This window comes from Halobacillus sp. ACCC02827, assembly GCF_030291935.1.
Classification (GTDB): domain Bacteria; phylum Bacillota; class Bacilli; order Bacillales; family Halobacillaceae; genus Halobacillus.
In genome coordinates this window covers 690,695-748,365 of record NZ_CP128168.1, presented here as the reverse complement: position 1 = coordinate 748,365, position 57,671 = coordinate 690,695, and the positions used below count along the sequence as shown (strand labels likewise).

Genomic DNA, 57,671 nt, shown 5'->3' with positions numbered 1-57,671 from the left:
TCTTGGTCTGGGGAGCTCGATTCGTTTTTCCTTTACAATCCTCCCCGGCTGGGCACTCATCAAGAGAATCCGGTCGCTGAGCAGGAGTGCTTCATCGATACTATGTGTAATGAAGAGGACCGTTTTTTTCGTTTCGGCCCAGATGTTGAGTAATTCTTCCTGCAGGATGAATTTATTCTGTTCATCCAATGCTGCGAACGGTTCATCCATCAACAATATTTCCGGGTCATTTGCGAATGCTCTGGCAATGCTCACCCGTTGTTTCATTCCTCCGGAAAGCTCTCTAGGGTAAAGCTTGGCGAAACGCTCCAGCCCTACTTTTTCTAAATAATACGCGGTCCGTTCCTTGATGACCGCCGCTGGTACACGACGCATTTTCAAACCAAAACTGACGTTACCCTCCACGGTCAGCCACGGAATCACCCCCCGTTCCTGGAAGACCATCGACTGAAGTGGCCGGTCTTCCTTTGCTCTTGCGATGGTGAATGACCCGGAACTCGGTGTTTCCAAATCGGCTAGAATTCTGAGCAGTGTCGTTTTTCCGCACCCGCTCGGTCCGACTAAACAGACGAACTCTCCATCGGCAATATCCAGATTGATTCCTTCCAATGCTGTGACTCTGCTTTCCTTTTTATAAAATACTTTCGTCAAATCCCTGATGGAAATTTTCGCATCCATTCCACCTTCCCCTTTCTCCTTCATCAACGCCAAGGGAGTAATTTACTTTGCAGTCCTCTCAAGATTAATGAGAATAAATAGCCGAAGAACGAGATGAGTACGAGCCCTACAAACATTTCTTTCAACATGAATGCCTTATAGGAGGTCCAGATTAAGTAGCCGATACCGGAATTCGCTCCCATCATTTCCGCTGCTACTATCGTAAGTAAGGCGATCGCCTGCCCCATTTGAATCCCTTCAAGCATGACCGGTAAGGAACCCGGGAGAGCGATTTTGAAGAAAAACTGTTTCGAATCTGCTCCGTAATTCTTTGCTACGTCCAAATATATTCTGTCGATGTTGATGACACCGGCAACTGTATTAATGACTACCGGAAAGAAGACACTTCCTGCGATCGTCACCACCTTGGAAACTTCCCCTACTCCGAACAGAATGATGATGATCGGCAGGAGAGCAAGTGTTGGAATCGGCATGAGAGCCATGATCAAAGGCGACAGGAAATGCCGGATTGGACCATACAAACCCATCAGCAGTCCGATTGCAATAGCAGGGATCACTCCGAGAAGGAATCCTGCAAAAATACGATATAATGAGATTCCAACATGGCTGAACAGTTCTCCGCTCCCTGCCATCGACCAAAAGGTTCCCACGATTTGCGTAGGGGGCGGGAAAAAACGGGCATCCATCAAGCCTGTACGGGACAAGATTTCCCAAAGCAACAGAATAAACACCGGGGAAGCTATGGTAAGTGTTTGTTTGAACCGTTGACGTATACGCCTTTTTCTCCATTCTTGCTGTTCATTGAGCAAAGGATCCTGTGCAGCAATCCTTTCCGATTCTTTCATATGCCACCACCTCTTGTGCTAAGTTATGAACTTCTGCCCATATGTGTGAAAAAAGTAAAAAGAATCAAAAAAGCGCGGGCAGATACCCGCGCTTTTTTGATTCTTCGTCTGTAGGAATTGCTAGTTTTATTAGATGATACCTGAGCCTGTACTCATCTGTTCTCCGTTAAGTAAAACTCACCGATTCAAGATTCCACTTCTGTAACATACACTTCGTCATCCGCTTCCACCGTCATGTTCTCAGGAATTTGTAAATACAGGACCGACATGCCGGAGGACATACTGCTGCCGCCTGTGTTCTTTCCTTCAGAGAATTGTCGGAAAGGAAAAGAAGGATCGAACTGATAGAAAGTCTTCGTTACTTGTTCGCCGGAGGTTACGACCAGCCCCTGGTTCTCAAAGGTTACCACAGGCTCCTCTTTGACAGGGATCTGCCAGCCATTTACGACCATAGGTGACCGATACTGATAGAGGTGTATGTTCTTTTTCGACTCTACTTTTTCTACGATAACGGACGTACCAGGCCCGCCGGGAGTGCTCACTTTCACGTTCAGCGTTTTTCCTCCAAAGGAGAAGGTACGCTCATCTAAAAGGTATGCCTCGTCTATCTGATCAAGGTTTCCCTCTAACAAATGGCTGTACATAGCATCGTCGATATCCGACGAACTCGCCGCTTCCCCTGGCAGGGGATCAGGCAGGAAGAAGGTGAAAATTGTCGAGAGTACTAACACGCACCCAAATACAAGGAAGATCAAATGGCCGGTCTTAGCCATCTTGACACTTGCACCCTTATACTTCCCGTTAAAAACAGCTGCCAAAGTGACAAGCAGGAAAAGAAAGACTGCGAAAACGATGATCATGACCGCTTCACCTCCAAACGGCCAGCAATCCAGAAGCTTCCAACGAAACAAGTAATGGAAACGAGCAGTGCTTTCACAGCGAATAAAACAATATTTGCTTCATCAAACAGAACCTCAAAGAGGTAATTAGCCAAACCGTCTTCGCCACTTCGCTGCATCAAATACGAAATGCCGAACATCAAAACCGGAATGATAAGAAGAAACAGTCTGTTCCACTGCAGGAATACACCAAACAAATAACCGGCACCGGCAGCCAGGAAAACCATAAGGATGACGGCAGCCATCCCAGCACCGAATAAAGAAGCTTCCATTTCGTGAGCCGGCAACAGTTGACCGTCCTGCACTACAAATGTGTATACCGCTGCCCGCAGTACATTTTCTGAAAGGACAGCTGTAAGCCCGGCTATCCCGCAAACCACGAGAAGAAAGCCGACGGTAGACAGATGACTCGTAAGGCGGGTCGATACAAAGGGAAAATCATCTTCACGGTAAGCACGCGTCGTAAGGAGCAGTGCCGTCAAAAATCCCCAAAAAATCGTAAAGGAAATAATTAAATCCCCGGAAAAGATCTGCGATCGGACTTCAAAGAACTCTCCTCCCATGAATTGTGCCCCCGTTCCCATTAAAGAAAACAAGATGCCCATCACCTGTATCGTTACAAGAGACGTAAACACTCCCGGATGGGACCGCCACTTGAACGCGAACTGCTTTTTAATAACATCACCTGTTTTCACTTCGATCAAAGACATCGTCAATTCCTCCTCTGCCAACCTTATCTTCCGTCATATATACGCAAACATCACTGGCAGAGACAGGAGCGATACGAATGCCTTCCTTCCTCATCTCCGTCTGTTCCGTTTCCGTCCAGTCATTTCTTACGATGACACAACTGTTTCTTTCCTCAGGAAGCTGTTCATAAAGAATTTCTCTGTTCCGGGTCCATGGCCTCAGTATCTCCAGGGGTGCAGTGAGGCGGACGGCATACTCCTTCAGTTCATCCATGCTGGTCTGGAGAAGCAGCTTCCCCTTGTGGAGAAGAAGCACTTCCTCCAGTATGTCTTCCATTTCCTCCAAATGATGCGTCGATAAAACAATGGTGCGCGGAGAGGACAAATAGTCTTTCAACAAGGCACGATAGAAATCTTTTCGAACAGCTGCATCCATCCCTGTTGTGGGCTCGTCGAAGATTGTCAAGGAACATCGTGTGGCAAGACCGAAGATCATGTGAAAAATACTTTCTCTTCCTTTTGAGAGCGTATGATGGCGTTCCCCGCGCTCAAAACCGAAATAATCGAATAAACGTAAAGCAAGATCATGATCCCAATACTGGTAAAACCTTTTCCCTTCCATAAGGATTTCTTCCAAAGTCAAGGTTGCAGGGAAAGACATCCGGTCATCGATATAAACAGAATTAGCCGATATCATCAAATTATTGAACGGATGTTCTCCAAATACTTCCACACTTCCTTTCGATTCTTTCACCATTCCGGCAACAACCTTCATCCATGTCGTTTTACCGGCACCGTTACGTCCGACTAAACCAACGATTTTACCCGCTTCAATGGAGACGTTCAAACGGTCCAGGGCTTTCTTCTTTTTATATGTTTTGGTTACGTTCTCACATTTGATCGCCTTCACTCTTTCGCTCCTCCCCATGTTTCTTTAATGAGCGTGATTACTTCCTCTTCAGTCATTTCCAACTTCCCTGCTTCCTTCACAAGATCGTCAACCAAACGCTTCATTGTCTTGTTCCTCCGCTTTTCCTTTATAATCGCATTCGCTTCCTCCGCCACGAATTTCCCGAGTCCCCGCCTGTCATAAAGAACACCCTCTTCCGCTAATTTCGTCAGCCCTTTGGCCGCAGTCGCCGGATTGATATTATACATATCCGCCAGCTTATACTGAGAATGCACCTTTCCATCTACTTGAAAGTGTCCTTGAAGAATCTCATCCTCCATCCATTCTGCGATCTGGATGTAAATCGGCTTTGCACTCCCTGCGTCAAAATTCAACTTGTCACCTTCCTCCAACATAGTGCATTAGTGTTGTAATGTAGTATATTTCATCAAGATCAGAAAAACAACAAAAAAAGGAAAAATTAAATAAGTTTCCCTTAAATAACGACATTTTTCCATCCAGGAATATTTACAGTAGAAGATTTGTTTTATATAGGAAAATACTAGAAAAAAACATGCAAACTATCGAAATATTTGTAACGCTGATGTTACATTCGTAAAAAAACACTTCGCATAAAAAGTCTGTCAACCCTGTCATTCTAGTAATTTGTATCTTGTTTTCATACTTTAACCACTCCAGCAGCCGCTTACCTTTAAAGGATGATTATAACAACCCCAGAGCTGACAAGGACTGATGCCGCCTTTTTGCTTCCCTCTCCTATTTACGATGTCAGCAGAACGTCCTTTCTACCTATCTCCCAATAATATCCTCCTTTATTACAAGAGATCGATGGTACGATAAAGTCGATCGAAAAACAAACCAACTTTTCAAGGAGGAGTTATCAGCATGAAGAAATCATTAGTCGTATCAGGAGCTCTTGCACTATCTCTTCTAGCAGCACCCGCAACATCTTTTGCATCTACAGGTGAGGTGCACCATTCGCAAATAAAAACACAAAACATTCAAATAGATTCTGATAAATTGATGGAGTGGATCAGTCAGAACGAAGCTGCTTTGAAGGGAAATAACCTGCAGCAGATCGATATTCAATCTCTATTGAATCAAATTGACTGGAAGCAGGGAGAAAAACCTGTCGAAGCAGAAGCTAAGCCGGAAGCTCCAAAACAAGAGCAGAAGCAAGAAGAAGTAGAAGCTCCGAAACAAGTAGAACAGCCGAAGCAGGAAAAAGTAGAAGCTCCGAAGCAGGAAGCTCAGCCTCAGGAACAACCTAAGCAGGAAGCTGCTCCACAACAACAGTCAGAGCAGCAAGCTCAACCAAAAGCAGAACAGCAAAACGAGCAAGCATCTTCTGAAGTCTCCGCTTTCGAAAAACAAGTAGTAGAATTGACAAACCAGGAACGTGAGAAACAAGGACTGGCACCACTTGAGCTTGATACAGAGCTTAGTGCCGTAGCTAAGGACAAATCTTTGGATATGCAGAAAAATAACTACTTCTCTCATAACAGCCCAACGTACGGCTCTCCATTTGACATGATGAAGACGTATGGCATTGACTATCAAACAGCAGGGGAGAACATTGCCATGGGACAAACAAGCCCAGAGCAGGTTGTCCAAGGTTGGATGAACAGTGAAGGTCACCGTAAAAACATCATGAACCCTAACTTCACACACATTGGAGTAGGTCATGCAGAAGACGGAAACTACTGGACACAAATGTTCATTGGAAAATAAAAGATTTCGAGTCGCCGGATCTTCCGGCGGCTTTTTTTGTAGGCTTTTTGAGGAATTCTACTTTTTTTCTTTTTTATATGTCTGAAAACACTTGCAATTAGTCTGAATATTCCATAAAATCAATCATAATTTATCAATACCAATAAAAGAAAGAAGGGTTCTTTTTGAATACAAAAACGGTGAGTCATCTTTATAATGTCTGCCCACTCTGTCACGGTACCGGTGCCTATAAGGAATATGATGACAGCAAAGCCAACATGATCATGGACCACTATCAACGTGTCAATCACGCCAAGGAGGATGCCGCCTGGAGACTCGCAGTCGAAGAAACGAGCTATGAGAAGGAATGTGCCAGGTGTAAAGGGAGCGGCAATGTACTGAATGATGAAGGTCAGGAGATGTTCCAAGCCCTTCAACGCTTTGCCTGAACCTAAATAGTAATGGAAGAAGAGCTTCTATCCGGGAGCTCTTTTTTCTATGACTTACCAATGAAACCTATTTCCACTTCTATACGTAGTTATGAATAGAAAGCGGGTGGAATCTATGAAAAAGTGGGTCACTGGATCGATTATTCTCCTCATCCTTCTCCTTCCCCTCCCTGTTTATGCCGCGGATTATTCGATTGAAGAAACGAATATCACGGCATCTTTGCAGGCGGATGGTGAAGTAATGGTGGAAGAATCACACACGTACGCGTTTGATGGAGAATTCAATGGTATAACAAGAACACTTATTCCGAAACAACAGGGCTCGGAAATCACCGATGTCCGTGCCGAAGAGAACGGAAAAGCTTTGGAGGTGGAAAGAGAAGGGGATCTGTATAAAGTCTATCGCGGCGGTTCAGACGAAACCATAACGGTCGACCTTTTTTACACGATTGAGAACGGCATGGAGCATTATGCTGATGTGTCCCAGTTTTATTGGCCTTTCTTTGATGATAGAAACGAGTCTACCTATGAGGACTTGACGATCACTGTCGTCCCTCCAGCGCAGACGGAAGCGAAAGTGGCTTTCGGATACGATGCTGCCTATGAAACAGAACAATTGTTGGACGATGGATCCGTCCGATACGAAATGGGAGAAGTACCGGCTAACGAGAAAGGGGACATCCGCGTCGCCTATGATGCTTCCCTCTTCTATGCAGCCGGCAACACGAAAGAAATGCTCGGAACCATCCTTGCTGAGAAGAAGTCCCTGGACGACGAGGCAGCGGAGAAAAAGCAGAGAAAAGAACAGTGGGGGGAAATCGGCGCAATTCTCACGGTTTCAGCAACTGCCTTGGCGGTCCTCCTGTATGGTTACGGCCTAAGAAGAAGGAAAATGACAGGTTGGGAAGCCGAACGTATTAAGGGGGGCTCCTTATTTCCAGATCACTCCATGAGTATACCGGGAATGATCAGCTTTATGAAGGGCGGCTATATGAATCACAAAGCACTGACCGCTGCGATGCTTGATCTTGTCCGTAAAGGACTGATTGAAGAACAGTCCAAGAAGGTGTATAAACGCCTTGACCGTCATCCGGACCACGAGCACGAGCAGCAATTGATCGAATGGTTATATGATGATATAGCCCAAAGCGATACCCTATATATTGACGATATAGAAAGGTACGCAAAGAACAAAGAAAATAGTGAAACCTATCGTAAACGACATCATTCCTGGCAGAAGCTTGTCAGAAAGGAAGTGAAGGAGCAGAGCTTATACGCTTCATCCGCTGTTCCACGATGGACAGCAGGATTAACAGCACTCGGCCTTTTTCCTTTCACCATTCTTCTTCCTTTGAACGGTACATTCCTTTGGATGATTTTCGTCATCCTGCTGCTCATCTACTTCCTGCTGTTCAGCTTTGCATACAAGCCGTTGAATGTGGAAGGACGTAGTCTCTACGACCAGCTCCAGCCGTTGAAAAAAGATGACGATTGGGAAACATGGGAAGAAGAAGACCGCTTAAAAGCACTTTTGTTCCAAATCGGAGCAGGTAAACGTGATCCCCTTTCCCAACCGTTCCCCTCTTCCACCCAGTCCAGCGAAATTGCAACGTATGTGGTGATTGGTTCTTACTTTGAAACGAACTTTTCGGACGCACAGCGTCATACCACGGTTTCCGCTTCATCTGGAAGCTCAAGCAGCGGGGGTGGGACCGGTGGCGGGGGCGGCGGTTCCGGAGCCTTTTAATTACACTTAAAAAACCTCCCGATACGGATATATCGGGAGGTTTCCTTTTTTTACTTATGTTGATCCACGGCCAATAATTGATCGGCTTTTTCAGTTGTATGGTTCATAATAGCAGCTATGTTTTCGCTGTCAGAAGTGAGCGCTTCCACCGTGGCACTCATTTCCTGCATACCTGCACTCGATTCCTCAATGATTGCAGCTAATTCCCCACTCCACTGTTCCACTTGAAGATTGTCCGTAATTACTCTCATCATGACATCATCCGTCTCTTTGAAAATATCAACAATATGGACGAGTACTTCCTTCAAGTCTGTGAAATAGGTATGGATCTCACCGAAAGAATCTTGAATGGAGGTGATCTTCGCAGAACTTCCATCCATCTTCTCCAATGTGGATTCATTATTCCGGAGAGCTTCCATCAAATTGGTCGTTATTTTCTCTGCCGTATCATTTGTCATCTCTGAAAGCTTTCTAATCTCATCAGCTACAACAGAAAATCCTTTTCCTGCTTCGCCCGCACGAGCAGCTTCAATAGATGCATTCAAGGCGAGCAGATTCGTCTGCTCCGATATCTTCTTGATATCATCAGAGAACGTGCCTGTTTCTTTTACTTTATTGCTTAAATGGTGGAACGTTTCATTTAAATCGCTCATGAATGCTTTGATTTGCTGAATTTCCATCGTAAAGGTCTCCACCTTGACCTCGCTGCTCTCCGTCATTCTGTTCGCTTCATTCGTTTCTTCACGGAGTGCCTCCATCCGCTTCCCTAACTCCATCATTTCCTGCTGTGATCTTGTCGTACGTTCCGCAATGTCAGAAATTTGGCCTGCCTGCTGCTGACTGCCGGACGCTACTTCCTGGATAGCTGTCTGCATCTCTTCCTGGGCCTGTAAGTTCCCCTGTACGCGCCCGTTCATGCTGGTAATATCATCTTTGATCACGGTAGCATGATCCAGGATTTGCACTTTCAGGTTCTTCTGTTCATCTGTCCGATAATCAGCCTCCATGACGAGGCTCTCGATTGCCCGCTCCTGGCCTTTACTCAAATGGATAAGGACAATGAAAAGGACACCGATCAGCAAATAAGCGAGGTAGATAGTCGCTGCATTTTCCTGAAGGGAAACCTGATCCACCGTGCTGTAAAGCTGGTTGAGGATAAGTGAGAGCCCACCCATAAAGTAACCAATGGCAAATACCGTTCGTTTAAAGTGGACGACTGCAAATACGGAAAGGAAGTACGTGATAAGTACGGATGTCCATCCGCCACCGACGTAGAAAACACCAGAGACTGTAAAGGTATTGACCAGGACGACACTTACATAAGGGAACAGTTCCGGCTTCCTCCCCCAAATCGTTCCGAAGAAGGAAATAGTAAATAGAGCGATTTCAATTCCGAACAGAATGAATGCTTCCTGTTCCCCTTCCATCAGTGATTTCATGAATGCTGCTGCTAAGGACAACGTGAAAGCAGTAAAAAGAAGCAGGTTTTTCTTTTTCAACGTCTCCTGTTTCATCTGATCGATTGCGCTCATCTCCCTTCTTCCCCCTTCCTTAAATCGGAATTGAATACAGAGAAGCCATCATCCGCCACTACTACATCCGTACCCTTCCTGCCGATTTCCACTGCTTTTTCCCGTCCGATTACCAAGGATCCACCTTTAATGACTGTTTTATTTGCCAGCATCATAACCCCATCACCTTCCGATATATGTATAGCGTACCACCTCTTATATCGGCCATGATATGGAAAATTAAAGGGTCTATAGTCCTCTGACCCTTTTAATATTCCCATACAAAAAACCCGGCGCAAAGGCCGGGTTATTCTTATCTATTTTATAATTTGGATCCTTCTCAGCATTCTTCCTTCGATCTCAAGCACTTTAAACGTCAGGTTATTCCTTTCCAACACATCCCCTTCTTGAGGGAAGTCATTGAACTCCTTCAGAAGATAGCCTGCAAGGACGTCTTCTTCTTCCGGAACTTCTGTATCGAAAATCGAGTTCAAGCGCCGGAGAGTAATCTTTCCGTCACAGATCAGTTCGGTCTCTGATATCTTCTCAATGATGGAGTCACTTTCTACGTCCATTTCATCCTCAATTTCCAGACCGATCATTGCTTCAATGACATCCTCATGTGTAAGAACCCCTTCGGTTCCTCCATACTCATCCAGAACGATCGCCATATGCTTCTTCTCTTTTGTCATCTTCCGGAAAACCCATTCTATACTATGGAATTCATAAACGACAAGAGGATCCTTATACGTGAAATCCTTGAGCGGGCGTTCGGGTTCCATTGCCCAGGAAATCAAATACTTTGAATGAAGAACAGCAACAATGTCATCTATGTCTTCCCGATAAACCGGGTACCTTGTAAACGGGTGTTGAGTAACCATATCCCGAACTTCCTCAAACATTGCCTCTTCCGAAATGGCAATCATATCCACCCGGGGTGTTTTCAGGACATCCTTTACATTCAAATTATAGAAATCAAGCACACCTTTGATCCGATGGGATTCCGCTTCGTTGAAGGTCCCTTCCGAATCTGCAATGTCAACCATCGTCCGAAGCTCCTCTTTTGAAACGGAGACATCGTTCGTTTCTCCTTTGGACAAAGCCTTCGTAATGGATCCTGTCAACCAGTTCAACACCACAGTCACTGGTTTAAAAAGGATAACGAAAAACCGGATGACCGGAGAAACCAACATGGATATTCGATCCGGGAAGGCAGCGGCAATCGATTTCGGAATGACTTCTGAGAAGACGATGATGGTGACAGTCAATATGGCGGAAGCCACACCTACACTGAATCCATACTCAATAGCTAGTGCCGTAACCAATGTTGGAAGCAGAATGTTAGCTATATTATTACCAATCAAGATTGTCGTAATGAATTCACTTGGACGGGAAACAAGATTCAACAACTTTTCCGCTTTTTTATCATTTTTATTCACTCGAGCCTGCAGCTTCATTTTGTTTGCAGCAGTCAATGCTGTTTCGCTTCCCGAGAAAAATAAAGAAACGAACAGTAGAACAATGATCGCGATGATCACAAGAAAACTCCTCCTTGAAATTGTACATGCCGGTTTATTATAACACGTTCCGTAGTCAGGATAACAACCGTACGTATTCGCGATGCACATGCATCGTCGTCATCAACGAACCGACTCTTTCAGCGTTTCATACAGGCGTCTGGTTTCTTCCTCATCTTCTTTATTAATGAACAAATCGTCCTCTTTCGTCTTTATGTACACGGAGGGCTTCATATCCGCTTGAATGAATAGCAGTGCTCCTTCATATGGGTCCTCGAGACGGAAGCGCCCTTTCAAATGACCTCCCGATGCGAAACCATTGGACTTCACAATCACATCCGGCACGTCATCCAAGATCTCCACCTTCTCTATGTCAGCAAGTGACCATTCACCGCCATACATTCCCGAAATCTTCACCTTTGAATCTTCAACCGTTACGGTATTGTCGATCAATCCACTAATGGTCAGTGCAACTACTCCCCCGAAGATGGCGACGGAAAAGATACTTGTCATCCATACATTCCGCTTCCTTTTACGAGGAACCTCGTATCGCTGTATCCAAACAATACCGGTCAATAAAACGATGAAAAACAAACCAAGCCCGACCTCAAATGCCAGATCAACCGGAAGCAGGCCGGCAAGAAAAGTGAGCAGAAGCATTGAGAACGTCCATTTCAGCAGACGGCCTGTTGCGTCTACATAGCCGTTCTCCAACAGATACTGCTGCTCCTCTTCCGACCGGTTTCCGAACCCGGAAATTAATCCGTACTCTCTCTTTTTAACCACCAGATACGTTAATCCGCCGTAAATAACCAATACCCATACCATGATGATGCTATAGACGATAAAACCAGTATTCATCCTGCACCTCCTGTTTTATCATTATAATACACAGCAGGAAATGTTATCCGGATTTATTAAGCTGTTTCCGGCTGCCCGTCCTTCTTCGTCAATGTAAAGAATAGGGCAGCACCTATAGAAGATGTCGTAAATAGAATCGTCCCCATCGGCACGGCCGTTGTTTCATTCAATCCGACGAGGGGGGATACAATGGCTCCGAACAATAGAGGAAGCATCCCCAATACGGCACTGGCACTACCGGCCCGGTGTCCCTGATGTTCCATCGCCAAAGTGAACGTACTTGTCAGCACCATTCCCATTGCAGTCATATAAATAAAGATAGGAATTACGATGGAATAGAGCGGGCCTTCCATTACAGTCATCACCAGAAGAAACGCGGTCGCGGTGACGGCAATGATCACTGCTGTCCGAAGCAGACTTCTTTCATGGATAATCCCTCCAAGGCGGCCGATCAGAAAACTTCCCGTGATGATGGCAAGGCCGTTAATACCGAAAAGAACGCTGAAAACCTGTGGGGATACGCCGTAAATTCCCTGATATACAAAAGGGGTTCCCGAAACATAGGCGAAACTCCCCCCATGGACGAATCCGATAGTCAAGGCGTAACCGATGAAGGAACGATCTTTCAACAGTCGTCCGATTGTCAGAATGGATTCCTTTAAAGAGCTCGGAATTCTTCTTTCTTCGGGAAGTGTTTCCGGGAGCTTTTTCGTTACCGTCAAAACGATTAAAACACCGACAAAGCTGAGGAAAAAGAAAATGGTTTCCCATGTTGCAAAAGGGAGTAAAAGAATCGCTCCGCCCGTCATCGGGGCAATCATAGGAGCGGTTGCATTGATGACCATCAATAAAGCGAAGAACTTCGTTAACTGCCGTCCGGTAAAGACGTCACGAACTACGGCACGGGATAGAACAACCCCCGCAGAGGCGGTGAAACCCTGGAGAAAGCGTGCCGCTACAAGAACAGTTATGTTAGGCGCAAGTGCACAAAGCAGAGAAGCTAAAGCAAATAACGAAAGAAAAATGATCAGTGGTTTTTTTCTTCCTTGAGAGTCACTGATCGGTCCTACTACTATTTGTCCTACCGCAAGTCCTATTAAACAAGCCGTTAAACTGAGTTGCACAAGAGACGCACTCGTGTCTAAATCAGAGGCGATTCCCGGGAAACTCGGCAGGTACATATCTATATTTAATGGACCAAGCACACCGAGCATTCCAAGTAGAAACGCAAGACCAATACGTTCTTTTCCTGTTGGATTATGAAGCATATCAAACACCTTCCTCTTCTGTCTGCACTTGAAGTTTTTTCAAGCCGTTAATCTATGATTCTATCTTTAAATAAGCAGGAAGTCTATCCCTCTGCATAACAAAACCTCTGCAGAGCAGAGGTTTTGTTTCACCATATTTCTTCTACATATTCCGGATGGTCGATGAAAGGATTACGGTTATGCTGATAGTCTTCATAAATGACTTCATTCCTGTTCCGTTCGAAGTCATCGACCGGATCGCTCTCATGCCACTCCTTCAGTGTGGAAAGCTTTCCGAGATAAGGGCCGCTCGTACCCGTGAAATCAGCGACTTCTAAATCCAGCTCCCCCTGATCTCCTTCATAACGGACGGCCATATAGAAAATCATTCTTGCTACATCTCCTTTTACTTCGTCACGAGGCTCCCATGAGTCCCCGTCATAATAAGTGTCCGGAGCGTCAGAATAAGGAGATCCGCCATTATCAAAGTCTAAATTACTACGGCTGGAGTTGACAGAGACATCCGTTGGCCGAAGGTGATGCAGGTCCGTCCCCGCTCCCATGGCTGTACCGAATCCACCGTGGGATTTAGCCCAGACATGCTCCCTGTTCCAATCATCCACCCCGCCGCCATTTCGATTCTTGGAAATAGAGTCTCCTGTATAGAGAAGCAGAACGTTTGCAGGGTTCTCCGGGTCCTCGTCGGTATTTCTCAGCGCATCCCAGACTTGGGAATAGGATATTTCTGTATGGTCGTCAATAATATCATGGAGTTCCGCTTTCAACGCATCTCCAGTCAATGAATCCGCACGATCATAATAGGACCCAGGCTGCGAATCCTGTTCTCCTGTTTCCCCATCTCCTTCTTCACCGGCAAGCGCAATGGACGAGACGGATTTGACCCCCGGATGAGCAAAGTAATCATCTCTGCTCCCCTCAACAATGACCTTCTCCCCCATTAAATCCGGATTGTTCTCTAAACCGTAGCTGCCCCGATATTCCGAATCGAGCTTCACAAACAGCATACGTTCTGTCGCATTCTCCTCTTTTTCATCCGCTAAGGCCAAAGCGTAGTTACTGGTGAAGCTGTTCTGCTCTACCTTATCCACCCCAACCGGTACGCCAACAATATAGCCTTCCACCTTCACATCCGATCCGGCCGTCATTTCCATTCCTTCGCTTATAGTAAGAGAGGTCGCTGCAAAAGCAGGCGGACTGACGATCAAGAAGAGAAAGCTGACAATCAACCATATTTGTTTCTTCATTCCATGACACACTCCTTGAAGTGAGATACGTTCTCTAGACCTTTTCCACTTCGGAGTGTGAAATCCTTCCACTTATAAGGAAATTAGTACAATCCTAACATGGTATTAATATTAACTAGTTCTTCTGTTTAAGACACCAGCTTCAGCCCGATGGCGGAAGCAAGGATCATAGTAATGAACACGACCCTCCGCCAATCCTTGGACTCCCCATAAAGAAGCATGCCGAGCACCGCTCCTCCGGCCGCACCGATCCCGGTCCAGACGGCATAAGCGGTTCCCATCGGCAGACTTTCCATTGCCAGGGAAAGAAAGAAGAAGCTCCCGCCAAAGCCCAATAAAAGGAATATGATGGATTGCCAATTACGGTCTTTATGCAGTTTATTAATCATCCAGACCCCGGTCATTTCAAACAAACCTGCCGCCAGCAAAAAGATCCATGCCATCAGGCTTCCTCCTCCTCTGGTGTCACTGCTTTCAAGCCGACCACCCCAACCAATAAGATAAGAATCAGAATAAGCTTGGCAGCATCGAAACTCTCACCGAAAAAGATGACTCCTGTTGCGACGGTACCAACTGTTCCTAAACCGACGAACACTGCATATACGGTGCCGACGGGGAGCTTGCTTCCGGCAGATATCATTAAATAAAAACTGATTACGATGGCGGCAATCGTACCACTCCATTCCCATAACCCTTCTGCGTGTTTGAGCCCTGCCACCCACAGCACCTCAAACACGGCACCAATAATCACTTGAATCCAATACTTATTCATTGTTCCAAAAACCTCCAATTAATCATTCAAACTATAAAAGCCCGGGAGACACTGCACAGCAGTCATCTCCCAGGCTTTTATCCTTCCGTGGCACAGCTTCTTTGAAAGCTGTGAGCTTTCTCTCGGACCAGTCTAACAGAATACTGTTACGGAACCCTAGAAAGCCTATTTGCTATTCCGTCCACAGTTTATCATCATTTACGGAATAAAGACAACAATTTACCAAGCGTCCCCTGCGGCTTGCCGACGGATACTTCCAATCTTCGGTTGAAGTCATTTTGAGACTGCCATTCCCGTTTTTGTTCCGTCCGCATCTCGCGCAGCTCCCGTTGTAAATGTTCACTCTTTTCCTTTTCCTGTTCCAATAATGTTTCATATTGGCGTTTTTGTTCATTCGTCAACTTCTCTAACTTGGCATGGGTTTTCTGCGAGAAATTCCCAACACCGGAGCTGATGACATGATGATCCTGCTGAAGACGGGAGACCGTTGTTTTCAACTGTTCCATATCTTCCTTCAACTGCATATTCACTTCACGGGTCGCAGCAAGCTCTTTCGCCACAAGCGTCAGCAGTTCTTTCAACTGGGCAGGATCCTGCAGGGAACGGCTGTCCGTATCCGCCACTGCAATTTGTGTTTCATCATAACCGGACAGGCGTTCCTCCAGCTTTTTGACAAGCTCTTTCGCTTTCTCATCCTTCGGCAGATCCGTATCACGGATGTCCATGAGTGCCTCGATATCAGACCGTACGAAAATTCGTCTGTCCCCATCTTTGAAAAACTCATATCCATTCCGTTCCAATATTTGTCCGTATTTCCGTACAGTCGTCGTCGCGATTCCGACTTCTTCTGCCACTTCTTTCGTGGAGTAAGCTCGTTCGTTCGGCTTTATGTCATGTCGCATTTCGGGCCCCCTTCGTCCTTGTACAAATGGTCAGGATGGTCATATCGGCAAGCGCTATGCTCTCCCTGAACACTCTAGTTACACTTTCTATTATTATATCACGTGTATCGCTTAGCGCTATAAGCGATACGATATTGGACGAAGGTATCATTCCCGTTCTTCACAATGCCTTCCATTCCGTCTCCAGCTTCGCCTTACCACGGACAAAAGTCCGCAGAACTCCTTTACTGGATCGGTAGACTTCCGCCTGCATGACACTCGGCCTTCCCATCTCTCTCCCTTGATGGATAAGATAGGTTTTCCACTCAGGAGCTTCCGTATCTCTTCCATCCTGCATAGATAAATACGCTCCCAGGGCGCAGGCAGCGACACCGGTTGCAGGGTCTTCCAAATACCCGGCTCTGTTTGGGAACTGTCTGGCCTGGACTTCCCCGTCCGCCCTGAAGGTGAATGGATAGAATCCAGACGTTTGATAACGGTCGCACAGCTCCCACATGTATTTGAAATCCGGCTGGAGACTTTCTAATATACCTTCTCTCTTCAAGGGAACTAAGAGTTTCTGCCTGGATGTAGACACCAATTGCAAAGGGAGATCAGCTGCCAGATCACTCTTGTTGATTTGCAGCGCCCTACACACTTCTTCATAGGAGGGATTCGTATCAGCAATTACCGGCTTGTACTGCTCCACTCGCACCGTATAGCCGTCTTCCTTTTTCGTCCACTCCACATCAACGACCCCGACCCCCGTCTCAATCTTCACGGATGGAGCAACCGTATCCTCACGATTCAAAAGGACCGTCAAGGCACCGATCGTTCCATGGATACACATCCCAACTTCCTTAGAGGGCATGAAAAACCGGAACCGCCAATCATGGTCTCCATGCTCAGCAGGAAGGACAAATGCTGTCTCCTGACCGAAGTGAGCGGAAAAATCCATCATCTCCTCCTCTGTTAGATGATGGGCATCCAAAACCACCGGGCAAGGGTTCCCTCCCCGTTCGCCGTCATGAAATACTGTCGTATGTATAACTTCCGCCGTCATTCTATCACCTCACCTTTTTCTCCAGTTTACTATGACAGGCCAATGGAAGGAACGCATATGCTTCCGATCGATATAAAAACAGTCTGTTTTCAAAGTCGCAGGAAGAAGACCGTTGAAAACTTATACGCTTAAATAAAGGGAAATAAAAGCACTCCATATATGAAAAAGAAAAGAACGAGAAAATCATTTCTTTGAGGAGCAAGATCGATCTTTCTTTACGTATTCTAATGGGAAATGAGACGCTTCCCCGGTGCCCGTCTCACCGCTTACCTATCCCTTCTTCAACTAGTAAAAAACCCCGTCTTTTTTCAAAGACGGGATTCGATCACTCGTCAAAGGAAAGATTCATCGGCTCTTCCTGCATCTCTATGTGTAAGTTCATATTCGTCGTCGGGACATGCTCTTCCACGATATCGAATTGAAAGGCATCCATCCATACCTTGCCAACACCAGAGAGGATGGTTCCTATAGATATGACGGAAGCGGTGTCGGGGACATCGAGAACGATTGAATAATGGTTCCAGTTCTGCGTTCCAGTAATTTTGCGGTCGGACATGTTATCGAACTGCAGCACTTCCCCTTGAGCATTGTCCACCCTCATCCACATTCCAGCGTAAGATTCAACATGCTCCGTTTTTATAAAACCACTTAGTCGAACACGTTTATCCAAGTAGTTTACTGCCTTGAACTGCTGCATTAATGTAGCGAAATCCCCCTCCGATGGATAAGAGGTTCCGTAAATAGATGTAAGATAGGCCGAACGATTACCTTCATGGATCTCTTTGTCGTCCCGCCCTACTTCATAATTAGCAGGTTGACCCCCACTTAAAAACCAACCATTAATCGGCGAAATCATTTCCACTGCATCTTCTCCTTTTTGTTCGAAATATGTGGCGAATAATTTACGAAAGCGTCCGGGAGGCAATCCATAAAGCTGCTTAAACGCTCTGGTGAATGCTTCCTGACTCTCGAAATGACAGGAAAAAGCGATATCGATAATCGGAGCATTCGTATGAAGCAGACAGCGCGAGGCCTCAGTAAGTCTTCGTTTCCTCATATACTCGGATATACTGACACCCACCTCTTTTAGGAACTTTCTGTGAAAGTGATAAGGTGAATATCCCGCATACGCAGCTACCTCTTCCATGGATACACCTTCTTTCAGCCTTTCTTCCATAAAGGCGATACTCTTCTGAATGATTGAAGGCTCCGGCACTGCTCCTCCCCCTTTCTACTTCTATTTTATCGCTTAAAAAACTGTTTTTTTTGACATTTCCTGCTGTCTTTTGAGAGACGCAGCTGCTTGTTTTGTTGGGTAACAGCAAAAGTTCCATTGATTAGCATACGACTGTTGGATATAATTGATAATAAATCTCAATTACAACAGAGGAGTTTTTGCTGTGCTTTCACGATTTTTTTCCTACTATAAGCCATATAAATGGCTGTTCATCCTCGACTTCAGCTGTGCTGTTCTTGTCGGTATTCTCGAACTTGCTTTTCCGCTGGCTGTTAATCAGGTCATCGACCGCCTCCTTCCTCAGGAGAACTGGACGATCATCCTTTTAGCCTGTCTTGGATTATTACTGATTTATTTGATTAATACCGGCCTTCATTACATTGTCACGTACTGGGGACATAATCTTGGGATAAATATTGAAACAGATATGCGTCAGAAATTGTTTTCCCATATGCAGAAATTATCCTTCGGCTATTACGATAACAACAAGACGGGACACAGCATTTCCCGGCTGACGAAGGATCTCGAGGAAATAGGAGAAGTTGCCCACCATGGTCCTGAGGATATCTTCGTCGCCTTCATGACCCTGCTGGGTTCCTTCATTCTCATGCTTACGATTAATTGGAAATTGGCCATTCTGTCATTCATTGTCATCCCGCTGTTGATCATCCTTGCCATCTATTTTAATAAAAAAATGACGGTTACCTTCCGGCGTATGTTCCATAACGTGGCGGAAATCAATTCTCGTGTCGAAGACAGCATCGGGGGCATCAGAGTCGTCCAGGCCTTTGCTAATGAAAGTCACGAGCAGAGCAAATTCAAACAGAACAACGAGCAGTATCGGACGACGAAACTGCAGTCTTACAAGATTATGGCGCAAAACATTACCGCCAACTATGTCTTGATGCGCCTTGTCACCTTGTTCACTTTATTATTCGGGACATACTTCGTCATATCCGGAGAGTTGACGTATGGTGAATTTGTAGCCTTCATCCTCTTGGCGAACATTTTGATCGGTCCGATTCAAAAAATCAATGCCGTTATCGAAAGCTATCCAAAGGGAATTGCCGGATTTAAGCGGTACACAGAAGTGATCGACACCGCACCGGATATCGCAGACCGTCCGGGCGCATCCGCTAAAGATCTAAAAGGGACCATACGATATGAAGATGTCACCTTCGGTTATGAGGGGTTGGACCCGGTATTAAACGGAATCAACTTAACGATTGATTCCGGAGAAACTGTCGCTTTTGTCGGGCCGTCCGGTGCCGGTAAGACGACGTTATGCAGCCTGCTTCCGAGGTTTTACGAAATTTCGGATGGAGGGATCACCGTAGACGGAACCGACATCCGTGACATTCAGCTGACATCACTACGCAGTCAAATTGGAATCGTGCAGCAGGATGTTTTCCTGTTCTCCGGGACGATCCGCGAAAACATCGCCTACGGAAATCTGGATGCAACGGATGAAGAGATTATGGAAGCATCCCTACGAGCAAGGCTGGACGACTTCATTCAACAGCAGCCTCATGGACTCGATACTGTGATCGGTGAACGAGGCGTTAAGCTTTCCGGCGGCCAAAAACAGCGTCTCGCCATCGCCAGGATGTTCTTGAAAAACCCACCGATCCTTATTCTCGATGAAGCCACATCAGCGTTGGATACGGAAACGGAAGTAGCCATCCAAAAGTCATTGGATGAATTGACGGAAGGCAGAACGACACTCGTCATCGCCCACAGGTTGGCGACTATTAAGAATGCCGACCGTATCATGGTCGTAACGAAAGATGGTATTGCAGAGCAAGGAAGCCACAAAGAGCTGCTTGCAACAGAAGGTATATACAGCCGTCTTCATGAAGCACAGTTCGGCTGAAGGCTTTAGATGCACAAAAAATGCCGGACCAACAGGGTCCGGCATTTTTTATTAGATATTCACTTTGACTTCTGCTTTTTCACGAAGATCGTCTACAATTTTCTGAGTCGCTTCGCTTTCTTTCTGCTGTTTGAGAGACTGCTGAATTTGAGGTTTCACGTCTTCATAAGCAGGAACTTCCTGCTTGGTTTCTGCGTCCTCTTGACTTTTCTTCATGTCGTCGTAAGCTTTCTTCACTTCTTCTTCCGAAGGCTCTGTATCTCCAGCTTCTTCTGCAATCAGCTTATCGACTTTCACCTGAGTTTCCAATTGGGACATGACTTCTTTTTCATCCATGCCGCCGTTGTCTTTCAGCTGCTTCATGAAGTCTTCTTTATCTTTCACTTGAGGCTGCTGTTCGACGATTTCATCAATTCTTTTGTTAATCTCTTCTTCGGACGCTGTCAGTTCACGATTATCCGCTTCTTGAATCAGCAGTTCCTGACCAACCATGCTTTCTGCAAGACTCTTCTTCAGTTGGTCCTGATCCAGCTCCTGTCCTGACATTTGTGCCTGCATGGCTGCCATTTGGAACTGACTCTTATACGTGTTTTCAAATTCTTTCTTCTCGATCTTCTCACCGTTCACTTCTGCCACAACGTCAGGGATATTCTTCAAATCCGGCTCCGGTGCTTCCGCTTGTTCCGAAGATTGTTTCTCTTTATCTTTATCATCAGATGATTCACTATTGTCGCCACATGCCGCGAGCAATCCGACGAATGCAGCAAGTACTAATGCCAATAACCATTTCTTATTCAATGTCATGTCTCCTTTGCATCATTCTGCTAGTCATTGTAACATGTCCCGTTCCATTGTAAACATATTCGAACCGCTCCTGCTCCAGCGTGACATTTTTGTAACTATCACGAACCTTGTCATACCGGGTTTCAAAGCAGGATGATTACGCATATTGTTGTAAATATGTAAAAAATGTGGGACGCGCCTTTTCCTATTATATACCAAAAGGAGCCTTTCCAATTGGAAAAGCTCCTTTCTTTTTATTGGATGCCGACTGCGTCGTACGCCTGGTTAACGGACTTGACCTCCTGGGAGCCCTCTCCGTAAAGATCGATCGCCGATTGAATGGCTGCTTGTCTCATCATGCTGAAATCGGAAGTCGCTGTTAAATATTTCGTTAAGGCACGGTAGTAGATCTGCTCCGTGGCGTCGCGCCCTACTCCTTCAACCTCGATATCATAATGCGTACCGCCTTCTGCAAGGAGATACGCCGCTTTGTTATTGATACTCGAATTGATGTGAACGCCTCCGTTATCCAAATCGCCTGTGTACAATTCGCTGTAGTGATCCGGATATCCTCGATCCGGATAGAATGGATGTGGAATAGAGGACGGGTCTTCCATAGAACGAAGCGGCTCACCGTCGACGCCTACTTCTTCCCCCATCAACCAGTCGTCCCGGTCGACCATCGCTCCGAAAATGTCCGACATCGATTCATTGAGTGCCCCTGGTTCATCCTGATAAACAAGATCCGCAGACCGGTCTGTGACAGCATGCGCCAATTCATGGGCAATGACATCGACTGCTCCGGAAAATGGAAGGTATGTTTCCCCGTCACCGTCGCCGTACATCATCTGCACGCCGTTCCATGCGGCATTATTCCACTTATCTCCGACATGGACAGAAGAAATCATTCGCGCACCTTCGTCATCAAAGGAATCGCGGTCGAAGGTATCTTTGAAGTAGTCATAGACAATGCCGGCATTCTTATGCGCACTGACCGCAGCCGGATCGCTGAAGAACTTATGGTCGCTTGTCACTTCATCTCCATGATAGCCCAACAGCTGGGAGAATAGATTGAAGAGGAACGGATCCATATTTAAAGCGTCAAATGTGTGGATGCCATCGCCCCTCGTTTCATCGAACAAGTAATAGCTTCCCTCTTCGTAAACGGCTTCGAACATTGCCTTGTCTCCATTTACTTCTTCACCGAACGCTTTGACATGATCGATGGCATTATAATGGTTCACAATATCACCTGTTTTAGCGTCAACGAAATAATGGAAGTATCCCGGTGCCGGCTCAGAAGTGGAGGCTTTCACTAAGAAAGCAAGGTGGAAATCACCTTCATATTCATAGAAATACAAATCACTGGACGGCTCCGCATCATATGCTTCTACTTTTCCGATTTCGTCCTCAATGGAAGCCTTGGCAATCTCTACTGCTTCCTTATCCGTCAGTTCCGGTTTGGAATCCAGCTCTTTCGCTTCCAGATTGGGAACGACTTGACCAAAGAAAGCCTGCACTTCTTTCTTATCGTTCAACGCCACCGTCTGATGTGCCCCATATACAGGTACGCCGTCATATTGTTCGATCAACCTTACATGGGATGTCCCGTTCTCTTCATCCTTTAAAGTATCAAGCACTTGGAAGTTGTCCTTGCTGTTCCCTTTCAGCTTAAACAAATCATTCTTATAGTTCAGATAAGAAAGAGCGATGCTTTCGACTGTTGCTTTCTCACTGGAAGCCGCCTTCATCTTCGGCATTTCCCACTTTTCTATGATATACGATGGTGTGCCGTAGGTATCATTGTTCTTCACCTTCGCTGCCTCTTCTGCAGAGACGCTCCCTGCTCCGAAACCGAAACCACTTAAAGCCAGTGTCAAGGCCAGTGTCGACGTAACGACTCGTTTCTTCATTCCATCACTCCTCGATTTTTTTAAAAGAATGGCTGGTATTCATTTATTCGTGATCGACGCCGTCTTCCTGATTCGCCTGGAATTTCCATGTGAGATTCATGCTGTCACCCTGGAACACATTCTGGTCCTCTCCATTATCGACGAATTCAAATTGCACCCAAAGTGTGTCTTCTGCACCGACATCAAGTCCCCCGCGCTGCTTCCATAGAGGATCAAATACGTCTTTAGCTACTGTATCTGGATCCATCGCTTGGAGCTCGCTTAAAGTCGTCTGAAATACAGGCTCGCTCTCCTTGTCCCAGTTCCAGAGGAAGTTCACCCGGATATGATCTCCCATATCTTCTCCGGCATTATCACCGGCAGCATCCGTCACACTGTAGTCTGTCAGTAGATTGATAGACTTGATATCAAGCGTTCCTTCGTTACCCAGTTTAAATTCACGAAGCACCGTATCGCCGGGCTTCAAATTATCGATATCAACGATAACCTCAGGATCCACGGAAACATCCAGTGTCCCTAACCCGAATGTGTTACTCGTCTCTTCCGTATCACTGAAATACGCATATGTCCCTCCTCCCATCAAAGATAGACCTAAAGATGCAGTCACCACACCAGCACTAACCTTCTTGAAAAAACTCATGACATCTCCTCCTTATATGATTAGACTCTTATGTAGAAAAACATAAGAAATGGATCACCTTTGTGCAGGTTCTGTCTGTTCATGCTGTTTCTTGAAATCAACTACGGCTTTTCTAAAAGTCAAACCGCCGTATAAGAACAATAGGATACCTGGGACGAATAGCAGCAAAGCCGATCCCATTTTGGACCCGGCATAATTAAGGACGAAGCCGAGGTAAGGAATTGTGAAACCGGTATAGGAGCCAAGGACATTCCCGGAAAGGACTGGATCGAGATCCGCGCCGTCGTTATTGTCTCCCTGCGTCGTGTACAAAACATCCCCGCCTGCCTCCTGTACGTCTATCACCCGGTGTGTGACGACCTGCTCCTTTTTATCAATGAAAGTAAGGACGTCCCCTTCCTTATAAACAGACGGATCTTCCGTCATTTCAATCGCGATCACAGACCCGGTCTGAAACGTCGGTTCCATCGACCCTGACAGCACCGTCTTCATTTGATAGCCGAATAGTGTAGGCTCGCCGCCGCTCGCCTTGACCGCAATGACGACGATTGCCAAAGCAACAATCAAACCAACAGCCGTCACGGATAACGTCTTATAAATCATGCGTAATGCCGTTTTCATGAAGCATCCTCCTTTTCCTTCTCTTCCTGTAATTCACCTTCCGTCGTTTCCGTATCTGCAGGCCTGTCTGTTTCTTCTGTCTCCATGTTTTCTGTATGGGATGGCTCCGCCTCTGCTTTCTCCTCTGCTTCCGTTTGCTCTGTCTCAACCGAAGGCTGTGATGGTGATTTTTCCTTTTCTTTTTCCACTTCCGTTTCTTTCCGGCCCTGAACTTCCTGTTGTTCTTTTGCCTTTTCCTGTTCTGCTTTCTTTTTCTCTACTTCCTTCTGTCGCTTCTCTTCTTCCTCCGCCTTTCCTTTCTCCTCTACCAGCGCTTGTAAGGAACGGCTGTCCATTTTGGCGTACTCCATATGGAGGGTGTCTAAGTCCATAAGTGCTTCCGACACATAGTCGATATCATCCTGCCCTGCCCAAGCATGGAGAGCCTTCTCATACAAACTCTCGTAAACATCGGCTGCCCGTTCAAACTCCTGCACACTTTCCTTCAATTCTGCCAAAGAATGGTCTGCGGCCTGTATATCATCGTATAGAGACGCAGCTTGCTCGTATGCTTCCCTGATGTCCTCCACCGTCTCCTGAGCAGCTTCCGGAAAAACCGAAGCCGTTTCGATCGTTATAGATCGCTTCTCATAATCATGGAACGAAGCTTCTGTACCGGATACCAAATGAGCTGACAAGGAGAAGAACATGGGTATGTATAAAACAGGGAGGATCAGAGGAACGATCTTGCTTCTTTGTTTCCGTTTCATAAGAACCTCCCAAACTCTAATGTCTTATATCTATCATCCTCTACATTCCTCGACGTTACCATTCGCCATCCGGTATATTTGCATACGACATAGGTTGTAAGACGGATCTATACCAAAAGTAGTAGCCTGCTCCAAAAAAGAAAAAACCCTCCATAAATGGAGGGTCACTCAAAAGATTCTATCGGCAGCAGCAACTGATTCCTGACTGCATAGAGGATCGCCTGAGAACGACTTTTCACCTGAAGCTTCCGATAGATATTACTGATATGAATTTTCACTGTTTTATCGCTGATAAACAAGGAGTGTGCTATTTCTTTGTTCGTAAAGCCTTTGACAAGCTCCTGAAGTACTTCCTGTTCCCGCTGTGTAAGCGTAGAGGGCTTCTTTGTATGACGGCCGCCCGTTTTATCTGTTAACAAATGGGCCGTCATGGAAGGAGGGATCACGCAGTAGCCTTTGTACACGTTTCGGACTCCGTGGATCAGCTCTTCACTTGATGTTTCCTTCAATAAGTAACCGGAGGCCCCCGCTTGCAGTGCTTGCTTCAAATACATTTCTTCATCCTCAATCGTCAGCATCAACACTTTCATATCAGGGTATTCATCCCTTATAAACCTGGTAAGCTCAATCCCCGACTCCTCCTGAAGATGGATGTCCATCAATAGAATATCCGGTTGGACAATCGGCACCTTCCTTCTTACTTCCTCCGCAGTACCTGCCTGAGCAACGACTTCCATATCCTTCTCCAACTGGAAGACAAGGGCGATTCCATCACGCAGCACAGCATGATCGTCTACAATCATTACTCGAATCATCTTTCGTAAAACCTCCCATAGTTAGACAAAATCAGATCCTTCTCTTTCCATCATTCGACATAACGAACAATCATTCATCCACTTCCCTCTTAAAACAGAGCAAGTTACCCTAAGACAGAAGAGCACCTGCACAACGTTTTAGGAGGGTTTAGACGTATCATGCACCTACCCTAACCTCTATGTATGATACATATTTTACCATCAGGTATACATTTTTTCTACTGCCTGTGTAATATTTCGTTCTCAATCGCGTTCATCTAGGAACTCCAGCTTATACAGGAGTTCCTATTATTGACTAAGCGCACACTTTTTCAGTAGAGTCCACACTTTTTCACTGGAAAGCGGAGGGCTGAAATAATATCCCTGGTACTCTTCACATCCGACTCCTTGTAAATATTCGAGCTGCTCGAGTGTTTCTACCCCCTCTGCAATGACAGAGAGATCAAGCTTGGCAGCGATACTGATAATAGCATCAACGACCGCACGTTCCTTATAGTTTTCATTTATCGTCTGTATAAACGATTTGTCGATTTTCAGGGTGTCGAGCGGGAAGTCTTTAAGATAGCTGAGAGAAGAATATCCGGTACCGAAATCATCCAAAGAAAGAGTGAACCCCCGTCGTTTAAGTTCATGCATGACGGGAATCGCGGTTTCAGAATCCTGTACAATAGATTCCGTTAACTCAAACTCCAAGTGTCGGGGAGCCATTCCCGTTTCTTCCATCACTCTTTCTACAACCTTTAAGAAGGAGGGCTGGCGAAACTGAACCGAAGAAAGATTGACTGCAATCCGTTCTACTTTATACCCTGCGTCCACCCATTTCTGAAATTGAACACAGGCCTCCCGCAATACCAGTTCCCCCAAAGGAATGATGAGCTTCGTTTCTTCTGCAATAGGGATGAATTCAGCCGGGGATATCATACCCAGATGCGGGTGACGCCATCTTACTAATGCTTCAAATCCAATCACATCCCCCGTACTGACTTTAATCTGAGGCTGATAATGAACCTCTATTTCGCCTCTCTCCACTGCTTTTCTAAGACCTGCTTCCAGCTGTACTTTCCTTGAAATCATGGCACTGATTTGATTCGTGAAGAAGACATATTGATTTCCACCGCTTTGCTTCGCCTGATACATCGCAGTATCGGCATGCTTCAATATAAGCTCCGAATCATGTCCATCTTTCGGAAAGAGCGAGATTCCAATAGATACAGACATGTAGATTTCCCGGTCATCAATAAGAAATGGCAAAGCCATTGCTTTCATGATGCTTTCAGCCTTCCTGCGGGCTTCTCCCTCAGAAGGCTCCGGTAGAACAACGACGAATTCATCTCCACTCTGCCTGACAAGTAAATCCTCCTCGTCGAGACAGCCTCTCATCCTTTCGGCCGTTTCGCTCAGAAGTAAATCACCGATCCTATGACCATACACATCGTTCACATGTTTGAAGCGATCCAAGTCAAGGAACATGACAGCCGATGAAGCATCGCTCTTTTCCTTCTGCATGGATTCAAACAAATATTCATACAACGCACGACGGTTTGGCAGCTGAGTCAAATCATCCTTGAAAACGAGCTCTTGTATCCTTGCATGAGCTTCCTTTCTTTCGGTTATATCGCGAATGATGCCTATGTAAAAGACCTTTCCATGGTCATCGATCTTAGCCAGTGACAATTCGACTGGAAACGTATGGCCGGCTTTATGCAGCCCCTCCAGCTCTACTGTCCTTCCGATTACTTGAACCATCTTAGAAAGGTCACCTTCTTCGTAGGGACCCGGAGTGAGCTTCCGAAGACTTTTTCCGTACATTTCTTCTTTTCTGTGACCGAAAATCCGTTCCGCAGCCCTGTTCCAAGAGAGGACACGACCCGACGCATCCGAAGTGATCACCGCATCGTTCGCTGACTCCACGATGGACTTGTACATCTGATTCGCCAAATGAAGACGGTCGGTCGTGGACTCCATCTTCGTATCAAATGCAATCAACTTAATGAGAAAACCGATGGTCGCCATGACACCAAAAGCGATACACAAACCGAGAAGAGTCGGATCGATCACCGGTACTGCGGAGGAAATTTTTTCTTCCTCCATTGGATGGAAAGAGGCCGAATACATTCCTGTATAATGCATGCCGGAAATGGCTGCTCCCATGCCTAAAGAACTTCCCCACCATTTTAAATTGGTATAGTCGGCTTCTTCTCTCTTTACGTTCGCAGAGATCGTAAATAATTGGAGTGCAGCAAAAGAGGCAGCCAATGCGATACCAATGGATAGGGCGACCCAAAGGGGATCATACTCAATACGCATCCCCATTTCCATCGCGTCCATCCCTATATAATGCATGGAGACGATACTCAGTCCGATCAGGACACTCCCCAAGATATGATGAAACCATCTTCTCTCTTTCCTGCTGATAAGATAGAAGGCGAGAAAACTGGAGAATATTGCTGCTATAACACTAAGCGTTACTCCCCATGCTTTATAGGTAACGACCATATCCATTTTGTACGCGAGCATGGCGACGAAATGCATCGACCAAATACCCACTCCGAAGGTCAAACTTCCGATAAGCAGCCACTTCCAGCGGACAGCTCCTTCCGTCTGCATCATCCTCCTTACGAGGAGCAGTGCTGTATATGAAGACAGAATGGAGACGGCGATGGATAAGACCACCAGCCACCAATTATACTGTCCCAGTATTTCTTCATGCATGAACTTTCTCCCCTTTGCTTCCCGATCCTGCATACCAGGTATATATTCCTATTATACATCAGCATCCGAGAAATCGGCCAAAGTTCCTCCTTCTTCTCTTCCCACCTTATGAGAAAAAAACAAACCCCGAACGGAGTGACCGTTCGGAGTTTTTCATACGCTGTTATTTTATGATTTTATCCGCATAGACCGTTGGGGCGATTCGGGCCTGGGCAATGAGGACAGGCCACCAGAACGGACTTCCCCGCCACCCGTTCTCTTTCTTTCCTTCCTGTCTCAACATCAGGAGTGCGGGGGAGCTTTCCGCCACTTTTCTTGCCAATGCAAGCTCTCCGCTGCCTTTACCTGGAGTATCCGGAGAGTTTTCGAACTTCCCATCCTTCTTGAACCGCTTCACCTGTCGATGAGTGCGGGATAACAACCATACATAGTCACCGTTATCGGATTCTGCACAAAGGTAATCAATCAACGCTTCATACTCATCCAGGTGGAACGTGTACCCTTCTTCCATTTCCAGCGTTTCATACACAATCCGAAGCATCTCTTTAGCTTCGGATTTACGGATGAGGAAGGCTCCGTTTTCTTCCCGGACAGCAGACGCCTTCGCCTTATCTATCAGCTTGTCCAAAGTATGAATATGCTTTTGAATATTCGTTTTGTATCCCGTCTGGAAGCCTATCGGAAGGATCCTTTTATGCGGTTTGATCATTGTCAGACTGGAGAGCATGATCTTATTAGGGCTGCAAGGCAGGATCTCTTCCTTTCCATCCCTTTGTATGAAGACAACGCCCTGCTGATGTCCGCCTTTCTCAAAGACACGGCGCAGCTCTGCGTCAAATTCATGAATCCTCTTCATCACATCATAAATCTTTACCGTCGTATAGAAACGGGTAACAGCAAGATCTGCGACAGGACGGGCTCCGTACATTCTTGAATGTTGGAGAACCGTATCCTGTTGAAAAGATTTCGGGTTCCTTCCATAGAAGAAGCCGATCAAATGATGAACGGTCACTCCACGGTCCAGAATCTGTCCACCAATAAAAATGTTCATCGGGGCGCGCAGCTGCAATTCTCCCTGATCATCAAGCAAATCACGGATATCCCTTTCCGAGTTGACGACACTGCTGACCAGATGCTCCTCAAGCAGGGAATGGCGTACCTCTTCATAAATATCAGGAAACTCAGGAACCGGATGCTTCTTCAACTTACTTACGGAACGAATGATTCCGTCAAAAGAGGTGCGGATCAATTCCCGGAACAATTCGGACTGCTTTTCCGCTTCCGCGGTCAGAAGCGTCCGGAACCCTTCCATCAATTCCGCCTGCCAGCTGTGGGCGCTTTTCCCTCGTTCCGTGTGGATGATAAAGGCATACTTCTTCCGCTTCTGCCCCATCGCCCGCTGCTGCCAGCGGCGAATGCTTGCGCCTACAAGGAAGTTCATGACGGCATGACGGATATTCGCAATAGACTTCTGGGTGAGCAGACGGTCCATCTTCACACGGCGTCCGTCCATTTTCTTCATTACTTCCAGCTCTTTCTCCTCGACCGGATGAAAAAGATAGGAAGCAAGATGACCTTCCTGCTCACTCATTTCGAAGTAGACTTCCCCTCCGATATACCGGTCGTGAACAGGGACTAATTCCGTGAACGCAGGCCGGACTGGTTCGAACACCTTCCCTTTATGGAACGTTAAGTCTTCCGGCTGCAGATAGAGAGAATACGGTGTCGCCGTTACCTGAAGAAATGCCGGTTGGGCAAGCAGCTGCCGCAGTTCATTGATTTTTGTTGCGATGACTCGCAGCTCGGTAATGTTCTGATCCCGCTTATGTTCATAGGCAACACTTGCGAAATCCGCTTCATCATCGATGAACAGTACGCGTTTTCCGGCTAGCTCCGGATACTTCTCAAGCATGGTTTCCTTCAATCGATCGAGATTGCGGGTTTCCTTTTTTACGACAAATGCCAGCTTCTGAGACCATTCATATTTAGAAAGTCGATCCGGCATTTTCATAATGTCATACACCCGCATGGCGTCCGCCTTCAGCGGAGCTTCGAACTCCTCCTCTAACCGGCTGCATGTCTGTCTGACGAGCGCATTCGTTCCTTTCGTCAACAGGATGACGACATCGAATCCGTTATCATACATCAGTCCCATCACCCCAAGGAACGTCCTCGTCTTCCCGGACTGTACCTTACCGAGAAGCATACCCGGACGGCTTTCACTCGTCGTTGTGTCCAGCAGCTTCGCAGCTGTACGAACCATACATTCTCGGAACGGCTGTTTATATTTATTTTTTATATTTAAATGTTGAAAAAAATCCCCATCGGTTATCAAGGGCTTCGTCTGCAAAGGCATGTTCATTCTCCTTTTTCTCAAAACACGCCTATTATATCGTACTTTCCTGCATCGCTAAAGCACAAAGTCTACCGCTCAGCCCGAGGAAGCGTCCGCTCCTCTTCATCCAAGTCCCTTCCGAAAAGCCTGCTGACCCGCTGTTCCGCTTTCCTCTCGACCTCTTCATCAATATGGGAAATAATCTGGGAGATGGCATAGGCAATCACGGCACTGTCATCCGCTAAACCTACACCGGGTATGAAGTCCGGAATGAGGTCTACCGGAAGAATCAAATAACCGAGGGCACCCATAATCGTGAGCTTCGCTTTCTTGGGCGTTTCCGGTTTTCGGAAGGCATAATAAAGGAGCAGGCTGTAGTAGACGACCTTCGCGCCGAGGCGTCCACTGTACCGGCGCAGTTTCTCCCCATACTCTTTTTCTGAGAAATGAGCGCGCCCTTTCTCTATTGCCTGCTTCGGATTTAACTGCTTAAGCCTTTCTTTGTAACTTTTCGTGGATTTCATAGGTTTTCCTCCTCTTGGTGTACTTTTGACGAAACCCATCCTTCTTAAACCTTTCCATTCATTAATAGATAAAACCGCAGAGGAATTTTCCCCTGCGGTTCTTCCTTTAATTATACAAGAACATTACTTTTTTCAAATTTTGGAATCCAAGCCCCGTGCGCATCTATGAGCTCATCGCAAAGAGAGACGATATCATCGAGCGACAGCTCTGCAGCCGTATGAGGATCGAGCATCGCGGCGTGATAGATATGATCACGCTTGCCGGTGATAGCTGCTTCGATCGTCAACAGCTGGGTATTTATATTCGTGCGGTTCAAGGCTGCCAACTGCTCCGGCAAGTCACCGATACGGCATGGAGTGACACCATTTCTATCGACAAGACAAGGGACCTCTACGACCGCCTTGTTCGGAAGATTTGAAATAAGTCCTCCTGTATTTAATACATTACCATGAAGGCGGAACGGACGATCTGTTTCCATCGCATCGATGATATACGAAGCATATTCATGTGTCCGCTCATGGGTCAAATTCGAATTATGCACGACTTCCTCCCTCATCTTCTCCCAATCGCTGATCTGCTTCACACAGCGGCGAGGATATTCATCGAGAGGTATATGGAACCGCTCAATCAATTCCGGATAACGACCTTTGATAAAGTACGGATGATACTCCGCATTATGTTCCGACGATTCCGTCACATAGTATCCGAAGCGGTTCATCAATTCAAAACGCACCATATCATCATGTTTCTCTTTCTGCTTTTCCTGTGCACGCCTTTTGATTTCCGGATAAAGATCTTTGCCGTCCTTCTTCACTTCAAGAAGCCATGCCATATGATTGATGCCGGCAATTTTCCACTGGATGTCCGTATCATCCATATTTAACGATCGAAACAATTCGGGTACTGCTGCTTGAACGCTGTGGCAGAGGCCGACCGTTTGGACGGAAGTGTGGTGGAGCATTGCCCCTGTAAGCGCGGCCATCGGGTTCGTATAATTAAGGAAGAGAGCGTCTGGACAAACTTCCTCGATATCCTGAGCAAAATCCATCATTACCGGAATCGTGCGCAAAGCACGGAATATCCCGCCAATCCCCACCGTGTCTGCAATCGTTTGACGCAGGCCGTATTTCTTCGGAATGTCGAAGTCGATTACGGTACTTGGCTTATACCCTCCAACTTGAATCGCATTGATGACATATTTGGCGCCACGAAGAGCTTCTTTACGATCCGTATAAGCTTTCACGGTCACGGTACTCCCCGTACTCTCTTTCAAGTTTTTCAACATTCGCTCCGACTCACTCAACCGCTGCTGGTCGATATCGAACAGGGCAAATTCAAATCCTTGAATACTTGGAGTGAGCATACAGTCACCAAGTACGTTTTTAGCAAAAATCGTGCTCCCAGCACCTAAGAATGTAATTTTAGACATGATATATTCTCCTAACTCTTAATAAATTAGCCTTTAATTGATCCTGAAGATAGACCAGCGACAAAATACTTCTGTAGAAATAAAAACAGAATCGTCATTGGAAGCATGGACATAAGAGCAGCAGAGGCGACCAGATTCAAGTTGTTTTGATTCTGCCCGAAGAAGCCGGCCAAGGCTACCGTCAGTGTCTGTACTTCTTTATCCTGAAGGAAGAAGATTGCAAATTGATAATCATTCCAGATAAATACACAGGAGATGATTAATACCGTCGCGGTAATCGGCTTGAGAAGTGGAAATACAACACGGAAGAAAATCATCAACGTGTTGGCCCCATCCATTTTTGCTGCCTCTTCCAGCTCCTTCGGTACAGTCGACCGGATGAAGCCCGCATATAAGAAAATCGTCAAAGGAAGAAACGCAGCCAAGTTATTCAGAATGGCAACCGTCCTCGTGTTCATCAACCCGATATCCACGACCAGCTGGTACAACGGAACAAGTGCAGTCAATGGTGGAATAATCATGATAGCGATAAAAAGAAAATAAACGAACTTATTCAATCTCGTATTCAAACGCGCCAAAGGATACGCTGCAAGCGAGCCAAAGATAATCAACAGGACGGCTGCACATGCAGTAATCACCATCGTATTAAAGAAGGCTGTACCAAGACTCGCTGTTTCCCATGCTTGGGTAAAGTTCTGGAAACTCCACGATTCCGGTAAAACCCAACGCGAACTGAAATCGTTATTCGCTTTAAAAGCTGTCGTTATGAGAATGTAGAAAGGAATAAGGTGAACGATCGAGATGACGATGGCCACGATCGTCCATAGTTTCTTAGATTTCTTCCCGGAATCATTCACGATGCATCGACCTCCTTACGCTTGAAGTAGACAAGAGCGAGCAGACTCAATATCAGGATAATAAATGCCATCAGCACACCCTGGGTCGCTGCATAACCGGCATCCTGTCTGTTGAAGTAAAGCGAGTACATGAATGTCGACATCGATTGCGAGGCGTTTCCCGGGCCACCGTTCGTCAGTGCCACGATCACATCGAACAACTTTAGTCCGCCAATGATATTTAAAACCATATTGATAGTGATGGCGGGCATCAACAACGGCAGGGTAATGCTCTTGAATTTCTGAAGAGCGGATGCTCCATCGATATTCGCCGCTTCATAGTAATCTTTAGAGATCCCCTGAAGGCCGGCTAAGTATATGATCATCGCAATTCCAACGAACTGATAAGTATTCACGAAGACAATGATCCACGGGTTCAAGTCAGGGTTACCGAGCGCATTGACACTCTCCATTCCAAAGAGCATCAATACATCATTCAACGCCCCATTCTGATATGCGAAGAAGAAATACCAAATGTAACCCATGACAAGCGGGCTGATGATGACAGGTAAATATACAATCGTTCTCGTCACCGCTTTAAAACGGATGCTTTGGTTAAGCAGAAGCGCATAAAGCAGACCGATCACATTTTGAAAAATTGTACTCCCGATACCATATAGCAGCGTATTCTTTACAACGAGCCACGTATCCGGGTCTTGAAACATTCTTGTATATTGCTCGAACCCCACCCAGTTTTTCGTCTGTGAGAACCCGTTCCAATCTGTAAAGGATACACGAATCCCGTTCAAGAACGGATACAGGATAAACACAGATACAACGAGGAGAGCCGGTAGATACATCCACCAAAGGGACCCGGATTTGCTTTTCTTCTGTCGTTTTCTCTCTGAACGATCTTGCTCCTTAACGAGCGTCCTTTCTGTTTTTCGAACCATTTCACTCATGATATCCATCTCCTATAATAGATGCTGGATTTTCAAGGAGGGTTGTCACCCTCCTTCTATTCTCTCAATCTTGTATATTCTTCGGACATTTTCTCTGAAACTTCCTTCGGACTCATGGAATCGGACAACAACTCCTGCCCTGTAGCCCCCATAACATCCCACATGCCGCTCGGTAGATAGATACGGTCAAAATAAGGCTCGACCATCACACCTTCATATTTGTCATAGTATGCTTTGAAATAGTTGTCTGCATCGATGCCGGTCAATCCAGCAGGCAGAGAGGTTCCTTCCGCTACTTTCTTGGCAACTTCCGGACGCGCCAGGTATTCAATGAATGTCTCCGCTTCTTCCATGTGTTCCGTATTTTTTGAGACAGCGACAGTATGACGCTCGCCGCCGATCCAGCTTGGTTCATCTCCATCATGAATGATCGGCATAGGAATAACTCCGACCTTAACATCAGGATTAAGCTCTTCTACAGCTGTCCCGATGGAGCCTCCGCCAAACACAAAGCCAATCTTTCCTTGCGCCATCAATTGTGTACGCTGTTGTATTTGAGCTGTCAATACATCTTTATTCAATAACTCTTCATCTTGCATTTCCTTCAATTTTTCCGGAAGATACGTATAGTTGGACCAGTCAAACGTGCCATCCAATAGTTCTTCTTCGTAATTATTCTCTTCGTCTGTAACCAGTAACGGTGTTGCAAATTGATCGAAATATTGTCCGAAAGCAGATTTGTCCGAACCATTAATCCAGAGCGGCGTCACTTCTCCACCGCTTTTCTCTTTAATAGTCTCTAAAGCTGCCATGAACTCATCAAATGTCGCAGGAGGTTCGATTCCATACTCCTCCAGTAAGCTCTCGTTATAATTTATTCCATCTTTCGCCTGATTTAATGGATACGCATATACCATTCCATCCTCATCCTTAAGAATGGTATCAAGAGCAGGATCCAGTCGTTCCACCCACTCCATATCACTTAAATCAGCCACATATTCCCCATACCTTTGCTGTGACCAACCATGGGTATCAAACAGATCCGGCATATCGTTTGCAGCCATTTTTACACGGATCATATCTTCATATCCGCTCCCCGGATAATTGTCTTCAATGTCGATGTCCGGATACTCTTCTTCAAATTCTTTGATTGTTTCCTGTAATACCTGCTTATCTTCTTCCGTAGTCGCCGTCGAATAAAAAGTAAGTACCGTTTTATCCCCATCTCCGCTGGCAGAGCTGTCTGAGCAGCCGACAAGGAAAACACCTATAATGGCTATGACAATAAGGCTGTACCATCTATTGTTCATCGTTGTTCCTCCTAAATGTAGTCATTCTTTACCCATACGAGCGAAACATTTGATTCCCTTATAAGTAATCCGATATACTTTAAGCGCTGAAGCTGATCCCTAAGCAAGACAGTCTTCAGCTGTTTACCACTGTGCATCTGCCTGTCCTTCCCAAAACAGGTGGATGTACGAATCATTTCTTTCCCCCAAGGCCTCACCTCCTTAAAGCTGTAAAGGTATTAGGATATCCCCTTTTTTTGCAAATCCCTTTTCCTGCTCCCACAGCTTTCACGAATAATTAATTCGGTAGGAAGAACCACCTTCATTGGGATGTTGCGGCCTTCCAAGCGGTCGATCATAAGCTTCACCCCGGTCTTCCCCATTTCTTCTGTATGCACTCGAACTGTAGTAAGTGGTGTGCTCGCATAGCTAGCCAACTCGATATCGTTGAACCCTATGATCGCTACATCATCAGGCACTTGATAATTGTTTTCTTGAAGTGCCCGCAGCGCGCCGACCGCCATCGCATCACTGGATGCAAACACTGCTTCCGGGACTCTGCTGCTCTCAATCATCTCTTTCATCAGCCGATACCCCTCCGAAATACGGAACTGCCCAACCAAACATTTTTCTTCAGCGAATAGCCCCTTTTCCTCCATAATCTTTCGAAACGTGGCTTTTCTTCCTTCTTCCAGATCTTCCGTCCTGTCCACGAAATGCTCTACTTCCTGTCCACCTATGAAACCAATATCCTTATAGCCAAGTTCAAGCAGGTGTTCAACCGCCTGTCTGGTTGCATGTTCAAAATCAATTACTACCGCATCGTACACATCATCGTTCGTCGAATGGTTTATATAAACGACATTCTCCAAATGATCCGTAAGCGCCCTTAGAAGCTCTTCACTTATTCTCCCGACAACGATCAAATTTTTGATTTCATCACTTATTTTTCCAGCCTTCAGTTGACTCAATCGAAGAACCTCTGCCAGATCCAGCCCTCTCTTTTCACACTCACTTTCCACCCCCTGTCTTATATGGATAAAGTACGCGTCATTCAATTCCTCTTCAAGGGAATGGCAGATGAGAACACCTACTTTCCCGGGAATTGTCTTCGAAGTATTCGTACCTTTTCGTTCCTGCACAGTCTTATAACCTAATTCTTTCGCTATACTCAATATTTTTGATCTCGCCTCCGGTGAAACGGAAAGCGTCGTATCATGATTTAACACTCTTGAAACGGTGCTGCTTGAGTAATTGGCACGCAAAGCTATTTCCTTGATCGTAGTCATGAATTACTCCCTCTCCAAACATTAGTAAAACTTTAGTAAATATTATCGTTACATGAATAATACCAGAACAATTAAGCGCTTTCAATATTATTTTCAGAAAAATTAAACGATTATTGCCTGGTTTTGTCTCCTTTCTCTCCCTGATCTATATCCACCCGATAATTACCTCTAATAAACTTTAGTAAATTTACGCATAAAAAAAAGCTTCCGGGGTTAGCCGGAAGCTTTTCTTTAGGACTTATTTTTGAACGTTAGCCGCTTGTGGGCCACGGTCGCCTTCAACGATTTCGAAAGAAACTGTTTCGTTCTCTTCAAGAGTTTTGAAACCTTCGCCTTGGATTGCAGAGAAGTGTACGAATACATCATCTTGACCTTCTACTTCAATAAAACCGAAACCTTTTTCTGCGTTGAACCATTTAACTGTACCTTGTAACATATTGTTACCTCCTGCGTGGAATAAATCCACATTGTATTACTATTATTGCTCTGCAAATTCATTCAAGACGAAAGTGACTTAACAGTTACTTAAGCTTTCATTCGTAAACGAACAAGAATAATTAACTTTAACTATATAGGATCTTAGGTCATCTGTCAAGCGCCTGTGGATTTTCTTTTTAATATCCATTCTTTTAAACCATAACCTAAGACGTTTACTTCCAATAATATCAATAAGAAAAATGGCATTGTATCCGGAAAGAATTCTTGTTATTATAGTCTCTATTATCAAAAAACTTCAACAATTATTACACCAAGAAGGAGCTATACTTATGGAAAAAAAGATCCCTTTTTCAACCTATGCCGTCATCGGCACGATGCTGTTCGGAATGTTTTTTGGAGCAGGGAACCTCATCTTCCCCATCCAGCTCGGACAGCTGGCGGGTACAAACTTCTGGCCGGCTTTAATCGGTTTTCTGGTGACGGCGATCGGCCTTCCTTTCATGGGAATATTGGCCATCGGGTTATCCGGAAGCAGTGGTCTGCGTGATCTTGCCGGAAGGGTTCATCCCATCTTCGGTCTCGGATTCGCAGCAGTCCTTTATTTGACGATCGGACCATTCTTCGCTATTCCACGGACAGCGACCGTACCTTTCGTCGTCGGTTTCGAGTCCTTTATTCCGGAAGGCCAAACCACCCTTTGGCTTGCTGTTTTCAGCTTTGTGTTTTTCGCAATCGTCTATTATTTCTGCCTGAATCCCGCAAAAGTGATGGATTACATCGGAAAATATCTGACACCGGCCTTTTTAGTGTTCTTATTCCTATTAATTATCGTAGCACTTGTCAGACCGATGGGCAGTTTCCAGCCACCATCCGGAGACTACACTGATCTTGCCTTTATGACCGGATTCACGGAAGGATACAATACAATGGATGCTCTTGCTTCCCTCGCCTTCGGTATTGTTGTCATCAATGCTATTAAGAGCAAAGGCATCACGGATAAGAAAGCTGTCGCCAAAGCGACTTGGAAGTCAGGAATTTTCGCCATGGGATTGATGATGCTTATTTATGGTTTAATCACCTACATGGGCGCTTCAAGCGTTATGTCCATCGGCTTGTTCGACAATGGAGGCGTCATATTCGCTGAAGTGGCTAAGCATTACTTTGGATCATTCGGAGCTGTTCTTCTCGGTATCATCATCGTTCTTGCATGTCTTAAGACAAGCATCGGCTTAATTGCTGCGTGCAGCGAGTTCTTCCACGAAATTGTACCGAAAGTCAGCTATAAAACATTTGTGTTTCTGCTTTCTTTCGTATCTTTTTTAATTGCAAACCTGGGATTGACAAAAATTATCCAATTCGCAGTTCCTGTGCTGATGTTCTTATACCCTATCGCCATTGTCCTGATTTTACTCGGACTCGCTTCTTCGTTCTTCGGTAATAAACAAAAAGTCTATACCGTTTCCGTTGCTTTCACATTCTTCGTCAGCGTCATCGACGGCTACAATGCTTTGAAAGACAGCCTGCCGAATGCCGCTGTTTCGTTTCTTGATGTCGTGGACAGCGCCTATGCGGCCTACCTTCCGTTTTATGATATCGGCCTTGGATGGATCGTTCCGGCAGTCATCGGTGCTGCCATCGGTTTACTTTGGCCCGGGCACAATGATAGAGGGCATACCGTTCCCGTTGATGCATGACCATCCAACTTTACGGAAGAAAAGGTTTATCTTAAGAAACAAAACGCACCAAAAGCCCGCGCTTTTGGTGCGTTTTTCTATTCCTGTTCTTTTGTTTCCATGATGGAGCATCGACTCCTGCAAGACGCATAAGCTTTCGAATGACACCGTCATGGGTGTCATGCTTTGAGCGTCGTCCACAAACCGTGCCAGCAATAGGTCACTTCATCCGCGTTTCCTGTCAACTTCTGAGTCAGCCAGCCCAACAAATCCCTTCCATCTCTGTCCAGTTTCTCCATTGGGACAATCCCCCGACCTGTCTCCAAAAGGATAAATACGACCGAACGTCCGGCATGCCTGACGTCCTCGACGAAGGTGAAAAAAAGTTTCTTTACCTCCTCCAGCGTCATTCCTTGCTGAAGGGCTTCTCTGATCCATACCTCGAACCCTTCGAGAACAAGCGTCCCGTCATGCACAGTCTTCCATTCACACCATTGCCGGGATTCATAAGCACTCACCCAATTTAAAGAAGGGAAGTGTTCTCGGACGTATTTTCGTTTTCCTGAACAGGCACCTCCGACCACGACGTGCATGACCATCCCTCCTCTGATTTACTAACTCTAAAATAGCAGCCTTTTCCGTGTGGCGGACTTATATCCCAGAAGGATGCTTCCGGATGAAGGTGTTGATATAAAGAACGAATAACTCCCCCATGCGTAACGAGAAGAATCTGATCATAAGAAGAGGAAACCATTTCCTTTAAAAAAACACCCACCCGATCGTGGAACTCAGGAAATCGTTCTCCTCCGTCAGGACCGGTATTCTGCCAATCTTTTAACCACCTCTGATAAGAAGGATCCTGGACAAGGTCTTCGTGTCTTTTCCCCTCCCATTTTCCGAATGATATCTCACGAAGACGGACGTCCTTCCACCCTTGCAGATCCGGCCTTAAATAGTGGAGGGTCTGCAGGCAGCGCCTCCTGTCACTTGTGAAGCAGGCATCAAAAGCGACCGTGGATAAGCTTTTTTTCAACTCAAACATCTCTTCCATCCGCTCTTCCATTACCGGTTCGTCCAAATGGCCGATATAGCGCTTCTCTATATTTGCTTTCGTCAGCCCATGACGAACCACATACAAATCCAAAGTACGAACAGCCCCCATAATTCTCCCCCCTCTATCGTTAATCCGATTAAATCTCCATTTACGCCACGGAAGTTCCTGACAATCCACCAACGTAAGATAAAGTAGTAGACGGCATAAGCTGCCATGAGAACGATCGTCCAAATGGATAACGCTCCCACACATACAACGACACCTACACCTATGATGACATCCCTTCGGTCCATATGTTTCTTCCACTCGAAAGCGAGACCCTTCTCCCGCATCAACGGAAGCTGATACAGAACGATCAATGCCGCTGCTCTGCTTAACGCAGGAATGAAGAAGATAGAAAAGAGCAGATTCTTATCAAGTCCATAAACGAACAGGCCGAAGATGAAGCTTGTTTTCCATGCCAGATGGAAAACGAGCGCTAATATCCCGAAACTCCCAACGTGGGGATCTTTCATGATCTCCCATTTACCTTCCAGTGGCTTGTTGGATCCTTTCGCATCGGCTGCATCCATCAGCCCGTCGAGATGAAGGCCGCCGGATACATATACCCACAGGGAAATGACCGCCAGCCCGCCAAACCATATAGGAAAGTAGAGCACCGTCCCCCACCATAGGGCTGCGAGCAGCATACCAATGATGAAACCTGCGATTCCATAAGATCGAAGAGCGCTTTTGATTGTCCTTTGTTCCCATGGACATTCGATGGTAAGCGGAATACGCGTCAAAAACTGAATGGCGAGAATCAAACCGTAAACGCCCGTCTTCAACCTATTCCTTCTTTCCAGGAAAGAGGGATGCCGGAAATGACCTGAAACGCTTCATCGGCTTTAGCTGCCAGGAGCTGGTGCACGTCCTGAAGGGTTCTTATGTATTCCATGACAGAAGGTTCCTGCACCGGAGTTCCCTCATTGACATCGTTGGATACGAAGATAAGCTGCAGCCGCTTCTCACGACCGATTCGCAGCAGTTCCTTAACCTTTTCCAGAATCATGCCCAGGTCCTCCTTTTCGTCATACATTAAATGACTGACCCATATGGTGACACAATCAATCAGCACAGCAGAACCCTCTTCCACTTTCATTAAGTCCCCTGCTATATGAACCGGCGCTTCCATAGTGCGCCACTCTATCCCACGATCTTTGCGGTGCCGTATAATCCGGTCTTCCATTTCTTCATCCACTACTTCAGCTGTCGCAACATAAATAAGCTTTCCTGTGCTGGATTTAACCTTCGCCCTGCTCTCAGCAAAAGCGCTCTTGCCGGAACGGGCGCCTCCAGAAACGAACGTCACTGTCCCTTCCAAGCTGCCAGCACCTCCAATAGTCGATCGTTTTCTTCCTTCTTTCTTACAGCCAGCCTTATATACGTTCCTTCCAGTCCGGAAAACGTATGGGTGTGACGCGGAATGATTCCATTCTTAACCAGATAAACGAACAAAGGGTCGGAATTTGCCGCGGATGCATCCTTCAACAGATAGAAATTAGAAACAGATGGTGAAACCGTAAATCCAAGTTCATGCAAAGAAATCACTAATCGCTCCCGCTCTTCCTGTACGAAACGGCGGGTTTTATGTATATAGTCTGTTCGAGCGAGCAGATCGGGCAGTAAAGAAGCAACCACTCCGTTTACACTCCATGGGATCTGCACCCCGGCAACCCGCTTGATTTGTTCGGGTTGGGCCACTATGTACCCAAGGCGAAGACCCGGAACCGCATAGATTTTCGTCAAGGAACGCAGGATAATCAAGTTTGGAAAACGCTCCATTAACGGGAGGATATTTTGTTCCTCCAGCGGAAGGAAGTGAACAAAGGCCTCATCGACCACCACTGTCACCTCGGACTTTTCCGCTTCTTCAAGCATTTGTATGAGCCGATCAATCGGGATTATTGTACCCGTAGGATTATTAGGTCGACAAAGAAAAAGCAGGTCTGTTTGTGGGATCGCTGTCAGCACTTCCTGCACGGGAAAACCAAAATCCTCTTTTAAATTAAGACGCGTCACATCTATTTGATATGCTTCACATGCTCTTGCATACTCGGAGAATGCCGGCTCGATGATCAGCGCGGATTTACCCGCAAACAGATGTGCCACGAGGAAAATCGCTTCTGCTCCTCCGTTAGTAAGGCGAATCATGTCCGGTTCGACCAAGAGCGCATCGGCAAGCTCCTGCACTTCGCTGCGGTAATCAGGATCGGGATAGACATCCAAGGTACGGAATGCGGCAGCCAGAGAAAGATCGGGCGGTGGTCCCAGCGGATTTAGATTTGCACTGAAGTCCATCACCTTTTTTTCCCCCATATCATATCGTTGCATTATTTTTAACGGATTCCCGCCGTGTTCCGGCCATTCTTTCATCCTTTTCCTCTCCCTCCATCAGAAATAGTGAGTGATACCAATGACTATACCAACAAGTGCCAACACCACCACCCATGTACCGTGCATATACCGAACGGTTATTAATATGTCCGCCGCCTTCAGCTTCCTTCCTGCTGTTCCAAGCTCTGCACGGTAAGAAGGAATCCCTTCATAGAAATTCACACCTCCGAGACGGACACCGAGAAGCCCGGCACACATAGCTTCCGGGAATCCGGCATTCGGGCTCGGATGCTTTGCCGCATCCCGCCGTACGATGACAAGACCATTTTTACGCCTTGAATCTCTGACATGAAAAGAACCAATCCACATGGCTGCCGCTGTCACCCGTGCAGGCAGCCAATTGACGATGTCATCAAACCTGGCGGATGCCCAGCCGAAATTAAGGTAGCGATCATTCTTATAGCCGACCATCGAGTCCAATGTATTTGCTGCACGATAGGCGAACGCAAGCGGTCCACCGCCGATCAGTGCCCAAAGAACTGGGGCAATGACTGCATCGACCGTATTTTCGGCAACAGTTTCCACGGTACCACGCGTCACTTCGTTTTCATTCAGAGCTTCCGTATCCCTGCCTACGATCCAGCTGAGCTTTTCCCTGGCGGCTTCGATATTCCCGGCGCTTAAAGGCACCAGCACCTCATAAGCGGCCTTCTGAAGCCCTTTGATGGCAATAGTGGAAGATACAATATACCCTTCCACCAGAAAAGCCAGAACTGGATGGACCGCTTCCGCCAGAGTAATCAACACAAAGCTGATACTTGCAGCCCCTCCTACGATGACGATAACGAGCATTACACCCTTCTCCCTAAGACGTTCACCATTGTTCCACTTACCTTCAAGTCGACCGATAAGCTTTCCGATTCCGATTACCGGATGGGGAATCCACTTAGGGTCACCAATCCATAAATCCAGCCCTATTGCAAAAAGCAGAATATAGTAGTGATAAAGCCAGTCCATCAACGGGATCCCCTTTTCTCATATTTATCGAGGGACTCCCGTACACCGCGGTAGACAATCGTACCGATTGCCTGCCCGACGGCCGTCCCTGAGCCGGCATAGGGAGTCAGTGCCCCTACCTGTGTGGAGGCGACGACGGTACTATCTGTAGAAGTACCAGTCGCTGTCGATCCCGTCACTGGATCCAGGACAGACTGGTCTGCCAACGCTTTCACCTTAGCTTCTGTCACAGATTGGACGGCATTGACGAGAGCACCGTCTGTCAAATGAGCATCAACAAAAACCATAATGTTGATCGTACCCGGCTGGATTGCACCCAGTTCTCTTCTTTTAGAAATATCGACCGCATTACCGACCCCTGCCGTCACTACAGCCATTACACCGATACCCTGAACGTTTTCTTTACAGATGACATAGTCCTGCAGATGGACAGCGGTCATCATTCCAATTGTTTGAGCGGGATCGACGCCTCTTGTTTTCATCCAGCTGATGACATCCGTTTCCGGTTCCCGGCAGTCGTAGGATAAATCTACATGAAAATTACAAAAGTCCGTAGACCAGCCGATACCACCGCCAATGACGCTGTTTGCCATCGTCCGAAGCGGCCGGGTAAATTCGAGATGGATCCATTCCGCATTTTGAATGATTTGATAATCCGGGATCGTACCCGTCTCCTGATTGGGTGTTACCACGATTTGTGACTTCGGTATTTCCGGGTGATAATGATGATGGACAGGAACATCGTACACTTCCTGCAATAAATCCTCCTGCTGCAGCAAGGACAGATCCCCTGTTGCGACAAGTTTCCCTTGCTGCAGTAACCCGACATCATCTGCGAACAACGCGGCCGTATTCAGGTCGTGGAGGATCGCCACAATCGTCAGATCATGATCCCGTTGATGCTTCTTCAAATGTTCCAGCATGACGACTGTATGCTTGATATCTAAATGGTTTGTCGGCTCATCCAGGAAAAGGATCTTCGGCTGCTGCGCCAATGCCTTTGCGAGCAGAACCCGCTGTTTCTCTCCACCGCTCAAGGTACGGAACGGTTGATTCTCATAGCGGCGGACATCCGTCTCTTCCATTACTGCATCCACGATACGAAGATCTTCTTTCGTCGTGTGCTTTAACCACCCTCGTTGATGAGGATATCTTCCAAGCGTAACGATTTCTCTGACCGTAAAGTCGAATTCCACATACGATTCCTGGGAGAGCACAGCCATCATTCTTGCCTTTTCCCGGGGAGAAAACGTATGCAGAGACCTGCCGAACAGTTGAATAGTTCCCGTCGCTGCCGGCAGTATCCCTGTAATTAATTTAAACAGGGTCGTCTTTCCGCTTCCATTCGGACCAAGCAATGTAAAGAACCGGCCGGTTTGAATCGACAAATCAATATCATGGACAACCCGTTTGCTTTGATATCCTCCTGATACACCTTCCATCATTATCATGATTCGTTCCTCCTGAATCGCTCTCTGATCATAAGTAAAGCAAAGATCGGTGCGCCGATCAGGGCGGTGATGACACCAATCGGCAATTCTTCCGGTGCCACAATCGTCCGTGCAAATAAGTCGGCGAGAATCAGGTAACCACCGCCGGCAAGCGTGGATAACGGCAGGACGTGGCGGTGGTTGGGCCCAACAAGCATTCGGATGAAATGAGGGATGACCAGTCCGACGAATCCTATTTGTCCGGATACGGCGACGGCAGCCCCTGTCAACAGCGATGCGCCGACGATGACCATCACTTTCCCTCGATTCACGTGCACTCCCAAGTGTTCGGCAGACTCCTCACCAAGCGCCATCGCATTTAATTCGCGCGTTTTGAACAGGAGAAGCAGGACCCCAACGACGAAAAACGGAAGAAGCAATTGGACATGACTCCATCCCCGCATCCCGACATTCCCCATCAGCCAATAAAGAATCTGCCGCATATCTTCTCTTGAACTCAAGGCAATGATTAAGGAAATGACCGCACTGATGAAAGAACTAACGATAATACCAGCCAGAATGATCGTCTCGATCGCAAGCGTTCGATTGGCCAGGTGAGTCACCCCGAAGACGATAAGCATCGTGATGAATCCGGAGATAATCGCTACAACCGGCAGCGTGAATTCGCCTAGAAACGAAATCGTAATTTGGAAATACAGCACGCATACAGCACCGAGGGCGGAACCGGACGAAACGCCGATTGTGTACGGATCAGCCAGCGGGTTCCTCAACAATCCTTGGAAAGCAGCACCTGCAATGGAAAGGGAAGCACCTACGAGAAGCGCCAGCAGTACCCGCGGAAACCGTATTTCCCAAATGATCAGTTCGGTGGATTTCTCGACTGTCTCATCCCGCAAAGAAATCCCGAGCGTTTTATTAAGCAGAAGATCGAGAACAACCGGGATCGGGAAATCGACACTGCTGTTTAAAACGCCAAGAAGGGTCGCACCAAGTACGAACCCTCCCAACAAGATGTACATCCACCCGATCTTATTCAGTAAATACTTCTGGATAAATGAGCTTTCCAAGCGTCTCTACTCCATCGATCAAACGCGGTCCCGGACGCGTCACCGTATCGTTATTCACATCGAAGACCTGTTCCTGCTTCACGGCAGGAACTTCCGCCCATCCCGCTCGGTCAAGCACCTGCTCCTCCGGATTATCGACATAGTAGCCGTAAGTGGTGATGATGACATCAGGATTCTTCTGGACGGCTTCCTCTTCCGTCATCTTCACCCAACCTTCCTGGTCGGCAGCCGTATTTTCGGCATGGATCGCCTCCAGCATCTCATTCATGAAGGTTCCTGTACCGGTTGTATAAATGTCAGGACTAGGAGCGACCTCCACCCAAACCCGTTTCTTTTCCTCGACAGCTTCTGCCTTCTCTTTGATCTTTTCCAAGCTGGACTGCATGTCGCCTACAAGCTCATCCGCTTCTTCGGATGCCCCTTCCACATCACCAAGCAGTTCGATATGGTCATATACAGCATCAAAAGACTCCGCACTGTCGACAACAACAACGTCGATACCGGATTCTTCGAATTTATCTAGAATATCGCGATTATTCTCCTGGTGGAAATCTGTCACCAGCGCAAGATCCGGATCTAAAGATAAAATCTTCTCCACATCCATTTCCTGAGCTCCAATTTTTTCTATATCATTTGCTTCCTCCGGATAGTTGCTGTATGTATCGACACCAATCAACTTATCGCCCTGACCGAGCGCAAATGTAATTTCTGTGTTGCTCGGTATTAAGGATACGATCGTCTCCGGCTCCTCTTCGATGGTAACTTCCTCTCCACTTCCGTCTGTGACCGTGACCGGGAATTCGGCAGAATTTCCCTGCTGATCAGTCGTTTCCTCCGCACCAGCATCTGCGCCCTGCTCCGTTTCATTGGAATCATCACTGCAACCGACAGCAAACATCAGAAGCATACCGATAACAAACGGCATGAACCAGTGTGTTCTTTTCATGTATCTTTCCCCTCCCTATTTTTGCTCACAAAAAAACGCCATTCTCTAAGAAAAAGGCGGTCGTCGAAGGAGGCGGAATGATACACGCTGATAAATAAACGCACACATCACGCTCGTTCGAAGCAGACCTTTAACCCGAAAGTCTCTTCTCGAACACGTCAGGCAGGTCTCCTGGCTCCGTTTCATCGTCAAGCTGCCCTTCCCGTACAAACAGTGGCACGCAGCTTTCCTCAACGTTACAGTGGCGGGACCGCATCGGATTTACACCGATTTCCCTTTTCACCTACAGCATGTAGGACCTGATCGCGGAATATTCGAATTTTTGTGATGATTCTATTATAGAATCCCGTCGGAAAAAAGTAAATCTTGTCATAGCCTTCATAGGGGCCCTGCTTCTGCTCCTATCTACGCTGGTACTGCTCCATTATGTCTTCCAGTCTATCTACGTCTAAAAAACCTGTGACGTGCGCTGCTAAACGATCATAAGCTTCCAACCGGAGTTGTTCATACAACACGTGCGCTTCCGCCTCCTGCAATCCTTTTCGTTTCCTGAGCTGGTTGAGAAACAGATGGCGGAACTTGTCGTTATGGAACACACCGTGAAAATACGTCCCATATGCTCCGTCGCTTACGGAACCATCAAGGAAGGAATCGACATCCCCCGTCCGCTCCGTCCGGCCCATATGGACTTCATAGCCTTGAATATCCAGCTCTTCTCCCGAGAAATGAACCTTCATGCTTGAGCGAACCGTCCGTTTCTCTGTAAGCATTGTCGTCTTTAGTGGAAAAATCCCGATCCCTTCCACTTCGATGGCTTCAGATTCTACTTTTTGAGGATCATGGATCTTCTCCCCCATCATTTGATAGCCGCCGCAAATCCCGAAGATGATGGTTCCTTGAAGGTGAAGCCTTCTGACAGCGTGGTCCAACCCCAGCTCCTTCATGAACTGACAGTCTTCCAGCGTATTTTTCGTTCCGGGAAGAATGATCAAATCGGGTTTTCCCAATTCTTCCGGCTTCTGAACAAGCCGTACGTGGCAGTCCGTTTCAAACCGAAACGGATCGATGTCTGTAAAATTAGAAATGCGCGGAAGATGAATGACAGCGATATCCAAATCCTTGGCATCGTCGGGGAAACGGCTGTATTGATGGAGACTTAAGGAATCTTCCGCATCCATCGCAGCATCTTCCAGGAACGGAACGACACCCAGAACCGGGATACCTGCATACGCTTCAAACCAATCCAAACCGGGCTGAAGCAGAGACACATCTCCGCGGAATTTATTGATGATTACACCGCACACTCTCTTTCTATCAACCGGATCAAGCAGCTGCAGGGTTCCGACAAGGCTTGCAAATACGCCTCCTCTGTCGATATCCCCTACAAGGATGACCGGAGCATCCGCCATTCTTGCGATACTCATATTGACAAGTTCACGGTCGTTTAAATTCACTTCTGCCGGGCTTCCGGCACCTTCGATTACGATTCTTTCAAAACGACCGGCTAAAGATTGATAAGCTTCTCGTATTACCTGTTTGGCAGTCTCGTAATATTCCTTCCGGTACTCGGATGCTTTCATATTCCGGAGCGGCTTCCCATGGACGACAATTTGGGATTCATCATCCTTCGTCGGCTTGATCAATACAGGGTTCATCATCGTCTCTGCCTCGACACCGGCTGCTTCCGCCTGCACCCCCTGCGCGCGTCCGATTTCTCTGCCATCTATAGTGATATAGGAGTTGAGCGCCATATTCTGCGACTTGAACGGGGCGACAGCATATCCTTTTCGTGCAAAAATCCTGCACAAAGCCGTAACCATCATACTTTTCCCCGCATCTGAGTGTGTGCCCTGGATCATAATTGGTACGGCCTTCATGAATTGCGAACCTCCCTGCATTTATTCAGGAAAGCATCCACAACGGATGGGTTCGATGCAAAGTGTATATGCGTGTACCCTGCGACAATATTCTTATGAATGACTCCTTCTGTCCCTTCTCCGAATGTTCCTTTAACGAAGTAGGCCGGCGTATGCTCCTCATCCGGGCGATATACAGAATAGTGGAACTCGTGACCTCTTGCGGTTTCCCCTTCAGGAAGAAGAAAATTCCCGGGTCCTCCATGGATTTCCCTGTATCCGACAGCAGCCAGCTTTCCCTGCATATGCATGTCCCCGGAAATAGCCCCAACCATGGCATGTCCGTTGATGGCCTTTGTTAAAAACATGAATCCTCCACATTCCGCTAGGACAGGAAGCCCTTCTTCGACGCGAGCCAGGAACGCTTTTCTCATGTCTTTCTGTTCCGAGAGTCGTTCGGCATAAAGTTCAGGAAAGCCGCCGCCCAGATAAACGCCGTCCGCCACTTTAGGAATTTTCTCTCCAGCTAACGGAGAAAAACGAAGCACTTCTACACCGCGCGCCTCCAAAAGTTCGAGATTTTCCGGGTAATAGAAGTTGAACGCCTTATCCTCCGCAATCGCTATCTTAAGAGAAGAAGAAGCCTGCTGTTGAAATAACGGCGAAGGGGGAACCTCCATCCAAGGCTTACTCTCACTTATCTGCAGCAGTCGCTCCATATCTACGGTTTCCATGACGGCTCTTCCCATCTTGTTAAAAAGGTCATCCAGCTCTCCCCTTTCAATGGCTGGGATCAAACCAAGGTGTCGTTCCGGCATCTCTAAATCTTCCATTCGAGGCAGATACCCGCACACCGGGATGCCACACGCCTGCTCTACCGCTTCTTTGATAATCCGATAGTGCCCTTCGCTTCCGACTTTACTTGCAATGACACCGGCAATGTCCGTCGTCTCATCAAATAACTGGTATCCTTTCACGATGGCTGCGGCGCTTCTTGCCATCTTACTGCAGTCAACGACAAGAATGATAGGTGCATCAATTTTCTGACTGATTTCCGCGGTCGACCCTTGATTGGATGTCGCGTACTTACCGTCGTACAGTCCCATGACTCCTTCGACAATCGAGATATCTGCCGTGTCACTTCCTTTTTGAAACACTTCCGCCAACACGTCATCCGGAAGCATCCAACTATCCAGGTTCCGCGCCGGCCGCCCCGTTACCGCTTTATGAAGACTGGGATCGATATAATCCGGTCCGCACTTGAATCCCTGTACGTTCCATCCCTGCTGCTTCCATGCCGCCATTAACCCGAGTGTAATCGTCGTTTTACCGGCACCGCTGGCTGCGCCGGCTATCACCAAGCGTTTTCTCATCAATATTCAATGCCGCGCACCGCCGGCACTCCTTCATCGTAGTAATGCTTCTCGACGTGCACATTGGAAACAAGATCGGCCAGCTCCTTAATTTCCTCCTTGGCACTTCTCCCTGTCAGGACAAGATGAACGTGCTCCGGTTTATGGCGGATCAGCTCCTGCACTTCCTCCAATGGCAGTACATCATCGACCGGGAATGTGTCGATCGCCAGGGCATTGTTTATTTCATCAAGGACGACCACGTCATACTCACCGGACATGACGGTTTCTTTCGCTTCCGCCCACCCGGACTTCAACGCTTCCCTATGTACGTCCGGAGTTTTCAGCCAGGTGAACCCCTCTCCGAGCTGCACCATTTCCACACCCAGCTTCTCAAGCGCCTTCATTTCTCCATAGCTCCGTTTCTTCGATTTGATGAATTGGAGGATTTTTACGTTCATTCCCTGCCCGACCGCTCTCACCGTCAGTCCGACGGCAGCTGTTGTCTTTCCTTTTCCATCTCCGGTGTAAACCAGAGTCAATCCTTTCCGTTTTGCTCTTGCCATGTCATTCACTCCTTTTTATTTTTTCTGAATAATCACACAGAATCTCTATGATCATAGCAAAGGAACGACATTAAAAAAAGCAGGCGCCCTTTTCTTTCACACGAAAATGATGGACAGAGCGGGATTCAAGGCTGAACAATTTTTTCAACAAAAAAGCAGGCCGCCGGCCTGCTTTTTATTTCTGCTCAGTCATGGAACTTCCTTTTAACGTAACGAAGCATTTCTTCCTTCCCGCCAGTGGCTTCATCTTCCTCCCATAATGTGCCTGAAAAGATAAATCCAAGCTTCTCCAACAAGCGGGTCGATGGTTCATTCTGAGGATGTACTTTGGCTTCCACCTGCTCCATCCCCCAGCGATGAAACGCATGATCTACAAGAGTGGAAACTACTTCTGTACCATAGCCCTGCCGCCAGTAAGCCTTGGCGATCTCATACCCGATTTCTACTGTTCCGGCACTATCGTTCACCGCATTATAACCACAGGACCCGATGATACGTCCTGCGTTTTTAGTCTCGAGGGAATAACGAATGGCTTCTCCCTTTTCAGCCAGTGCATTCATAAAAGCGATCATACGGACGGCTTGATCCCGGCTGGAGAATGGTTCGATATTCATAAATTCCGCAACCTCCGGATCGGACCATACAGCGAATAGGTACGGCGCATCTGCTTCTTTACATGGACGCAGATGTAATCGTTCGGTGTACCATTCTTCTATCAATCTCTTTCTCTCCCTTCGCTCCTGTTCTACTCCTTTAGAAACGTCGGTTCTCTGCGCATCGTTTCCCCCTTCCCTAACTCTTGTTCTACGTTCGTATTAGAAATCGGCTTCAGATCCGGACGCTTGAAACACGTCCCAATGTCCATTCATCATGGAGGTGTAAACCCGTTTCACGATATAATCTTCGTCTCCGGTCGTAATCTCGAACGTGTCCGATCCTAAGTAGTTAATAGAATCAATGTCTTCTGATTGAAACTGATCGCTTTCTTCCAAGTAATCCGCCAGAACCCCTTCTTCATTCCATTCATAGTAAAGATTGTAAGGCCCGAAAACATTACATCCGGCGAATACCAATAAAGCAGCGAAAACAGTCAGAATCACTATACGCTTTCTCATAGTCACTCTCCTCTATTCTCTTATCGATAGATTCCGAGTTTCATCATATATCCTAGAATTAAATTTGTAAATATTACCCAAGACGATCAACCTGTTTCCGCACCGCCTATGTGATTTACTACGCGTCTTCTCACATAAATAACCAACAAGAATGCAACAACCATCTCCGCCATCGGCAAAGACAGCCAAACGCCGGCTGGCCCGAGGAACAGCGGCAGAATCCATAAGAACAGAAGCAGAAGTACAAAGCTTCTGAGCAGAATGATGATGGTGGAAGAGCGGATCTGTCCGATCGATTGAAAATAGGTCATATAAACAAAGTTGAAGCCAAGGAATAAATAAGCAATAAAGAACAATCGAATTCCGTCTACGGCGAGCGAGCGGACGTGTTGAGACTCAAGACCGAACAACGATACGAGAAGCGGCGCTGCGAGAAGTCCGACAACAAGCAGTACGACGCCCATTACCAAAGCAGTAACCTCCCCAATCTTCACACTCTCCCGAATCCGGCCTCTCTCTTTAGCGCCGTGATAATAACTGATCATCGGTTGAAGCGCCGATTCGATTCCGAAGAACGACAGGAACATGAAGCCGTGCAAATAATTGATAACGGAGAAAGCGGCGACTCCATCCGTTCCGAGCATGCTTACGATTGCCAGGTTATACGCTGCAACAAAGACAAGCGCCCCCGCCTCTGCAAGGAAGCTTGGAAATCCGATCGAGAAAATCGCACCCAGACCAGACCAGCTCCACTGGAAAGCAAAAGGTCGGAGTTTTGTGTCACTGCGAAAGAAATGGATGAGTAAAACAAAAATACCGAGAACACTCGCAAGAATGGTGGCCAAGGCAGCACCAAACACGCCCAGACCCAATATGAAAATCATATAATAATTCAAACCGATATTGGTGACTGCTGTTATCCCAAGTGCAACCATCGAAAGCACAGGGCCTCCATCGTTTCTAACGAATATACTAAGCAGCTGCTGCAGGGCAATAAGCCACCCAAGGGAGAAAAGGACCTGTAAGTACTCCACTGTATGTGAGAGCGTCTCTGCGTTCGCCCCTAACATTCGGGCTGCCGCTTCCACTTGAAAATATCCGACCGTACCGATGAGAGCAAGGATGAAGATCGTCGTTATAAGAGACAGAGAAAAAACACTCCGCGCCTGTTCCATCTGACGTTCCCCGATCCGGATGGAATACAGCGTTCCGCCACCGATACCGATCCATAAAGCAATGGAAAAAATAAGCGAGAAAACCGGCATGGCTAAATTGACGCCGGCAAGACCTTCCGCACCGACCCCGTTACCGACGAAAATTCCGTCGATCAGGATATTGATGGACATCAGCATCATTCCGAACAAAGAGGGAAAGAAATACTGGAAGAATACTTTTTTTACTGGTTGATGCTGCAAAATGCTGTGTGTATTTGTCATCATGGTTCCTCCCGTATCTGTTTACAAGAGAAAGTATAAACCTTCAAGTTACTTCAAGGTCAATCATTTTTACGGACAGGTATTTGGATCCATGTCATATAATCCTTCTCATTGCGGATCACCGATTCATCAAGCAGGCTGATTTCCACAGCGTTTCCTATTATTTCACAGCCTTCTATTTTCAGCTGCTCCAACATAAACCGATAACTTTGCTTTATTGCTTCATACTTCCCTTTATGGGGATAACACGCATACATCCCTTCTGCTAAAAAGGATGACTCCGGTTTTTCCTTATCCTTGTGCAGGAGTTCAAAGACTGAGCGATACTTTACCGGTCCCTCACCATCCAGACTATCCATATCTGCAATCGTGCCGAAGTCCCCCGTGAAGAATCCGTCATACATGATCCCTGACAAGGAATGATATTCCAAATCTTTCACGTAGATGTCGTCGGAAGCCTCCTTCAAATCAATCGGCTCATCATTATATATATAGGAAACGGGCCGTTCAGGAAACCATTGATAGGTCATAGAGGGCTGCGACATTAATGTAAGGCCCTGTTCTATGGTCGAAATTTTATTCTTAATCTTTTCTTCTACTATCGATAGCCGCAGCTTTTCCATTCTCACTTCATCCAGCTTCCGCTCCAACCGTTCTTTCGTATTTTCAGGAGTCCTCTCTTTCAGCTGATCCTGAATATCCTTCATAGTAAATCCATTCTTTTTCATAAAGATGATGGTATCCAATACCGGAAACTGATCGACGGTATAATAACGATATCTGCTTGAGTCATCCGTGTATTTCGGCTTGAAAATGCCGATTTCATCGTAATAACGCAGCGTTGATGCAGGTAACTGGAAGAGGCCGGCAATCTCTCCTATACGGAACTTTCTTCTCATAAACATCCCATCCATTTTTTCTTTTATTATTCCTTATACCCTTGCAGAAATCAATCGCTGAATGTAATATATAAATTACATAAGCAATATATATTTAACATGATTGGGTGATACGAAAGTGAACAAAATCAAACTGGCACGTCTAGAAAAGGATTTGACTCAAGCCCAGCTTGCCAAACGTGTCCAAGCGACAAGACAGACAATCGGCCTGATTGAGAAAGGCACCTATAACCCCAGCCTTCAGCTCTGTATCGCGATTGCCAAAGAACTTGATAAAACATTAGATGATCTATTCTGGGAGGAATCATAATGGTCCAGTCATTTCTCAACTATTTCTTACCGAAGGATGAATACAAACGTTCACAAATCGTTTACTTTATGGCAGAAGCGGCTTTTTTGACTGTACTTCTCCTTCTGCCACTTACACTTATGAACAACATATGGTGGAATTCCCAATCTTTTAATGAAATTTCCGTCCTGCTTACTCCTGTATTTGTGATGGCATACACCTATTTCCGTTATGTATTTAAAGGTATAGAGCATACCGACATCTCTGAAGAGAAAACCTATCGTGCACAACGCCGCCTGAATAGGAAAAGAGCCCTTTTCTTCGCGGCCATATTCATGATCGTGCTTTTGATCAACAATGGAATACCGTCTACGGGCATGGAAATTCTCGACATAGGCGGTCCCGTCTTCCTCGGCTTCCTGTTCTATCTGCTCTTTGACTACATCTCTCTTAAACGATCCTATAATAAAAATAAAGACCTGCTTGATGACTGAATCAGGTTCACAGCAAATCCAAAGCCCCTCTCCCAAAAACAAAAAAAGAGGACTCCTTTTGCAGGAGTCCTCTTTCCGCTATTAATATAACTTCGTTAACGCGTCTTTATCAAATGGAAGCAGATCATTTACTCTGCCTTCCTCTACTTTCTTAACCCATTCCGGATCTTGAAGCAGAGAACGACCGATGGCAATCAAATCGAATTCGTCCTGGTCCAGTTTTTCAATGAGACCGTCCAGACTCGTCGTATTTGCCGCCTGAAAACTTGTAAATGTTCCGTCCAATCCGACAGAACCGACAGAAATAGCAGGTTTTCCGGTCAGTTTCTTCGTCCATCCGGCAAGGTTCATTTCAGAGCCTTCAAATTCCGGTTCCCAGAATCGACGGGTAGAGCAGTGGAAGATGTCGACTCCAGCGTCAGAAAGCGGCTGAAGGAATTGATTTAATTCCTCTGACGTTGCTGCAAGTTTTGCTTGATAGTCATTCATTTTCCACTGACTGAAACGGAAGATAATCGGGAAATCCGGGCCGACGGCTTTACGGCATGCCTCAATGACTTCGACTGCAAATTGCGTACGGCCGACCAAATCACCACCGTAACGGTCGGTGCGCTTGTTCGTATGCTCATAGAAGAATTGGTCGATCAAGTATCCATGTGCTCCGTGAAGCTCGATGGCATCAAACCCGATACGCTTCGCATCGGCAGCAGCCTGCGCGTATGACTGAACCAGCCCCTCGATTTCTTCGACCGTAAGCGGTTCGGATACTTGCGCCCCATCAAGGGTCAACCCAGACGGTCCGATTGGTGCGGCTTCTTTGTTCGGCAGTTCTCCAGGTTTTCGTGTCATTCCGACGTGCCACAGCTGTGGAGCAATTTTCCCTCCCGCTTCATGCACTTCTTTTACGACTTTAGCCCAGCCGTCCAACGCGTCTCCGTGGAAGAGCGGGATGCTGTCACCGGAAACAGAAGACGGATGATTGATTCCGACTCCTTCGGTGATGATAAGACCAACATCCCCTTCAGCGCGGCGGCGGTAATAGGCAGCCACGTCTTCGCCAGGAATGCCTCCCGGGGAGAAGCCGCGCGTCATCGGCGCCATCACCGTGCGGTTTTTTAATTGTATTTTGTCACTATGGAAAGTTTCGAATAAAGGTTTAACAGATACATTCGTATTACTCAATGTCGTTTCCTCCTTTTCCTGTTGCATCTTCTATTCTCGCAAATGCGGACGGAAATGAAAAATCATCTGTTTGCCTTCCACCCCCCATGCATCAAAAAAGACGGAAGACCCGTTTCAGATCATCCGTCTTTTTCTTCCTATTGTGGTTATCTCTTTAATGGAACAATCCTGATTCCCGTGATTTCTTCATCAGACTCCGCGTACGCTTATGGAGCGGCCCTTTCAGGAACGTACCGATAAGCAGGAATGCTGCGCCGAAGATAGACAGAAAGATAAAGTCTGTCTTCACCCGGGCTGGTACGATACCGCCTACCGCTTCCCGCATCAGGTCGATCGCGTAGGAAAACGGAAGAAACGGATGGATATTCTGGAAGAATTCCGGAAGTAAGGCGACTGGATACGTCCCGCCTGAACCTGCAATCTGCAGAACGAGACATACGATCGCTGCTGCTTTCCCAACGTCCCCAAGAACGGATACCAGTGTAAACACAATGGTCATAAAGACAAAACTCGTTGCGAATCCAAACAAGATGAACGGAAGCTCTGCAGCTATATCTACATTCAGGATGTAAATGTTACCAAGCGTTACGACAAGCGTCTGCAGAAATCCGATGCTCACAAAGGTAGCAAGCTTCCCGAAGTACTGCTGGTACTTTCGGTATTCTTCGCCGTGATGAGGATCCGTCGATAACAAGGATACCAACAGCAATGCTCCGACCCACAAGGACAACACGGTATAGAAAGGCGTCATCCCCGTACCGTAGTTGGCAATCGGGAACAAGGCGTTCTTACTCAATACGACCGGCTCCTCGAAAAAGCTCTGTTCGGCCTCCGGATCATTTTTCAGAAGCTCGATGATCTCATTAATGTCCGTTTCCCCTTGAATATCACGGATTCGATCCGCCATTTCATTCACTTTGTCGTTGACGTAGGGATACTCATTCAGCATATATTCAAGAATATCCTGACCTTCGGCAATGTTTCCTTCGGTACTGTTCAGTATTTTTTCAATCTCCGGAATAGTCGATTGGGCGTCAGCCAGAATGCTTCTCGCATTAGCAAGCGTATTCTTCGCCTTATCTATTTCCGACAATACTTTCGGTTCAATCGAATCATTATATTCTTTCACAAAAGCATCAATCCGGTCCGCGGTATTTTGGGATTTCTCCTGCAGGTCGGCAAGCACAGCATCGATTTCTTCCTGCTTCTCACCCAGCTGCTGTTCGATCTTGCCGCTGTCCGCCTGGACCGTCTCCAAGTCTCCACGAATCGTTTCTATTGTGGCAAGCGCCTGATCGATTGTTTCTGTGGAAACCTGTGGAGCAGGAGGCTGTCCTTCTCCATCTTCTGAATTGTCCCCGGAGTCCGCCTCGGCATTTTGCTGCTGCTCCTCCTGCTGAGCTTTCAC

Annotated in this window: 57 protein-coding genes and 2 riboswitches (2 of these 59 running past the window's edge); of the genes, 7 read left to right on the top strand and 50 right to left on the bottom strand. The window is 46.6% G+C overall.

Annotated features, from left to right (window positions below):
* The 6 genes from QRD89_RS03765 to QRD89_RS03740 form a co-directional block, all read right to left on the bottom strand.
* Positions 1 to 678 carry the 5' portion of an ABC transporter ATP-binding protein gene (locus tag QRD89_RS03765; protein WP_035388660.1) on the bottom strand. It extends 96 nt beyond the left edge of the window, so the window shows 678 of its 774 coding nt (coding positions 1–678); its start codon is at positions 676 to 678; the stop codon falls past the left edge of the window.
* A 23-nt stretch (positions 679 to 701) separates the two neighbouring features.
* Complete coding sequence (locus tag QRD89_RS03760; protein ID WP_062515406.1) at positions 702 to 1,523, bottom strand: ABC transporter permease; 822 nt, start codon at positions 1,521 to 1,523, stop codon at positions 702 to 704.
* 185 nt (positions 1,524 to 1,708) lie between these two features.
* Complete coding sequence (locus QRD89_RS03755) at positions 1,709 to 2,383, bottom strand: hypothetical protein (protein ID WP_286096363.1); 675 nt, start codon at positions 2,381 to 2,383, stop codon at positions 1,709 to 1,711.
* The gene (locus QRD89_RS03750) at positions 2,380 to 3,132 is read right to left on the bottom strand and encodes a hypothetical protein (RefSeq protein ID WP_062515409.1); all 753 of its coding nucleotides are present in this window, start codon (positions 3,130 to 3,132) and stop codon (positions 2,380 to 2,382) included. The genes QRD89_RS03755 and QRD89_RS03750 overlap by 4 nt, the downstream gene beginning before the upstream one ends.
* Positions 3,104 to 4,021 carry an ATP-binding cassette domain-containing protein gene (locus QRD89_RS03745; RefSeq protein ID WP_286096362.1) on the bottom strand — a complete coding sequence of 306 codons (918 nt, stop codon included), beginning with the start codon at positions 4,019 to 4,021 and terminating at the stop codon, positions 3,104 to 3,106. The genes QRD89_RS03750 and QRD89_RS03745 overlap by 29 nt, the downstream gene beginning before the upstream one ends.
* The gene (locus QRD89_RS03740; RefSeq protein ID WP_008639824.1) at positions 4,018 to 4,395 is read right to left on the bottom strand and encodes a GntR family transcriptional regulator; all 378 of its coding nucleotides are present in this window, start codon (positions 4,393 to 4,395) and stop codon (positions 4,018 to 4,020) included. Before QRD89_RS03740 ends, QRD89_RS03745 begins: the two co-directional genes overlap by 4 nt.
* A gap of 511 nt (positions 4,396 to 4,906) precedes the next feature.
* Between QRD89_RS03740 and QRD89_RS03735 the strand changes: the two genes are divergently transcribed.
* The 3 genes from QRD89_RS03735 (at position 4,907) to QRD89_RS03725 (ending at position 7,927) form a co-directional block, all read left to right on the top strand.
* A complete protein-coding gene (locus QRD89_RS03735; RefSeq protein WP_286096361.1) occupies positions 4,907 to 5,752 on the top strand; it encodes a CAP domain-containing protein in 846 nt (281 codons plus the stop codon).
* A 164-nt stretch (positions 5,753 to 5,916) separates the two neighbouring features.
* Entirely contained in the window at positions 5,917 to 6,180 is a 264-nt protein-coding gene (locus QRD89_RS03730) for a hypothetical protein (protein ID WP_026578659.1), read from the top strand.
* Between the two features lie 115 nt (positions 6,181 to 6,295).
* Complete coding sequence (locus QRD89_RS03725; RefSeq protein WP_286096360.1) at positions 6,296 to 7,927, top strand: DUF2207 domain-containing protein; 1,632 nt, start codon at positions 6,296 to 6,298, stop codon at positions 7,925 to 7,927.
* A 50-nt stretch (positions 7,928 to 7,977) separates the two neighbouring features.
* On the opposite strand, the gene QRD89_RS03720 is transcribed toward QRD89_RS03725, so the two are convergent.
* The 11 genes from QRD89_RS03720 to QRD89_RS03670 form a co-directional block, all read right to left on the bottom strand.
* Positions 7,978 to 9,459 carry a methyl-accepting chemotaxis protein gene (locus tag QRD89_RS03720; RefSeq protein WP_286096359.1) on the bottom strand — a complete coding sequence of 494 codons (1,482 nt, stop codon included), beginning with the start codon at positions 9,457 to 9,459 and terminating at the stop codon, positions 7,978 to 7,980.
* Positions 9,456 to 9,614: a hypothetical protein gene (locus QRD89_RS03715; RefSeq protein ID WP_162129275.1), complete on the bottom strand. Its 159-nt coding sequence runs from the start codon at positions 9,612 to 9,614 to the stop codon at positions 9,456 to 9,458. Before QRD89_RS03715 ends, QRD89_RS03720 begins: the two co-directional genes overlap by 4 nt.
* Before the next feature lie 141 nt (positions 9,615 to 9,755).
* Complete coding sequence (locus QRD89_RS03710; RefSeq protein ID WP_008638135.1) at positions 9,756 to 10,976, bottom strand: hemolysin family protein; 1,221 nt, start codon at positions 10,974 to 10,976, stop codon at positions 9,756 to 9,758.
* 102 nt (positions 10,977 to 11,078) lie between these two features.
* Positions 11,079 to 11,816 carry a DUF3784 family protein gene (locus QRD89_RS03705; protein ID WP_286096358.1) on the bottom strand — a complete coding sequence of 246 codons (738 nt, stop codon included), beginning with the start codon at positions 11,814 to 11,816 and terminating at the stop codon, positions 11,079 to 11,081.
* A 56-nt stretch (positions 11,817 to 11,872) separates the two neighbouring features.
* On the bottom strand, positions 11,873 to 13,084 hold the full coding sequence (locus QRD89_RS03700) for a Bcr/CflA family efflux MFS transporter (RefSeq protein ID WP_286096357.1): 1,212 nt from the start codon (positions 13,082 to 13,084) through the stop codon (positions 11,873 to 11,875).
* A 128-nt stretch (positions 13,085 to 13,212) separates the two neighbouring features.
* Positions 13,213 to 14,328 carry an endonuclease gene (locus tag QRD89_RS03695; protein WP_062515419.1) on the bottom strand — a complete coding sequence of 372 codons (1,116 nt, stop codon included), beginning with the start codon at positions 14,326 to 14,328 and terminating at the stop codon, positions 13,213 to 13,215.
* Between the two features lie 128 nt (positions 14,329 to 14,456).
* Entirely contained in the window at positions 14,457 to 14,771 is a 315-nt protein-coding gene (locus QRD89_RS03690; protein WP_286096356.1) for a DMT family transporter, read from the bottom strand.
* On the bottom strand, positions 14,771 to 15,100 hold the full coding sequence (locus QRD89_RS03685) for a DMT family transporter (protein ID WP_008638140.1): 330 nt from the start codon (positions 15,098 to 15,100) through the stop codon (positions 14,771 to 14,773). Before QRD89_RS03685 ends, QRD89_RS03690 begins: the two co-directional genes overlap by 1 nt.
* Before the next feature lie 64 nt (positions 15,101 to 15,164).
* Positions 15,165 to 15,271: riboswitch (guanidine-I (ykkC/yxkD leader) on the bottom strand.
* A gap of 23 nt (positions 15,272 to 15,294) precedes the next feature.
* On the bottom strand, positions 15,295 to 16,002 hold the full coding sequence (locus QRD89_RS03680; RefSeq protein ID WP_026578661.1) for a MerR family transcriptional regulator: 708 nt from the start codon (positions 16,000 to 16,002) through the stop codon (positions 15,295 to 15,297).
* A 160-nt stretch (positions 16,003 to 16,162) separates the two neighbouring features.
* Positions 16,163 to 17,044 (bottom strand): PhzF family phenazine biosynthesis protein, encoded by an 882-nt coding sequence (locus tag QRD89_RS03675; RefSeq protein WP_286096355.1) that lies wholly within the window; start codon positions 17,042 to 17,044, stop codon positions 16,163 to 16,165.
* A 325-nt stretch (positions 17,045 to 17,369) separates the two neighbouring features.
* Positions 17,370 to 18,260: a helix-turn-helix transcriptional regulator gene (locus QRD89_RS03670; protein ID WP_286096354.1), complete on the bottom strand. Its 891-nt coding sequence runs from the start codon at positions 18,258 to 18,260 to the stop codon at positions 17,370 to 17,372.
* Positions 18,261 to 18,444: 184 nt separating this feature from the next.
* On the opposite strand from QRD89_RS03670, the gene QRD89_RS03665 reads away from it, so the two are divergent.
* Positions 18,445 to 20,154 (top strand): ABC transporter ATP-binding protein, encoded by a 1,710-nt coding sequence (locus tag QRD89_RS03665; protein WP_286096353.1) that lies wholly within the window; start codon positions 18,445 to 18,447, stop codon positions 20,152 to 20,154.
* Between the two features lie 51 nt (positions 20,155 to 20,205).
* On the opposite strand, the gene QRD89_RS03660 is transcribed toward QRD89_RS03665, so the two are convergent.
* The 15 genes from QRD89_RS03660 to QRD89_RS03590 all read right to left on the bottom strand — a co-directional run bounded on the left by QRD89_RS03660 (position 20,206) and on the right by QRD89_RS03590 (position 37,488).
* Positions 20,206 to 20,958, bottom strand: a complete 753-nt coding sequence (locus QRD89_RS03660) for a SurA N-terminal domain-containing protein (RefSeq protein ID WP_008633817.1) — start codon at positions 20,956 to 20,958, stop codon at positions 20,206 to 20,208.
* A 233-nt stretch (positions 20,959 to 21,191) separates the two neighbouring features.
* Positions 21,192 to 22,850, bottom strand: a complete 1,659-nt coding sequence (locus tag QRD89_RS03655; RefSeq protein ID WP_286096352.1) for a M4 family metallopeptidase — start codon at positions 22,848 to 22,850, stop codon at positions 21,192 to 21,194.
* Between the two features lie 43 nt (positions 22,851 to 22,893).
* Positions 22,894 to 23,490: a CalY family protein gene (locus QRD89_RS03650; protein WP_008633821.1), complete on the bottom strand. Its 597-nt coding sequence runs from the start codon at positions 23,488 to 23,490 to the stop codon at positions 22,894 to 22,896.
* Positions 23,491 to 23,544: 54 nt separating this feature from the next.
* A complete protein-coding gene (gene sipW, locus QRD89_RS03645; protein ID WP_008633823.1) occupies positions 23,545 to 24,111 on the bottom strand; it encodes a signal peptidase I SipW in 567 nt (188 codons plus the stop codon).
* Positions 24,108 to 24,860 (bottom strand): hypothetical protein, encoded by a 753-nt coding sequence (locus QRD89_RS03640; RefSeq protein WP_286096351.1) that lies wholly within the window; start codon positions 24,858 to 24,860, stop codon positions 24,108 to 24,110. The genes sipW and QRD89_RS03640 overlap by 4 nt, the downstream gene beginning before the upstream one ends.
* Before the next feature lie 164 nt (positions 24,861 to 25,024).
* Positions 25,025 to 25,675 carry a response regulator gene (locus QRD89_RS03635; RefSeq protein ID WP_008633834.1) on the bottom strand — a complete coding sequence of 217 codons (651 nt, stop codon included), beginning with the start codon at positions 25,673 to 25,675 and terminating at the stop codon, positions 25,025 to 25,027.
* Between the two features lie 288 nt (positions 25,676 to 25,963).
* Positions 25,964 to 28,387 (bottom strand): bifunctional diguanylate cyclase/phosphodiesterase, encoded by a 2,424-nt coding sequence (locus QRD89_RS03630; protein ID WP_286096350.1) that lies wholly within the window; start codon positions 28,385 to 28,387, stop codon positions 25,964 to 25,966.
* Between the two features lie 163 nt (positions 28,388 to 28,550).
* Entirely contained in the window at positions 28,551 to 30,743 is a 2,193-nt protein-coding gene (locus QRD89_RS03625; protein ID WP_286096349.1) for a Z1 domain-containing protein, read from the bottom strand.
* Between the two features lie 68 nt (positions 30,744 to 30,811).
* Positions 30,812 to 31,246: a YkvA family protein gene (locus QRD89_RS03620; protein WP_008633841.1), complete on the bottom strand. Its 435-nt coding sequence runs from the start codon at positions 31,244 to 31,246 to the stop codon at positions 30,812 to 30,814.
* 110 nt (positions 31,247 to 31,356) lie between these two features.
* On the bottom strand, positions 31,357 to 32,676 hold the full coding sequence (locus QRD89_RS03615) for an alpha-glucosidase/alpha-galactosidase (protein ID WP_008633842.1): 1,320 nt from the start codon (positions 32,674 to 32,676) through the stop codon (positions 31,357 to 31,359).
* Between the two features lie 26 nt (positions 32,677 to 32,702).
* Entirely contained in the window at positions 32,703 to 33,533 is an 831-nt protein-coding gene (locus QRD89_RS03610) for a carbohydrate ABC transporter permease (protein ID WP_026578669.1), read from the bottom strand.
* Positions 33,530 to 34,474, bottom strand: coding sequence for a carbohydrate ABC transporter permease (locus QRD89_RS03605; protein ID WP_026578670.1), 945 nt, complete (start codon positions 34,472 to 34,474; stop codon positions 33,530 to 33,532). The genes QRD89_RS03610 and QRD89_RS03605 overlap by 4 nt, the downstream gene beginning before the upstream one ends.
* Before the next feature lie 56 nt (positions 34,475 to 34,530).
* Positions 34,531 to 35,784, bottom strand: coding sequence for an ABC transporter substrate-binding protein (locus QRD89_RS03600; protein ID WP_286096348.1), 1,254 nt, complete (start codon positions 35,782 to 35,784; stop codon positions 34,531 to 34,533).
* A gap of 218 nt (positions 35,785 to 36,002) precedes the next feature.
* Positions 36,003 to 37,052: a LacI family DNA-binding transcriptional regulator gene (locus tag QRD89_RS03595; protein ID WP_008633849.1), complete on the bottom strand. Its 1,050-nt coding sequence runs from the start codon at positions 37,050 to 37,052 to the stop codon at positions 36,003 to 36,005.
* A 238-nt stretch (positions 37,053 to 37,290) separates the two neighbouring features.
* On the bottom strand, positions 37,291 to 37,488 hold the full coding sequence (locus tag QRD89_RS03590; RefSeq protein ID WP_008633850.1) for a cold-shock protein: 198 nt from the start codon (positions 37,486 to 37,488) through the stop codon (positions 37,291 to 37,293).
* Between the two features lie 331 nt (positions 37,489 to 37,819).
* On the opposite strand from QRD89_RS03590, the gene brnQ reads away from it, so the two are divergent.
* On the top strand, positions 37,820 to 39,184 hold the full coding sequence (gene brnQ, locus QRD89_RS03585) for a branched-chain amino acid transport system II carrier protein (RefSeq protein ID WP_035388630.1): 1,365 nt from the start codon (positions 37,820 to 37,822) through the stop codon (positions 39,182 to 39,184).
* A gap of 158 nt (positions 39,185 to 39,342) precedes the next feature.
* Here the strand turns inward: brnQ and QRD89_RS03580 are convergent, their stop codons facing one another.
* From QRD89_RS03580 to QRD89_RS03505, 16 genes are all read right to left on the bottom strand, one after another.
* On the bottom strand, positions 39,343 to 39,756 hold the full coding sequence (locus QRD89_RS03580; RefSeq protein WP_026578673.1) for a bifunctional adenosylcobinamide kinase/adenosylcobinamide-phosphate guanylyltransferase: 414 nt from the start codon (positions 39,754 to 39,756) through the stop codon (positions 39,343 to 39,345).
* Complete coding sequence (locus QRD89_RS03575) at positions 39,687 to 40,325, bottom strand: histidine phosphatase family protein (RefSeq protein WP_008633858.1); 639 nt, start codon at positions 40,323 to 40,325, stop codon at positions 39,687 to 39,689. Before QRD89_RS03575 ends, QRD89_RS03580 begins: the two co-directional genes overlap by 70 nt.
* On the bottom strand, positions 40,277 to 41,044 hold the full coding sequence (locus QRD89_RS03570; RefSeq protein WP_008633860.1) for an adenosylcobinamide-GDP ribazoletransferase: 768 nt from the start codon (positions 41,042 to 41,044) through the stop codon (positions 40,277 to 40,279). The genes QRD89_RS03575 and QRD89_RS03570 overlap by 49 nt, the downstream gene beginning before the upstream one ends.
* Positions 41,041 to 41,580, bottom strand: a complete 540-nt coding sequence (locus QRD89_RS03565; RefSeq protein WP_286096347.1) for a bifunctional adenosylcobinamide kinase/adenosylcobinamide-phosphate guanylyltransferase — start codon at positions 41,578 to 41,580, stop codon at positions 41,041 to 41,043. Before QRD89_RS03565 ends, QRD89_RS03570 begins: the two co-directional genes overlap by 4 nt.
* Positions 41,565 to 42,632 carry a threonine-phosphate decarboxylase CobD gene (gene cobD, locus QRD89_RS03560; RefSeq protein ID WP_062515432.1) on the bottom strand — a complete coding sequence of 356 codons (1,068 nt, stop codon included), beginning with the start codon at positions 42,630 to 42,632 and terminating at the stop codon, positions 41,565 to 41,567. The genes QRD89_RS03565 and cobD overlap by 16 nt, the downstream gene beginning before the upstream one ends.
* 18 nt (positions 42,633 to 42,650) lie before the next feature.
* Positions 42,651 to 43,610: an adenosylcobinamide-phosphate synthase CbiB gene (cbiB, locus tag QRD89_RS03555; RefSeq protein WP_026578676.1), complete on the bottom strand. Its 960-nt coding sequence runs from the start codon at positions 43,608 to 43,610 to the stop codon at positions 42,651 to 42,653.
* Entirely contained in the window at positions 43,610 to 45,061 is a 1,452-nt protein-coding gene (locus QRD89_RS03550) for an adenosylcobinamide amidohydrolase (RefSeq protein ID WP_286096346.1), read from the bottom strand. The genes cbiB and QRD89_RS03550 overlap by 1 nt, the downstream gene beginning before the upstream one ends.
* Positions 45,058 to 46,128, bottom strand: coding sequence for a FecCD family ABC transporter permease (locus QRD89_RS03545; protein WP_286096345.1), 1,071 nt, complete (start codon positions 46,126 to 46,128; stop codon positions 45,058 to 45,060). The genes QRD89_RS03550 and QRD89_RS03545 overlap by 4 nt, the downstream gene beginning before the upstream one ends.
* A complete protein-coding gene (locus QRD89_RS03540) occupies positions 46,091 to 47,074 on the bottom strand; it encodes an ABC transporter substrate-binding protein (RefSeq protein ID WP_286096344.1) in 984 nt (327 codons plus the stop codon). The genes QRD89_RS03545 and QRD89_RS03540 overlap by 38 nt, the downstream gene beginning before the upstream one ends.
* Positions 47,075 to 47,218: 144 nt before the next feature.
* Positions 47,219 to 47,392, bottom strand: a riboswitch (cobalamin riboswitch).
* Between the two features lie 83 nt (positions 47,393 to 47,475).
* Entirely contained in the window at positions 47,476 to 48,951 is a 1,476-nt protein-coding gene (locus QRD89_RS03535; RefSeq protein ID WP_286096343.1) for a cobyric acid synthase, read from the bottom strand.
* Entirely contained in the window at positions 48,948 to 50,303 is a 1,356-nt protein-coding gene (locus QRD89_RS03530; RefSeq protein ID WP_286096342.1) for a cobyrinic acid a,c-diamide synthase CobB, read from the bottom strand. Before QRD89_RS03530 ends, QRD89_RS03535 begins: the two co-directional genes overlap by 4 nt.
* Positions 50,303 to 50,848, bottom strand: a complete 546-nt coding sequence (locus QRD89_RS03525; RefSeq protein ID WP_286096341.1) for a cob(I)yrinic acid a,c-diamide adenosyltransferase — start codon at positions 50,846 to 50,848, stop codon at positions 50,303 to 50,305. Before QRD89_RS03525 ends, QRD89_RS03530 begins: the two co-directional genes overlap by 1 nt.
* 185 nt (positions 50,849 to 51,033) lie before the next feature.
* A complete protein-coding gene (locus QRD89_RS03520) occupies positions 51,034 to 51,567 on the bottom strand; it encodes a GNAT family N-acetyltransferase (protein WP_026578681.1) in 534 nt (177 codons plus the stop codon).
* Between the two features lie 96 nt (positions 51,568 to 51,663).
* Positions 51,664 to 51,963: a hypothetical protein gene (locus tag QRD89_RS03515; protein ID WP_008633891.1), complete on the bottom strand. Its 300-nt coding sequence runs from the start codon at positions 51,961 to 51,963 to the stop codon at positions 51,664 to 51,666.
* A gap of 86 nt (positions 51,964 to 52,049) precedes the next feature.
* Positions 52,050 to 53,402, bottom strand: a complete 1,353-nt coding sequence (locus QRD89_RS03510; RefSeq protein WP_286096340.1) for an MATE family efflux transporter — start codon at positions 53,400 to 53,402, stop codon at positions 52,050 to 52,052.
* Between the two features lie 56 nt (positions 53,403 to 53,458).
* Positions 53,459 to 54,298: a MerR family transcriptional regulator gene (locus QRD89_RS03505; RefSeq protein WP_286096339.1), complete on the bottom strand. Its 840-nt coding sequence runs from the start codon at positions 54,296 to 54,298 to the stop codon at positions 53,459 to 53,461.
* Between the two features lie 118 nt (positions 54,299 to 54,416).
* Between QRD89_RS03505 and QRD89_RS03500 the strand changes: the two genes are divergently transcribed.
* Both QRD89_RS03500 and QRD89_RS03495 read left to right on the top strand, forming a co-directional pair.
* On the top strand, positions 54,417 to 54,608 hold the full coding sequence (locus QRD89_RS03500) for a helix-turn-helix transcriptional regulator (RefSeq protein ID WP_008633898.1): 192 nt from the start codon (positions 54,417 to 54,419) through the stop codon (positions 54,606 to 54,608).
* Positions 54,608 to 55,081, top strand: coding sequence for a hypothetical protein (locus QRD89_RS03495; RefSeq protein ID WP_286096338.1), 474 nt, complete (start codon positions 54,608 to 54,610; stop codon positions 55,079 to 55,081). Before QRD89_RS03500 ends, QRD89_RS03495 begins: the two co-directional genes overlap by 1 nt.
* A gap of 81 nt (positions 55,082 to 55,162) precedes the next feature.
* Here the strand turns inward: QRD89_RS03495 and QRD89_RS03490 are convergent, their stop codons facing one another.
* Positions 55,163 to 56,263, bottom strand: a complete 1,101-nt coding sequence (locus QRD89_RS03490; RefSeq protein WP_286096337.1) for an NADH:flavin oxidoreductase — start codon at positions 56,261 to 56,263, stop codon at positions 55,163 to 55,165.
* A gap of 154 nt (positions 56,264 to 56,417) precedes the next feature.
* A protein-coding gene (locus QRD89_RS03485; RefSeq protein ID WP_286096336.1) for a YhgE/Pip domain-containing protein crosses the window boundary here: on the bottom strand, positions 56,418 to 57,671 show its 3' portion. The gene runs 975 nt beyond the window's last position; the window shows 1,254 of its 2,229 coding nt (coding positions 976–2,229); the start codon falls outside the window, past its right edge — the gene reads right to left on this strand; it ends in the stop codon at positions 56,418 to 56,420.

What these genes read in the sequence shown, in the direction of transcription:
- QRD89_RS03760 (WP_062515406.1), bottom strand. Translation starts at nt 1,523, where the DNA reads ATGAAAGAATCGGAAAGGATTGCTGCACAGGATCCTTTGCTCAATGAA.
- QRD89_RS03755 (WP_286096363.1), bottom strand. Translation starts at nt 2,383, where the DNA reads ATGATCATCGTTTTCGCAGTCTTTCTTTTCCTGCTTGTCACTTTGGCA.
- QRD89_RS03750 (WP_062515409.1), bottom strand. Translation starts at nt 3,132, where the DNA reads ATGTCTTTGATCGAAGTGAAAACAGGTGATGTTATTAAAAAGCAGTTC.
- QRD89_RS03735 (WP_286096361.1), top strand. Translation starts at nt 4,907, where the DNA reads ATGAAGAAATCATTAGTCGTATCAGGAGCTCTTGCACTATCTCTTCTA.
- QRD89_RS03725 (WP_286096360.1), top strand. Translation starts at nt 6,296, where the DNA reads ATGAAAAAGTGGGTCACTGGATCGATTATTCTCCTCATCCTTCTCCTT.
- QRD89_RS03720 (WP_286096359.1), bottom strand. Translation starts at nt 9,459, where the DNA reads ATGAGCGCAATCGATCAGATGAAACAGGAGACGTTGAAAAAGAAAAAC.
- QRD89_RS03715 (WP_162129275.1), bottom strand. Translation starts at nt 9,614, where the DNA reads ATGATGCTGGCAAATAAAACAGTCATTAAAGGTGGATCCTTGGTAATC.
- QRD89_RS03705 (WP_286096358.1), bottom strand. Translation starts at nt 11,816, where the DNA reads ATGAATACTGGTTTTATCGTCTATAGCATCATCATGGTATGGGTATTG.
- QRD89_RS03700 (WP_286096357.1), bottom strand. Translation starts at nt 13,084, where the DNA reads ATGCTTCATAATCCAACAGGAAAAGAACGTATTGGTCTTGCGTTTCTA.
- QRD89_RS03695 (WP_062515419.1), bottom strand. Translation starts at nt 14,328, where the DNA reads ATGAAGAAACAAATATGGTTGATTGTCAGCTTTCTCTTCTTGATCGTC.
- QRD89_RS03690 (WP_286096356.1), bottom strand. Translation starts at nt 14,771, where the DNA reads ATGGCATGGATCTTTTTGCTGGCGGCAGGTTTGTTTGAAATGACCGGG.
- QRD89_RS03685 (WP_008638140.1), bottom strand. Translation starts at nt 15,100, where the DNA reads ATGAATAAGTATTGGATTCAAGTGATTATTGGTGCCGTGTTTGAGGTG.
- QRD89_RS03680 (WP_026578661.1), bottom strand. Translation starts at nt 16,002, where the DNA reads ATGCGACATGACATAAAGCCGAACGAACGAGCTTACTCCACGAAAGAA.
- QRD89_RS03675 (WP_286096355.1), bottom strand. Translation starts at nt 17,044, where the DNA reads ATGACGGCGGAAGTTATACATACGACAGTATTTCATGACGGCGAACGG.
- QRD89_RS03660 (WP_008633817.1), bottom strand. Translation starts at nt 20,958, where the DNA reads ATGACATTGAATAAGAAATGGTTATTGGCATTAGTACTTGCTGCATTC.
- QRD89_RS03655 (WP_286096352.1), bottom strand. Translation starts at nt 22,850, where the DNA reads ATGAAGAAACGAGTCGTTACGTCGACACTGGCCTTGACACTGGCTTTA.
- QRD89_RS03650 (WP_008633821.1), bottom strand. Translation starts at nt 23,490, where the DNA reads ATGAGTTTTTTCAAGAAGGTTAGTGCTGGTGTGGTGACTGCATCTTTA.
- sipW (WP_008633823.1), bottom strand. Translation starts at nt 24,111, where the DNA reads ATGAAAACGGCATTACGCATGATTTATAAGACGTTATCCGTGACGGCT.
- QRD89_RS03640 (WP_286096351.1), bottom strand. Translation starts at nt 24,860, where the DNA reads ATGAAACGGAAACAAAGAAGCAAGATCGTTCCTCTGATCCTCCCTGTT.
- QRD89_RS03635 (WP_008633834.1), bottom strand. Translation starts at nt 25,675, where the DNA reads ATGATTCGAGTAATGATTGTAGACGATCATGCTGTGCTGCGTGATGGA.
- QRD89_RS03630 (WP_286096350.1), bottom strand. Translation starts at nt 28,387, where the DNA reads ATGCATGAAGAAATACTGGGACAGTATAATTGGTGGCTGGTGGTCTTA.
- QRD89_RS03625 (WP_286096349.1), bottom strand. Translation starts at nt 30,743, where the DNA reads ATGCCTTTGCAGACGAAGCCCTTGATAACCGATGGGGATTTTTTTCAA.
- QRD89_RS03620 (WP_008633841.1), bottom strand. Translation starts at nt 31,246, where the DNA reads ATGAAATCCACGAAAAGTTACAAAGAAAGGCTTAAGCAGTTAAATCCG.
- QRD89_RS03615 (WP_008633842.1), bottom strand. Translation starts at nt 32,676, where the DNA reads ATGTCTAAAATTACATTCTTAGGTGCTGGGAGCACGATTTTTGCTAAA.
- QRD89_RS03605 (WP_026578670.1), bottom strand. Translation starts at nt 34,474, where the DNA reads ATGAGTGAAATGGTTCGAAAAACAGAAAGGACGCTCGTTAAGGAGCAA.
- QRD89_RS03600 (WP_286096348.1), bottom strand. Translation starts at nt 35,784, where the DNA reads ATGAACAATAGATGGTACAGCCTTATTGTCATAGCCATTATAGGTGTT.
- QRD89_RS03595 (WP_008633849.1), bottom strand. Translation starts at nt 37,052, where the DNA reads ATGACTACGATCAAGGAAATAGCTTTGCGTGCCAATTACTCAAGCAGC.
- QRD89_RS03590 (WP_008633850.1), bottom strand. Translation starts at nt 37,488, where the DNA reads ATGTTACAAGGTACAGTTAAATGGTTCAACGCAGAAAAAGGTTTCGGT.
- brnQ (WP_035388630.1), top strand. Translation starts at nt 37,820, where the DNA reads ATGGAAAAAAAGATCCCTTTTTCAACCTATGCCGTCATCGGCACGATG.
- QRD89_RS03580 (WP_026578673.1), bottom strand. Translation starts at nt 39,756, where the DNA reads ATGCACGTCGTGGTCGGAGGTGCCTGTTCAGGAAAACGAAAATACGTC.
- QRD89_RS03575 (WP_008633858.1), bottom strand. Translation starts at nt 40,325, where the DNA reads ATGGGGGCTGTTCGTACTTTGGATTTGTATGTGGTTCGTCATGGGCTG.
- cobD (WP_062515432.1), bottom strand. Translation starts at nt 42,632, where the DNA reads ATGAAAGAATGGCCGGAACACGGCGGGAATCCGTTAAAAATAATGCAA.
- cbiB (WP_026578676.1), bottom strand. Translation starts at nt 43,610, where the DNA reads ATGGACTGGCTTTATCACTACTATATTCTGCTTTTTGCAATAGGGCTG.
- QRD89_RS03550 (WP_286096346.1), bottom strand. Translation starts at nt 45,061, where the DNA reads ATGATAATGATGGAAGGTGTATCAGGAGGATATCAAAGCAAACGGGTT.
- QRD89_RS03540 (WP_286096344.1), bottom strand. Translation starts at nt 47,074, where the DNA reads ATGAAAAGAACACACTGGTTCATGCCGTTTGTTATCGGTATGCTTCTG.
- QRD89_RS03535 (WP_286096343.1), bottom strand. Translation starts at nt 48,951, where the DNA reads ATGAAGGCCGTACCAATTATGATCCAGGGCACACACTCAGATGCGGGG.
- QRD89_RS03530 (WP_286096342.1), bottom strand. Translation starts at nt 50,303, where the DNA reads ATGAGAAAACGCTTGGTGATAGCCGGCGCAGCCAGCGGTGCCGGTAAA.
- QRD89_RS03525 (WP_286096341.1), bottom strand. Translation starts at nt 50,848, where the DNA reads ATGGCAAGAGCAAAACGGAAAGGATTGACTCTGGTTTACACCGGAGAT.
- QRD89_RS03515 (WP_008633891.1), bottom strand. Translation starts at nt 51,963, where the DNA reads ATGAGAAAGCGTATAGTGATTCTGACTGTTTTCGCTGCTTTATTGGTA.
- QRD89_RS03510 (WP_286096340.1), bottom strand. Translation starts at nt 53,402, where the DNA reads ATGATGACAAATACACACAGCATTTTGCAGCATCAACCAGTAAAAAAA.
- QRD89_RS03505 (WP_286096339.1), bottom strand. Translation starts at nt 54,298, where the DNA reads ATGAGAAGAAAGTTCCGTATAGGAGAGATTGCCGGCCTCTTCCAGTTA.
- QRD89_RS03495 (WP_286096338.1), top strand. Translation starts at nt 54,608, where the DNA reads ATGGTCCAGTCATTTCTCAACTATTTCTTACCGAAGGATGAATACAAA.